Source organism: Micromonospora zhanjiangensis (genome assembly GCF_042650605.1).
GTDB lineage: Bacteria > Actinomycetota > Actinomycetes > Mycobacteriales > Micromonosporaceae > Micromonospora_J > Micromonospora_J zhanjiangensis.
Genome location: NZ_JBHSBN010000020.1, coordinates 56,275 through 113,033 on the forward strand (window position 1 = coordinate 56,275; position 56,759 = coordinate 113,033).

Sequence of the window (56,759 nt, forward strand, 5' to 3'; positions counted from 1 at the left end):
CAGTTCGACCTGGACGGTGACGGCGTACCGGACGTGACCTATCTGGACACCGACCACGACGGGCGACTGGACACCGTGCACCGCAACCCGCACTACCGCCCCCAGGGCTGACTCCGGCCGGCGGGGCAGCGCACACCCCCGGACCCGGCACCACCCCCACCTGCAGCCGACGTGACCCTCGGTGACGGCGGCCACCCGACCACGTCGTGGTGGCGCCTTGCCGAGCCGCTATACGCGTGTATAGCATTCTGTCCGTACGGATAGTTTCCAATACACGTGTACAGGAGGTGCCGATGTCAGCCGTCCCGGCCGGCCAGCCGGCGTTCGAGGACCTGACCACTCGGGCCCGGATCCGGGACGCGGCCATCCGACTGTTCACCGAGCGCGGCATCGACGCGGCGACGGTCCGGGACATCGCGAAGGAGGCCGGTGTCTCGGCCGGCCTGATCCGGCACCACTTCGGCTCCAAGGAGGCGCTGCGCGACGCCTGCGACAGCTACGCCATGGACCAGGTCAACCAGCTGCGCAAGCAGATGTTCACCGACGGACGGCTGGCCGACCCGCTGTTCCTCGTCTCCGCCTATCCGCAGATGGCGCTGTGGCGGGAATACCTGCTGCGCTCGATGATGGACGGTTCACCCGCGGCGGGGGCGATGTTCGACGACATGGTCGCGGTCGGTGAGGACTGGCTGACCGAGCAACCGATCGAGTCCGCCGACCCGCGGGCCTACTCCGCGGTCCTGGTCGCCATGAAGGTGGGCGTGTTCCTGCTCCGGGAACAGCTGTCCCGGGCGTTGGGGGTCGACGTGGACTCCCCCGAGGGGCAGGCGCGGGTCACGCGGGCGTTCGTGGAGATCTTCTCCCAGCCGATGATCAACCCCCAGCAGGCCGCCCAGCTCGGGGCGGCGCTGGACCAACTCCGGAAACAAGGCCCGTCCGCACCGGACATGGCCGCCTGACTTCTTCCCGAAGGAGTACCACGATGACCGAGGCGATCCAGATCGATGGCCTGGTCAAGACGTTCGGACGCACCCGCGCCCTGGACGGCCTGGACCTGACCGTGCGCACCGGCGAGGTGCACGGCTTCCTCGGACCCAACGGTGCCGGCAAGAGCACCGCCATCCGGGTCCTGCTCGGGCTGCTGCGCGCCGACTCCGGCACGGTACGACTGCTCGGCGGCGACCCGTGGAGCGACGCCACCGCCCTGCACCGCAGGCTGGCGTACGTGCCCGGCGACGTCACCCTGTGGCCCAACCTGTCCGGTGGCGAGGTGATCGACCTGCTCGGCCGGCTGCGCGGCGGGATGAACCGGCAACGCCGCGACGAACTGCTGGAACGCTTCGACCTGGACCCGCGCAAGAAGGGCCGTGCCTACTCCAAGGGCAACCGGCAGAAGGTGGCGCTGGTGGCCGCGTTCGCCTCCGACGTGGAGCTGCTGCTGCTCGACGAACCCACCTCCGGGCTCGACCCGCTGATGGAGGAGGTCTTCAGTGAGGTCGTGCGGGAGGCCCAGGACCGGGACGGGCGCACCGTGCTGCTGTCCAGCCACATCCTGTCCGAGGTGGAGGCGCTCTGCGACCGGGTCACCATCATCCGCGACGGCCGGGCCGTGGAGAGCGGCTCCCTGGCCGACCTGCGCCACCTGACCCGCACCTCGATCGAGGCGGAACTGGCCGGGCCGGTCGCCGGGCTGGCCGACCTGCCGGGCGTACACGACCTGCAGGAACACCACGGTCGGGTGCGCTTCGACGTCGACACCACCGCGTTGGACGCGACCCTGCGCCACCTCACCGCCGTCGGCGTACGCAGCCTGGTCAGCCAGCCACCCACGCTGGAGGAGCTCTTCCTGCGGCACTACGACCGGGCCGGCAACCGCACCGGTGCGCGGCACCTGGAGGCGACCCGATGAACATCGTCGTCGGTGCCGGCAGCCTGGTCCGGCTGATCCTGCGCCGGGACCGGGTGCTGATGCCGCTGTGGGTCCTGGCCTTCGGCCTCATCCCGCTCAGCTACGTCACGTCGTTCGCCGACCTGTTCCCCACCGCCGCGCAACGCCAGCAGTACGCCGACCTGAGCGCCACCAACGCGACCTTCGTCGCGCTGTACGGCCCGCTCAGCGGCGCCAGCCTCGGCGAACTGGTCGCCTGGCGGGCCGGCTTCATCCCGGTCATGATCGGGTTGATCAGCCTGCTGACCGTCATCCGGCACACCCGTACCGATGAGGAGGCCGGCCGGCGGGAACTCGTCGGTTCGACGGTGGTCGGCCGGCACGCCACCCTGGTGGCCGCGCTGCTGGCCACCGCGCTGGCGAACCTCGCGACAGGCCTGATCCTGGTGCTGGGCCTGATCGGCCAGGGCCAGCCGGCCGCCGGGTCGTTGGCGATGGGTACGCAGTTCACCGCCGTCGGCTGGATCTTCGCCGCGGTCGGCGGGGTGGCCGCCCAGCTCACCGCCGGCGCCGGCCGGGCCCGCGGCATCGCGATCGTCGTCCTCGGTGTCGCCTTCCTGGTGCGCGTCGTCGGCGACATCTCGGGCCTGTCCGACGGCGTCCTGTCCTGGCTGTCCTGGATCTCACCGCTCGGCCTGGCACAGCGCATCCAACCGTACGGCGGGGAGCGCTGGTGGGTGCTCGGCCCGGCGGTCGTGCTCGCCGCGCTGGTGGCCGCGGCGGCGGTCGCCCTGTCCGGCCGACGCGACGTCGGCGCCGGCCTGCTGCCCGACCGGCTCGGGCCGGCCACGGCCGCGCCCGGCCTGCGCTCCCCACTGGCCCTGGCCTGGCGGCTGCACCGCGGCCTGCTGGCCAGCTGGACGCTCGGGTTCGCGGTGCTCGGCATCGTCTTCGGCGGGGTCGCCAAGGGCGTCGGCGACATGATGGACGGCAACCAGGCCCTGCAGGAGATCATGCTCCGGCTGGGCGGCAAGGCCGGCATCATCGACGCCTACCTGGCGGCCATCCTGAACCTGCTCGGCCTCATCGCCGCCGGGTACGCCGTCCAGGCCGCCCTGAAACTGCGCGCCGAGGAGTCCGCCGGGCACGCCGAGCCACTGCTGGCCGGCGCGGTCGGCCGGTTCCGCTGGGCCGCCAGTCACCTGCTCTTCTCGGCCCTCGGCCCGGTGCTGGCGCTGGTTACCGCCGGCGTCGCCACCGGGCTGGTCTACGGCGCCAGCGTCGGCGAGGTGGGGCGGCAGGTGCCCCGCGCGCTGGCCGGCGCGGTGCTGCAGATACCCGCCGTCTGGGTGCTCGCGGCGGTGGCGGTGCTGCTGATCGGGCTGCTGCCCCGGCTCGCCGGAATCGCCTGGGGCGCGCTGGCGGTCTGCGTACTGCTCGGGCTGGTCGGCGCGTCCCTGCAGCTGAACCAGCGACTGCTGGACGTCTCACCGTTCGTGCACATCCCCAAGGTGCCCGGCGGGACGTTCTCCGCCACGCCACTGGTCTGGCTCACCGCCGTGGCGGTGCTGCTCGGCGGGGCGGGTCTGGCGGGCCTGCGCCGGCGGGACGTCCCCACCGCCTGACCGACCGGGGCGGGTCGCCGGACCGTTCGTGGTCCGGCGACCCGCCCGTACGTGACCGGCGTCAGCCGCGTTCGATCAGGTGGCCGACCACCTCCGGGCCGAGCAGCACCGGCGAGCCCGAGCCGTCCCGGCGGCCGAGTTCGGCGGGCAGCTCGACCGGCTCACCGGTGGCCGTGGCCCCGGCCGGCCGGGGACCCACCCAGGCGACCACCAGCTCGCTCTCGCCCTTGAGGAAGCGATGCGCCCGGACCCCGCCGGTGGCCCGCCCCTTCGCCGGGTACTCGGCGAACGGGGTGACCTTCACGCCGCGACCCGTCGAGGTGACCACCATCGGCGCACCGTGCTCCGGATCGTCGGTGCGGACCGCGCCGAAGAACACCACCTCGGCCCCGGCCGACCGGTTGATGCCGGCCATCCCGCCGCCCTTCAGACCCTGCGGGCGGACCAGCTTGGCGGCGAACCGCAGCAGCGACGCGTCCGACGTGACGAACGTGAGGTTCTCGGTGCCGTCGACCAGCCAGCTCGCGCCGATCACCTCGTCGCCGTCCTTGAGGCCGATCACCTCGAACTCGTCCGACCGGACCGGCCACTCCGGCGCGCAGACCTTCACCACGCCGTGCCGGGTGCCCAACGCCAGGCCCGGCGAGCCGGCACCCCGGTCACCCAGCGGCGCGAGGCCCACCACGTGCTCGCCGGCCTGCAACGGCACCAGCTCGGAGGCGGACATCCCGCCCCGCAGCGACACCGTGCCGCCCTGCTCGGGCAGCACCGGCAGCGGCAGCACGTCGGTCTTGAACGCCCGGCCCGTGTTGGTCACCAGCAGCACCTGACCGCGCGCCGTCGCGCCGACGACGGCCCGGACGGTGTCGTGCCGTACCCGACCGTTGCGCCGCCGACCCTCGACCGCCTCCTCGGACTCGGCCGCGGTGCGGGCCACCAGGCCGGTCGCCGAGAGGATCACCTGGCAGGGGTCGTCGGCCACCTCCAGCGGACCGGCCGGCGCGGACGCGGCCAGCACCTCCTTGAGGTCGCCGTCGATCAGCGTGGTCCGCCGCTCGGTGCCGAACTCCTTGACGACCGCCGCCAACTCGGTCGAGACGACCTTCCGCAGCACACTCTCGTTGTCGAGGATCTCCGACAGCTCGGCGATCTCGGCGCGCAGCCGCTCCTGCTCGCTCTCCAGTTCGAGCCGGTCGAACTTGGTCAGCCGGCGCAGCGGGGTGTCGAGGATGTAGTTGGCCTGGATCTCGGACAGCTTGAACTGGCGCATCAGGCCGGCACGGGCGGCCGCCGCGTCCTCGCTGCCACGGATCAGCTTGACCACCTTGTCGATGTCCAGCAGCGCGATCAGCAGGCCGTCGACCAGGTGCAACCGGTCCTGCCGCTTGCGCCGTCGGAACGTCGTCCGCCGGGTCACCACCTCGTACCGGTGGGCCAGGAAGACCTCCAGCAGCTCCTTGAGGCCGAGGGTCTGCGGCTGTCCGTCCAGCAGGACCAGGTTGTTGATCCCGAACGACTGCTCCAGCGGGGTGAGCCGGTACAGGTCGGCCAGCAGCGCCTGCGGGTTCACCCCCACCTTGCACTCGATCACCAGCCGGGTGCCGTTCTCCCGGTCGGTCAGGTCCTTGACGTCGGCGATGCCCTGCAACCGCTTGGTCTTGTTCACCTCGTCGGTGATCTTCTCGATCACCTTCTCGGCGCCCACCCCGTACGGCAGCTCGGTGACGGTGATCGCCTGCCGGCCCCGGCTGCCCTGCACCGGGCCGATCTCCACCTGGCCACGCATCCGGACCACCCCGCGACCGGTCTCGTACGCCTTGCGCACCTCGTCCAGGCCGAGCAGCAGCCCGCCGGTGGGCAGGTCCGGGCCGGGCACGAACTCCATCAGCTTGTCCAGCGAGGCGTTCGGGTGGGTGATCAGCCAGCGGGCCGCCGCGACGACCTCGCCCAGGTTGTGCGGGATCATGTTGGTGGCCATCCCGACCGCGATCCCCGAGGTGCCGTTGACCAGCAGGTTCGGGAAGGCGGCCGGCAGCACCTTGGGCTCCTGCAACGAGCCGTCGTAGTTCGGCTTGAAGTCGACGGTCTCCTCGCCCAGCTCACCGACCAGCAGCATCGCCGCCCGGGACATCCGAGCCTCGGTGTATCGGCTCGCGGCCGGTCCGTCGTCCGGGCTCCCAAAATTTCCATGGCCGTCGATGAGTGGGGTGTTCAGCGAGAAGTCCTGGGCCAGCCGGACCATCGCGTCGTAGATCGCCAGGTCACCGTGCGGATGCAGTCGGCCCATCACGTCGCCGACCACCCGGGCGGACTTCACGTGGGCCCGGTCCGGACGGTGGCCCTGCTCGCTCATCGAGTAGAGGATCCGCCGGTGTACCGGCTTGAGGCCGTCCCGGGCGTCCGGCAGCGCGCGGGAGTGGATGACCGAGTAGGCGTACTCCAGGTAGGAGTCCTCCACCTCGGTCCGCAGCGGATTGTCGACCACCCGCGCGCCCGCCTGGTCGAAGGCGGACAGGTCGACCTTCGGCTGGTTGCCCTTGCGGCGTGCCATGCTCAGCGATCTCCTCGGAAAGGTTCAGGTCGGGTGTCGGGGCGGGTGCCGGATCAGGCGTCGATGGCTTCCTGGTCGACCCGGCTCGCGGAATCGACCAGCCAGTTGCGGCGCGGCTCGACCTTCTCCCCCATCAGCAGTTCGAGCACCTGCTCGGCGGCCTCGACGTCGTCCATCGTGATCCGTCGGACCGACCGGGTCGCCGGGTTCATGGTGGTGTCCCACAACTCGTCGGCGTCCATCTCGCCGAGGCCCTTGAACCGGGGCACCGGGGAGACCACCTGCTTGCCGGCCTTCTCCAGCCGGGCCACCGTCCGCTCCATCTCGGCCTGGGTGAAGGTGAAGATCGTCTCCGGGTTCCGCCCCCTGGTGGTGACCTTGTGCAGCGGGGGCATCGCCGCGTACAGCCGGCCGGCCTCGATCACCGGTCGCATGTACTTGGCGAACAGGGTGATCAGCAGGGTCCGGATGTGCGAGCCGTCGACGTCCGCGTCGGCCATGATCAGGATCCGGCCGTAGCGCATCGAGCCGAGGTCGAACGTGCGTCCCGAGCCGGCACCGAGCACCTGCACGATGGCCGAGCACTCGGCGTTGTCCAGCACCTGCTGCAGGCTGGCCCGCTGCACGTTGAGGATCTTGCCTCGGATCGGCAGCAATGCCTGATATTCGGACGAACGGGCCATTCTGCTCGTCCCGAGTGCGCTGTCGCCCTCCACGATGAACAGCTCACTGCGCTCGACCCCGGTGGACCGGCAGTCGACCAGCTTCGGCGGCATCGACGCGCCCTCCAGCGCGGTCTTGCGCCGGGCGGCGTCCTTCTGCTGCTTCTGGGTCAGCCGCACCCGGGCCGCGTCCACGATCTTCTGCAGCACCGTGCGCGCCTCGGCCTTGGTCCGCCGGCCGTCCAGCCACGTCTTGACGTGCTGCTCGACCACGTTCTGCACCACCTTGGTGATGCCCGCGGTGGAGAGTTCGTCCTTGGTCTGCGAGGTGAACTGCGGCTCCGGGATCCGGACGTGCACGACGGCGGTCATGCCCTCCAGGACGTCGTCCAGGGTGGGCAGGTCCTCCTTGGGGCGCAGCAGGCCCCGGCTGTTGCGGATCGCCTCGGTCAGCGCCCGTACGGCGGCCCGTTCGAAGCCCTTGCGGTGGGTGCCGCCGTGGGTGTTGCGGATCGTGTTGGTGAAGCACTCGACGGTGCGCTCGTAGCCGGTGCCCCAGCGGAACGCCACCTCGACCTCGGCCCGCCGCTCGACGCCGGAGCGCATCACGCCGTTCTCGTCGGCGGCGTTCTCCTTGTAGGTGCCCGTACCGGTGGCCAGCAGGGTGCCGGAGACCGGCTTGTCGCCGGTCGGGGCGAGGAACTCCACCATGTCGGCCAGGCCGTTGGGGAAGGTGAACTCCTCCTCGGTGGCCTCCTCGCCGGTCTCGTCCCGCAGCACGAAGCTGACGCCGGGGACCAGGAAGGCGGTGTTGCGCAGCTTGGTGCGGACGGCGTCGACGTCCAGCGCCGCGCCGGTCTCGAAGTAGCGGGCGTCGTACCAGTACCGGGTGCTGGTGCCGGTCGTCTCGGCGCGCCGCATCTTCCGGGTCACCCGCAGGCCGGACTCGGGGGTGAACCGCGCCGTCGGACCGTCGCCGTCGAAGGCGCCGGGGATGCCGCGCTGGAAGGACATCTGGTGAACCTTGCCGCCGCGCCGGACGGTCACGTCGTACCGCAGCGAGAGGGCGTTCACCGCCGAGGCGCCGACGCCGTGCAGGCCACCGGAGGTCTTGTAGCCGGAGCCGCCGAACTTGCCGCCGGCGTGCAGCCGGGTCAGCACCAGTTCCACGCCGGACAGGCCGGACTTGCCGTGCACGTCGGTGGGGATGCCGCGCCCGTCGTCGTCGACCTGCACCGAGCCGTCGGCGTGCAGGGTGACCTCGACCCGGGTGGCGTGACCGGCGACACCCTCGTCGGTGGAGTTGTCCAGGATCTCGTTGACGAGATGGTTGACGCCCCGACTGTCGGTCGACCCGATGTACATGCCGGGCCGCTTCCGGACGGCGTCCAGGCCCTCGAGGTGCGTGAGGTCGTCGGCCCCGTACAGGGTCTCGGGCTGCGCAGTCAACTCGTCGTACTCCCCGGATCGTGGCGGCGGAACACCCCCGCTGGACGTGTCGTCAGGCGGTGCGGCTAACCCCCAGGTCAGCTCGCTGAGCCTAACCGGCGGGTCGGACAACGAACCGATCACCCGCCGGATGGCGGCCGGCGGCCGAAACCGGGCACCGACCCCGGAGGGTACGTCCCGGGACGCCGGACGCATCCGGCAGGACCGTGATCGGACCAGGCTCCGAGTTTCACAACCGACCCGCCGCCGCGCCGATTCCCGGTGGCCGGGCTGCCACGGCCCGGATTATTGTCCGTCGGGCCCCGCCGAGCGTGGCTGATCATGTCCCTTCGGCCAATCTTCGGGCCATGGGTCCGCCCGTTCCTGGGCGGCCATCACCTCGTCGCCGTGGGCGAACGCCCACGCACCGATCGCCTCGATCAACGGCAGCAGGCTGCGGCCGAGTTCGGTGAGCCGGTAGTCGACCCGTGGCGGTGCGCCGGGGTACGGGACTCGTTCCACCAGCCCGTTGAAGGCCAACCGGCGCAGCGTCTCGGTGAGCACCTTCGGACTGATGCCGCCGATCCGCTCACGCAGGTGAACGGGGCGGGCCGGGCCGTCGCGCAGCGCCCACAGCAGCACGGCGTTCCAGGTGTTGGCCAGTAGGTCGAAGGCGAGCCGGGCCCGACAGTCGGCGAGGAACGGCTGGTCGATACTCACGCACCGAATGGTGCCCGATCCGGTTCGTACTGTCGTCTTGAATCCTTCCCCGGTACGGCACACAGGAGTGGACACGATGCGAATCGGAATCATCGGCACCGGCAACATGGCCGAGGCACTGGGCGGGCAGTGGGCCCGCGCCGGGCACGACGTACTGGTGGGCGGTCGGAACGCCGGCCGGGCGACGGCCCTCGCGGAGCGGATCGGCGCGCGGCCCGGCGACCCGCGGGACGCCGCCGCGCACGGCACGGACGCGGTCCTGCTGGCGGTGCCGTACGCCGGTGCCGGCGACCTGGTGGCCGGCCTGGCCGACGCGTTGGACGGCCGCACGGTGATCGACTGCAGCAACCCGCTCGGCGCCGGGTTCCTCCTCGATACCAGGGGTGGCCCCTCCGCCGCGGACCGCATCGCGGCGGCCGCACCCGGATCCCGGGTGGTCAAGGCGTTCAACCTCTGCCACGAGAGCGTGTGGCGGTTGACCCCACCGGTCTTCGACGGCCGACCGCTCGCCGTCCCGCTCTGCGGCGACGACCCGGCCGCTCTGGAGACCGTCCGGCGGCTGGTCCGCGACCTCGGCTGCGAACCGGTCGACGGCGGCGGCCTCGACCGCGCGGAGCTGCTGGAGGCAACCGCCGCCTTCCTGATCGGGCTGTGGGTGGGCGCGGGAGCCGACGCCCAGGCGATCGCCCCGCCGTTGGCGTACTCCGGGGCCCGGTAGCCCGGTGATCAAGCGGTGAGCTGGCCGCGGCGGCGGGGTCAGCTCACCGCCTGGTAGGCCAGGACGCCGCGGTTGACGGCCGTCATCGCCGCCTTCGCGGTGGCCCGCAGGTCGGCCGGCGCGCCGCCGCAGTCGGCGATCTGGCCGAGCAGGTCGACCACCTGCCGGGCCCATCGGACGAAGTCGCCGGCCGGCATCTCGCCGTCCAGGTTGTGTCCGCTGGCCAGCACCTTGGCCAGCGGCTCCCCCCGGGCCCACCGGTAGATCGGCCAGGCGAACCCCAGGTCGGGCTCCCGGGTGGTGTCCAGGCCCCGGCTGGCCTCGTCCGCCTCGATCCCGCTCCACAACTTCAGGGTCTCGTCGACGGCCTCGGCGACCTCGCCGCGCGGCACCGACGCCCGCTCGTCGGCGTCCCGACGGGCCTCGAAGACCAGCACCGACACCGCCGACGCGAGTTCGGCCGGGCCCAGCCCGTGCCACACCCCGCGACGCAGGCACTCGGCCACCAGCAGGTCCGTCTCACCCCAGATCCGGGCGAGGGTACGACCCGCGTCGGTGACCTCGCCGGCCGGGGAGAGGTAACCACGCGCGGTGAGCAGGTCGCAGATCCGGTCGAAGGTACGGGCCAGCGAACCGGTCCGGCTGGACACCCGCTGCCGCAGTTCCTCGGTGTCCCGTTCCAGCCGCCGACGCCGCTCCGCCCAGCGGGCGTGTTCCTCCCGGTCGGCGCAGGCGTGGCAGGGGTGCCGGCGCAACTCGGCGCGCAACTGGGTGAGCTGGTGGTCCTCGCCGCCGGACCGGGACCGGCCGCCCCGGCGGGAGCCGTGCCGGTTCAGTCCGGTGCCGCTGACCTCGGCCGCCAGGTCCCGACGGGCGGCCGGGGACCGGTGGTTGAAGTGCTTGGGCACCCGGATGCGGGCCAGCACCTCGGCCGGGCTGGTGAAGTCGCCCGGGGTGATCCGGCCGGCCCAGCGGTCCTGGGTCAGCACCAACGGTCGGGGTTCGCCGAACCCGGACCCGGCCGGGTCGAGCACCACGGCCAGCCCGGCCCGCCGGCCCGAGGGCACCCGGATCACGTCGCCGACCCGCAGCCGCTCCAGGGACTTGATCGCCGCGGTCCGGCGCTGCACCTGCCCCTGCCGGGCGAGCGCCCGTTCCCGGTCGGCGATCGACACCCGCAGGGCGAAGTACTCGGCGAAGTCACCGTGGTGGCATTCGGCCTCCGCGTCGTACGCCTCGATCGTCTCGACGTTGCGCTGCACCTGCCGGGCCAGGCCGACCACCGACCGGTCCGCCTGGAACTGCGCGAACGACGACTCCAGCAGCTCCCGGGCGGGCGCCGCGCCGACCGACCCGACCAGGTTGACCGCCATGTTGTACGACGGCCGGAAGCTGGACCGCAGCGGATAGGTCCGGGTGGAGGCCAGCCCGGCCACGTGCCGCGGGTCGACCTCCGGGGACCAGACCACGACGGCGTGCCCCTCGACGTCGATGCCCCGCCGGCCGGCCCGGCCGGTGAGCTGGGTGTACTCCCCCGGCGTCAGGTCGACGTGCGCCTCGCCGTTGAACTTGACCAGGCGTTCCAGCACCACGCACCGGGCCGGCATGTTGATGCCCAGCGCCAGCGTCTCGGTGGCGAAGACCGCCTTCACCAGGCCCTGGACGAACAGCTCCTCCACCACCTCCTTGAACGCGGGCAGCAGCCCGGCGTGGTGTGCGGCCAGGCCGCGCTCCAGACCGTCCAGCCACTCCCAGTAGCCGAGCACGGACAGGTCCTCGCTCGGGATGGCGGTCATCCGGCGTTCGGCGATCCGGCGGATCTCCACCCGCTCGTCGGGGGTGGTCAGCCGCAGCCCGGCGGCCAGGCACTGCTGGACGGCCGCGTCGCAGCCGGCCCGGCTGAAGATGAACATGATCGCCGGGAGCAGGTTCTCCCGGTCCAGCCGCTCCACCACGTCGGGCCGGAACGGCCCCCGCCAGCGCGGCCCGCGTCGGCCCCAGCCGGGCCCGGAGGTACGCCCCTCGCCCAGGTCCAACCGGCGCATGGTGTCCCGGGTGTAGCGCAACAGCTCCGGGTGCACGTCGTGCTTGCGGGCCGCGTCCGCGTCGTGGAACAGGTCGAACATCCGCTTGCCGACCAGCATGTGCTGCCACAGCGGCACCGGCCGGTGCTCGCTGACCACCACCTCGGTCTCGCCGCGCACGGTGACCAGCCAGTCGGCGAACTCCTCGGCGTTGGAGACGGTGGCCGACAGGGACACCAGGGTCACCGACTCCGGCAGGTGGATGATCACCTCTTCCCACACCCCGCCGCGGAACCGGTCGGCCAGGTAGTGCACCTCGTCCATCACCACGTAGGCGAGGCCGCCCAGGGTCGCCGAGCCGGCGTAGAGCATGTTGCGCAGCACCTCGGTGGTCATCACCACCACCGGGGCGTCGCCGTTGATCGCGTTGTCCCCGGTCAGCAGGCCCACCTGTTCGGCGCCGTGCCGCCGGACCAGGTCGTGGTACTTCTGGTTGGACAGCGCCTTGATCGGGGTGGTGTAGAAGCACTTGCGCGGGGTGCCGGCGGTCCGGCCGTGCCGCAGCGCCAGGTGCACCGCGAACTCGCCCACGACCGTCTTGCCGGCGCCGGTGGGTGCGCACACCAGCACCCCACTGCCGCGCTCCAGGGCCTGGCACGCCTCGCGCTGGAAGTCGTCGAGGTCGAACCCGAGATCCTGGGCGAACTCGTGCAGGGCGGGAAAGGTGGAGGCCTGCGCGGCCCGGCGGCGCGCCGCGGCGTACCGCTCGGCGGGGCTCGACATGTCTCAAGATTAGTGCGTGCCGGCCCGTCACACGCGGTGAGGCCGTCGAGCAGCCCCGTCGGGCCCGGTCGGTAGGGTGCACGGCGTGCCGGACCATGCCGAACCGCCCAAGCCTCGTACCGCGAGCGGCCCCGCCAGCGTCGGCGCCGTCCACCAGCCGGCCGGTGCCGCAGGCCGGCCGGCGCCCCGCCGGCCGGTCGACGCCGTGCTCTTCGACTTCCACGGCACCCTCGCCCAGGTGGAGGACCCGGTCGGCTGGGTGCTCGCCGCAGCCACCGAGTGCGGCACGACGCTGGACCGGGCGAAGGCCACCGCGCTGGCCGACCGGCTGGTGATGGCCGGCCGGGCCGGCGGGCCGGCGCCGACCCGGGTGCCGCCGCACCTGGCCGAGGTGTGGGCCGACCGCGACCTCTACGAACACGCCCACCAGGCCGCCTACACCGGGCTGGCGGCGACCGTGCCGACCGACGTGGACGGACTCCCGGACGCCCTCTACGACCGGGTACGCCGACCGGAGGGCTGGCTGCCGTACCAGGACACCGCCGACACGCTGCGCGCCCTGCGGGCGGCGGGCATACCGGTGGCCCTGGTCAGCAACATCGGCTTCGACGTCCGGCCGTTGTTCGACGCCTGGGGCCTGACCGGCCTGATCGACGCGTTCGTACTGTCGTACGAGGTGGGCCGGTGCAAGCCGGACCCGGCGATCTTCCTGCGCGCCTGCGGCCTGCTCGGGGTCGACCCGGAGCGGACCTTGATGGTGGGCGACACCCCCGCCGACGCGGGCGCGGTACGCGCCGGCTGCGCCGTCCTGGTCCTCCCCGCCGCCGAGGCCGGCCTCCCCAACGGCCTCACCGCCGTCCTAGACCTAGCCCACCCCACCCCCACCCCCACCCCCGGCCCGCCGGGTTGATCATGAAGTTGTTGTCGCCCGCTCCGGCGTGTCGCGACAACAACTTCATGATCAACCGCCGGAACCGGGGTCAGAGCAGCAGGTTGGTTGCGTGGGGGACGGCGGTGATCGTCACGGGGAGCGGGGTGGCGCGTTCGCCGTCGGCGTAGGCGGTGATGTCGTGTGCGGCCAGCTCGACGGTGCGGGCCCGGAAGGTGCGCACCAGCGGGTGGTCGACGTGGGTGCCCCGGGCGAGGCGGGGCTTGACCCGCATCAGCTCGCGCCGGTCGAACCGGCCGCCGACCACGACGTCGAGCAGGCCGTCGGTCGGGTCGGCGGCGGGACAGATCCGCAGGCCGCCGCCGTAGCTGGCGCAGTTGCCGACGGCCACCAGCACCGCGTCGAACTCGTGCGGGACACCGTCCAGCACCAGCCGGTAGCGGCGGGGGCGCAACCGGGCCAGTTCGACCAGGATCGCCAGGTCGTACCGGCGGCGGCCGCGCGGCCAGCGCATCCGGTTGGCCCGTTCGTTGACGATCGCGTCGAAGCCGGCGGCGAGCACCGCGCCGAACCACCGTACGCTGCCGTCCGGGCCGGTCATCCGGGCCAGGTCGACCGGGCGGGTGCGCCCGGCGGCGAGCGCCGCGCCGATCGCGTCGGCGGCGGCCAGCGGGTCGGCGGGGAATCCGGTGTCGGCGGCGAAGTCGTTGCCGGTCCCGGTGGGCACCGCGCCGTAGGCCACCGGGGTGCCCGCCACGGCCTGCAACGCCAGGTGGACCGTGCCGTCGCCGCCCACGGTGACCAGGGCCGCGGCGCCGTCGGCGACGGCGTCGTGGCAGGCGGCCAGGGCCTGGTCCGGGGTGTCGGCGGTCAACAGCCGCAGCGTCCGGCCGGCCACCGCGAGCCGGTCCAGCACCGCCGGCAGCAGGTCGGCGTGCCGCCCCCGGCCGGCGGTCGGGTTGGTCAGCACCGCCACCGGGCCGGCCGGGACGGGACCGGCCGGCGCGAGCGCCGGCCGGTGATCGTGTTCGGTCACGGCGAGCACCGTACCTTCCGGCCGTGACCAGCGGTAACCCCCGGCGGTACGGCTGTCGCCGGGGGTTAGGCGCGGCTGGTACGGACGCTTGCTGAGGGTACCGACTGGATCAGGTCAGGTCGTCGTAGCGGCGTTCGATCGGCTTCGGCGCGGCCACCGGGGCGATCGGCTCGACGGGCTCGGCCCGGTCGATCGGGTCGGCCTCGTCCACCGGCCGGTGGTCGAACTCCAGCGGCGACACCTCGTCGTCGGACAGCCCGGCATAGGCGTCCTTGCCCCGACCCCGCCGTTTGTCGTTGATGAGGGCCACCCCGACGGCGATGAAGTAGAGCAGGCACAGCGCGCCAGCCAGCATGATCATGCCGAACGGTCCCGGATCGGGAGTGGCGATGGCGGCGAAGGCGAACGCGATGAAGACGACCGCCCGCCACCAGCTCAGCAACCGGCGGCCGGTGGCGACCCCGGTGAAGTTGAGCATCAGCAGGATCAGCGGGAACTCGAAGGCGACCCCGAACAGCAGGATCATGTTCGTGACGAAGGAGATGTACCGGGTCACCTCGAGTTGGGTCGACGTTCCGGTGACCCCGGCCTCCAGCAGGAAGCGCAGGCCCTTGTCCACCACGAAGTAGGCGAGCACCGCGCCGGCGGCGAACAGCGGCGCGGCGATCGCCACGAAGACGTACGCCCACTTGCGCTCGTGCCGGTGCAGCCCGGGTGCGATGAACGCCCAGAGTTGGTAGAGCCAGACCGGGGCACCCACGATCAGGCCGATCCACAGCGCGAGCTTCATCCGCAGCAGGAAGCCGTCGGTCGGCGCCAGCTGGAGGAACGACTGGCACTTTCCGTTGACGGTCATTCCGGGCAGGCTGCAGTACGGCTCCTTCAGCAGGTCGAAGGCCGGCTGGGACAGCCAGAAGCCGACTATCAGCCCGACGGCGATCGCTAGCGAGGCGCGGAACAGCCGGGTCCGGAGTTCGCGGACGTGCTCGATCAGGGTCATCGAGCCGTCGGCGGCCCGCTCGAAGTTGCTCGGACCGCGTTTGCGGAGTGCGAAGGCCACGGCTACGGGCTCTGCGGGGTCAGTTCTCGCGGACGCGCTGCACCGGGTCGACGACCGGCGACTGCGGCGCGGCGGGCGGCTGGTAGGCCTGCTGCTGGCCGGCCGGCGGCTGCTGGTAGCCCTGCTGCTGGTAGCTCGGCTGCTGGTGCGGCGGGATCGGCTGGTAGCCGGCCTGCGCGTCCGCCTTCTCGGCCAGGTCCTTGTCGTCGTCGGACAGGCTCTTGGTCTCGGCCTTGATGATCCGCATCGACCGGCCCAGCGCACGGGCCGCGTCGGGCAGCCGCTTCGCGCCGAACAGCAGGATCAGCACGACCACGAAAACGGCGATGTGCCACGGCCTGAGGGCACCCATGGGAAGCTCCAGTTGGTCTTCGGCGGACAGAGGAGTGTCCCGACCATCGTACGTTGGCAGACGGTCGGTGCCACCCGCCGGGCTGAGAAGATCTTTCGCCCGGTCGGTGCAGTCTGGAACACCGTCACCGCCGCGGTCAACCCGCCCGACCTTCTGATTCTGCGCGATTCACCGGCATGTCGAGCACAACCCATGCATGAACCGGGCGATCGTCAGTCCCCGCGCTTGGCCTTGATCACCGCGATCCGGCGCTGGGTAATCTCCGCCCGCTGCTGGACCTGTTCCACCCGTTGTTGCAGGTCGACCGCCCGGGCCTGCAACGCCTCCACCTCGCCCTGCCGGCGTTGCAACCGCTCTGCCGCCCGGCTCAGCGGGCCGAGCCCGGCCAGCACCGGCCGGACCGCCAGCGCCAACACCAGCAGCGCGAACACGATCACCCCGAGCACGATCCACGTCACCACGGCGGTCAGCCTAGTGCCTGGCCGGTCCCGCCGCCCGGTTGCCAGGGCCGGTCGGCCCGACGCCAGGTCGGCGACGCCCGACGGCGCCCCTAGCCGGTCCCGCCGCCGCTCGGCGCCGTCACCTCGTTGCCGGCGCCGAGCGGCGCCGCGTAGGCGTCCAGCGCGGCCAGCGCCTGGTCGCGTACCTGCTCGGCCAGCTCGGGTGGGGACACCACGGTGACCTCCGGGCCCATCCCCAGGATGAACCGGCGGGCCCAGGCCAGGTCGGTCACCCGCAGCGACACCAGCCACTCCTCGGCGGCGACCTGGCCCGGGTCCACGCCGCCGGGCGGTCGCAGGCCGGGCTCGACCCGCTCGCACGGGTAGTACTCGGTGATCCACCGGGCGCTCCGACCGATCCGCAGGGTCACCAGCGGCAGGTCCGGCGTGGGCCGGAAGATCCCGGCGCCGACGTCCAGCGAGCGCGCCTGCGGCGGCACCGCGGCCGGCTCGTCCAGCTCCGTCAGGGCGTCGATCCGGTCCGCCCGGAACAGGCGTACCGCCTCGGCCCGGCGGCACCACGCCTCCACGTACGCCCGGCCCTCGACCATCAGCATCCGGATCGGGTCGATGGTGCGTTCGGTGCTCTCGTCCCGAGCTGCCGTGTAGTAGGTGATCCGCAACGCCCGGCGCCGCTGCACCGCGCCCCGTAGCGCCTCCAGCCGTTCCCGGTCGCCGGGCAACCGGACCTCGACCGGCGCGGCGACCAGGTCACCGGCCGCCGATTCGATCTTGGCGAGGGCCCGTTCGATGGCGTCCCGGTTGGCCATCCCGGGCGTCTCGGCGAGCATCCGCAGCGCCACCAGCAGCGCCATCGCCTCGTCCGGGGTCAGCCGCAACGGCCGGTCGATGCCCGCGTCGTAGGTGATGGTGACCCGGTCGCCGTCGAAGGCCATGTCGATCAGGTCACCCGGGCCGTAGCCGGGCAGGCCGCAGACCCACAGCAGTTCCAGGTCCTCGCGCAGCTGCCGCTCGGTCACGCCCAGGTCGTTGGCCGCCTCGGCGATCTCGATGCCGGGCCGGGCCAGCAGGTAGGGCACCAGGTTGAGCAGCCGGGCGAGGCGGTCCGCCGAGGCCCGGGCGCCGGTGGTCCGGGTCGCCGGCCGGGTCATGCCGGTGCCCCGCTGCGGCGCCGCGCCGGCCCGGACCGGGCGGCCGGGCCGGCCCGCCCGCCCGCGTCCCCGTCCGGCCGGGTGTTGCCCGGTCCGGAAGCGGCCGGTCCGGTCTCGCCCGGCCCGGGGTCGTGCGGTCCGGAAGCGGCCGGTCCGGCCGCCCGGTCCGGCACCGGCCCGCCGGTGACCGGCTGGTCGTGTCGCACCGCGACCTCCTTCAACCGCTGGATGACCGCCTCGCGCACCTCCGGCGGCCCGAGCACCCGGACGTCCGGACCGTAACCGACCAGCGTGCCGGCCAGCGACTCCGGATCCGCGTACGGCAGGACCAGCTCGTCGCCGTCGGGTCCGGTACGGCTCTCCCGCGCCCAGCGACGCAGCCCCGCCGCCCGCCCCGGCCGGACCAGGACGGTGGCTCGACCGCTGCGCTCCACCGGCCCGGACCAGCGGGCCACGTGGCTGATCAGGTCCACCCCGGCGGGCGGCTCGTAGTCGCCCGGGCGGCCGACGGTCCGGACCGCGCCGACGATGCGGGACAACCGGAAGCACCGGGTGGCCTCCCGGTCCAGGTCGTGCCCGACCACGTACCACCGGCCGCGCCAGCAGACCACGCCCCACGGCTGCAGCCGGCGGCTGGTGGACGCGTCGTCGTCGGGCACCCGGTAGTCGAAGGCGACCTGGCGGCGGTCCCGGGCCGCCGCGGCCAACGGCGCGAACGCCGGGTCGACGGTCACCACCGGTTCCAACCCCAGGGTCGCCTGCGGGTCGACGTCGATGCCGGCCGCCCGCAGCTTGGCCAGGCCGGACGACGCCGCGGCGGCCAGCCCGGCGTGCTGCCACAGCCGGGCCGCGATGCCCACCGCCGCCGCCTCGTCGGGCTCCAGCGGGATGTCCGGCAGCGCGTACTCGCGGTGGGCGATGCGGTAGCCGGGTTCGGGGTCGAAGGCGCTGGCCGTGCCGGTCTCCAGCGGCACCCCGAGTTCGCGCAGCTCGGCCTTGTCCCGCTCGAACTTGCGCTGGAACGCCTCGTGGTCGCGCGGGTCGGCCGGATCATGCTCGTATCCGGGCACGGTCGCGGCGATCTGCGCCGCGGTGAGGAACCGCCGCGTCGACAGCAGGCAGATCACCAGGTTGACCAGGCGCTCGGTGCGGGTCCGCGACACCTGCTGAACGCTAGCAGTGTCACCCGGTGGTCCGTGCACCCCACGCGGCCTCCCGCCGCCGCACGCCCGGTCGGGCGTCCGGTTCGTCGCCGAGCGGGCCGTCTGCCCTAACCATAGGGTGATCGACGTGGAGCGTGCGGCGGGCAGTTCGGAGAGCGTCGGGACGGTCGTCGTGGCCGGTCTGGCGAACCTCGCCATCGCCGTCGCCAAGGCGGTCGCCGGTCTGCTGTCCGGCTCGGCGGCGATGCTCTCCGAGGCGGCCCACTCGTTCGCCGACACCACCACCGAGGTGCTGCTGTTCACCGCGCTGCGCCGGGGCACCCGGCCGGCCGACCCACGGCACCCGTTCGGGCACGGCAAGGAGAGCTACGTCTGGGCGTTCATCGCGGCCCTGTTCACCTTCGTCGCCGGGGCCGGCTTCTCGGTCACGCAGGGCGTTCAGAGCATCCTCGCGAGCCGGCACAACGGCAGCTACCTGGTCTCGTACCTGGTGCTGGCGGTCTCGTTCGTGCTGGAGTCGATCTCGCTGACCCGGGCGGTCCGGCAGGTCCGCGCGGCCTCCCGACACTGGCGGCTGACGCCCCTGCGGTTCCTGCGGCACACCGCCGACACGACCGTGAAGGCGGTCACCCTGGAGGACAGCGCGGCGTTGGTCGGCCTGGTGCTGGCCGCCCTCGGGGTGGGGCTGACCGAGCTGACCGGCAACCCGGTGTGGGACGGCGTGGCCTCGATCGCGATCGGCGTGTTGCTGCTGGTGGTGGCCGCGATCCTGGCGCGCAGCAACGTCTCCCTGCTGGTCGGGCGCGCGGTGCCGCCCCGGATCCGCGCCGGGATCGAGGAGGAACTGGCCGGGCTGCCGACCGTGGAACGGGTCGACACCCTGCTGACCATGCAGCTCGGCCCGGACGACGTGCTCGTCGCCGCGAAGCTCGACTTCGCCGACGACGCGACCGGCGCGCAGATCGAGGCGACGGCGGACCTCGCCGAGCAGCGCCTCACCGACCGCTACCCGACCATCCGGTACGTCTTCCTCGACCCGACCCGCGGGTTGGGTCGTACCGGACCGACCGGCGGCGGCCGGCACGGGGAACTGTGAACCGACCCGGGCCGGCCGGCCGCGTCGCGTCCGACTAGCGTTCCGGGCATGGTGCGTTGGCGAACCGGTACGGTGACCGCGCTGCGGCGGCAGTGGCACGGCGCGATGGAACTGACCGTCACCGTCGCCGACGGCACGCCGGTACGGGCCCTCGCCTACCCCGACCTGGTCGGCCGGCCGGAGCCCGGCGACCGGGTGCTGCTCAACGTCGGCGCGCTGATGATGGGCCTGGGCACCGGCGGGTACGCGCTGGTCGTCGCGCTGCCGGACCGGCTGCCCGCCGACCCGCCGGAGGCGGTCGACAGCCGGGACGCCGGGCACCTGGTCAAGGCCCGCTACACGCCGCTGCAGCCGATCCTGATGGGCGCCGACGAGGAGGCGTCCCCGCACCGCACGGTGCTGGCCGAGGTCGACGACATCGGCGGGATGCCGGTGGTGACGGCCGACCTGCACTCGGCCCTGCCGGCGATCCTCGCCGGGATCCGGGCCGACACCCCGGACGCCCGGATCGGGTACGTGATGACCGACGGCGGGGCACTGCCGGCGTGGTTCTCCCGGACCCTGGACGGGCTGCGCGACCAGTTGGCCGGGACGGTGACCGTCGGGCAGGCGTTCGGCGGCGACCTGGAGGCCACCAACGTCCACACCGGGCTGCTCGCCGCCCGGCACGTGCTGCGGGCCGACGTCACGATCGTCACCCAGGGGCCGGGCAACCTCGGCACCGGCACCCGGTGGGGCTTCTCCGGGGTCTCGGTCGGCGAGGCGGTCAACGCCGTCGCCGCGCTGGCCGGGCGGCCGGTCGGCTCGCTGCGGGTCTCCGCCGCCGACCCGCGACCCCGGCACCGCGGCCTGTCCCACCACAGCCTCACCGCGTACGGGCGGGTCGCCCTGGCCCCGGCCGACCTGGTCCTGCCCACCGGCCTGCCGGCCGACCTCGCCGCGGCCGTCGAGCAGGCGTTGGCCCCGCTCGCCGGCCGGCACCGGATCGTCCGGGTCGAGCCGGACGGTCTGGACGCGGCGCTGCGGGCGACCCCGGTCGCGCTGTCGACGATGGGCCGGGGGCTGGCCGCCGACCACGCCTACTTCCTGACCGCGGCGGCCGCCGGCCGGCACGCCGCCCGGCTGGCCGGCCGCGGCTGACGGATAGCGGTCCCGCTCAGAACGTCCGCTTCGCCGGGTCGTGCCGTGCGGTCTGCTGGCCCAGATCCGCCAGTGCCCCCGTGGTCGCCGGCCTTCCCGGGCCGGTCAGCTGAGCACGATCAGGGCGACCCAGGCGCCGACGATCACGACCAGGGCGACCGCCAGGACCCAGGTGGGCACGGTGTACTCGCCGCGTCGGTTCCGGGCGATCTCCTCGGCGATCTTGTTACGCCGCCGCTCCAGCCAGGTGCGGCGAACCTGCTCGGACTCGTCGTCGGACTCCGGCTGGCCGGCCGGCGGGGATACGGAAGGTGCCATAAGGCTGGCAGCCTACCCAACCCGCCGGCCGGTACGCAGCGTACGACCGCTCCCTGGGCCGGAACCGCGCCCCGCCGACCGGGTCACATGCTCGCGATGAGTCGTTCCACCCGCTCGTCGTACGCCCGGAACGGGTCCTTGCACAGCACCGTGCGCTGAGCCTGGTCGTTCAGCTTGAGGTGCACCCAGTCAACGGTGAAGTCCCGCCGCTTCTCCTGGGCGTGCCGGATGAACTCGCCGCGCAGCCGGGCCCGGGTGGTCTGCGGCGGGGTCTCCTTCGCCTCGAAGATTTCCGGGTCGGTGGCCACCCGGTCGACCCTGCCGCGCCGCTCCAGCAGGCCGTACAGGCCCCGCCCGCGTCGCACGTCGTGGTACGCCAGGTCCATCTGGGCGACCCGGGGGTGCGACAGCGGAAGGTTGTGCTTGTCCTGGTAACGCTCGATCAGCCGGAGCTTGGTCACCCAGTCGATCTCCCGGCTGACCGGCTCCAGGTCGCCGCTCTCCACCGCGTTCAACACCCGACCCCAGAGCTCGACCACCCGCTTGGCGGTCTGGTCCCCGCCCCGGCGCTCGACGAACTCGGTGGCCCTGGCGAGGTACTCCTGCTGGATTTCCAGCGCGCTGACCTCCTTGTTGGAGGCCAGCCGCACCTTGCGGCGACCGGTGATGTCGTGCGAGACCTCGCGGATGGCCCGGATCGGGTTCTCCAGCGACAGGTCCCGCATCACCACCCCGGCCTCGATCATGCGCAGCACGATGTCGGCGCTGCCGACCTTGAGCAGGGTGGTGACCTCGTTCATGTTGGAGTCGCCGACGATGACGTGCAGCCGCCGGTAGCGCTCGGCGTCGGCGTGCGGCTCGTCCCGGGTGTTGATGATGGGACGGCTGCGGGTGGTGGCCGAGGAGACGCCCTCCCAGATGTGCTCGGCCCGCTGGGACAGGCAGTAGACGGCCCCGCGGGGGGTCTGCAGCACCTTGCCCGCCCCGCAGATGAGCTGCCGGGTGACCAGGAACGGGATCAGGACGTCGGCCAGCCGGCCGAACTCCCCGTGCCGGGAGACGAGGTAGTTCTCGTGGCAGCCGTACGAGTTGCCGGCGGAGTCGGTGTTGTTCTTGAACAGGTAGATCTCGCCCGCGATGCCCTCGTCGTGCAGCCGTTTCTCGGCGTCGACGAGCAGCCCCTCCAGGATCCGCTCGCCGGCCCGGTCGTGCGCGACCAGGTCGACCACCGAGTCGCACTCCGGGGTCGCGTACTCCGGGTGCGAACCCACGTCCAGATAGAGCCGGGCCCCGTTACGCAGGAAGACGTTGCTGGACCGACCCCAGGAAACCACCCGCCGGAAGAGGTACCGGGCGACCTCGTCCGGCGACAACCGCCGCTGTCCTCGATAGGTACACGTGACGCCGTACTCGGTCTCGAGACCGAAGATTCGCCGCTCCATGAACAGACATTAGCCGCCCGGGCACCCGATTGGTCACCGTCCCGACCGGACAGCATGCCCGTCAGTGACGAAAACGGGACGTACGGCCGACCGGCGGCGGGTGATCAGCGGAGCAGGTCGAGCAGATATTCGCCGTAGCCGCTCTTGGTCAGCGGGACGGCGAGGTCGCGCAACTGGTCGTCGTCGATGAGGCCGGCCCGCCACGCCTCCTCCTCCAGGCAGCCGATCTTCATCCCCTGCCGTTCCTCGATCACCCGGACGAACTCGGCCGCCTGCATCATCGACGCGAAGGTGCCGGTGTCCAGCCAGGCGGTGCCCCGGTCCAGCACGGTCACCGTGAGCTGGCCGACCTCCCGGTACGCCTCGTTCACCGCGGTGATCTCCAGTTCGCCCCGGTCGCTGGGCTTCAACCCGCGGGCGATGTCGACCACCCGGTTGTCGTAGAAGTAGAGGCCCGGCACGGCGTACCGGGACTTGGGCACGAGCGGCTTCTCCTCGATCGACAAGACCCGGCCGGCGCTGTCGAAGTCGACCACGCCGTACGCCTCCGGGTTGGCCACCGGGTAGGCGAAGACCCGGCCGCCGACCAGCCCGTTGTGGTCGGCGAGCTGCCGGCCGAGGCCCACGCCGTGGAAGATGTTGTCGCCGAGGATCAGCGCGACCGAGTCGCCACCGATGAAATCGGCACCGAGGACGAACGCCTGCGCGATACCCTCCGGCCGGGGCTGGACGACGTACTCCAGGCGCAGCCCGAACTGGCTGCCGTCGCCGAGCAGCCGGCGGAACTGGTCCTGGTCCTCCGGGGTGGTGATGACCAGGATCTCCCGAATGCCGGACATCACCAGGGTGGACAGCGGATAGTAGATCATCGGCTTGTCGAAGACCGGCATCAGCTGCTTCGACACCGCCCTGGTGATCGGCCACAGCCGTGAACCGGTGCCGCCGGCAAGTAGGATTCCGCGCATTCCGCGAGCCTACCGAGCAGACAGAACAGCTCGACCACGACTCGCTGGCAGCGGCGACGGCGATACCGCCAGCGCGGTCGCGTAGACTTCCGGTCCCGTGAGGATCCTCGTCACCGGCGGAGCCGGATTCATCGGGTCTGAGTACGTCCGCATGCTGCTGACCGGTAGCGCACCGGGGCTGTCCCTCGGTGCGGTCACCGTGCTGGACAAGCTCACCTACTCCGGCAACCTCGCCAACCTGGACCCGGTGCGGGACGACCCACGGCTGCGCTTCGTGCAGGGGGACATCTGCGACCCCGGGACCGTCGACGAGGTGGTCGCCGGACACGACGTGATCGTGCACTTCGCGGCCGAGTCGCACGTCGATCGGTCGATCTCCGGCGCGGCGCCGTTCGTCACCACCAACGTACTCGGCACCCAGACGCTGCTCGACGCGGCGCTGCGGCACGGCACCGGCCGGTTCGTGCACGTGTCCACCGACGAGGTCTACGGTTCGATCGCCGAGGGCTCGTGGACCGAGACCTGGCCACTGTCGCCCAACTCGCCGTACTCGGCGTCCAAGGCCGGCTCCGACCTGCTCGCCCTGGCCTACCACCGGACCCACGGCATGGACGTGGTCCTCACCCGCTGCTCCAACAACTACGGGCCGTACCAGTTCCCGGAGAAGGTCATCCCGCTGTTCGTCACCAACCTGCTGGACGGCGGCACCGTCCCGCTCTACGGCGACGGCGGCAACATCCGCGACTGGCTGCATGTGCACGACCACTGCGTGGGCATCGCCCTGGTGCAGCAGAAGGGCCGTGCCGGGGAGGTCTACCACATCGGCGGCGGCACCGAGCTGACCAACAAGGAACTGACCGAGCGGCTGCTCGAGGCCTGTGGCGCGGGCTGGGACCGGGTCGTCCCGGTCACCGACCGCAAGGGCCACGACCGCCGCTACTCGCTGGACATCACCAAGATCAGCGAGGAGTTGGGGTACGCGCCGAGCATCCCGCTGGACCGTGGGCTGGCCGAGACGGTGACCTGGTACCGGGACAACCGCGCATGGTGGGAACCGCTGAAGACCACCACCCCCACGAGCCCACGCCCGGTCAGTCCCGCATGAGCGGTCGGCCCCGCATGAGCGAACGCACCGAGCGCAGCGAGGGCCGTGAGCCCATGCCCAGTCGGCCCCGCATGAGCGAACGCACCGAGCGCAGCGAGGGCCGTGAGCCCATGCCCAGTCGGCCCCGCATGTGCGGTCAGTGGTTGGTCACCGGTGCGGGCGGCATGCTCGGGCACGACCTGCGGGCCGTACTGGCCGAGCGGGACCGTCCGGTGACCGCCGCGACCCGGGCCGACCTCGATCTCACCGACGCCGTCGCGGTCCGGGCCGCCGTGGCCGGTCACCCGGTGGTGATCAACGCCGCCGCGTGGACCGACGTCGACCGCGCCGAGGCCGACGAGGCGGCGGCGACCGCGGTGAACGGTGACGGCGTGGCCAACCTGGCCCGGGCCTGCGCCGAGACCGGCGCCCGGCTGCTGACCGTCTCCACCGACTACGTCTTCCCCGGCGACGCCACCGGACCGTACCCGGAGGACGCGCCCACCGCCCCGGTCAACGCGTACGGCCGCAGCAAGCTGGCCGGCGAGCAGGCCGTCGCCCGGCTGCTGCCCGACACCGGCTACGTGGTGCGCACCGCCTGGTTGTACGGCCGGCACGGCCGGAATTTCGTGTCCACCATGCTCCGACTCGCCGACACGCACCCCGAACTGGACGTGGTGGACGACCAGGTCGGCCAGCCCACCTGGTCGTACGCCCTGGCGGAACGGCTGGTCGAGTTGGCGGACGCGGCGCTGGTCGGGCGGGCGCCCGCCGGTGTCTACCACGCCACCGCGTCCGGGCAGACCACCTGGTACGGCCTGGCCCGGGCCGCGTTCGCGCTGGGCGGTCTGGACCCGGACCGGATCCGGCCGACGACCAGCGAGAAGTTCCTCCGACCCGCGGCCCGACCCGGTTACAGCGTGCTGGGCCACGAGCGGTGGACGCTGGCCGGCCTGGACCCGCTGCCGGACTGGCACGTCATGCTCACCACTGCGGCACGCAGCGGTATTCTCGCGCCCACCCCCTGACCTTCCGCACCCCCGAGCACGTCAGGAGACGATCCGTCATGTCCGAGTCGAGTGCCAGCCCGGCGACCGAAACTGGTCGGCAACCGCGGGTCAGCGCGGTCGTGCTGGCCTGGAAGGCCGAACCGCTGTTGCGTGCCTCGGTCGAGTCGCTGCTGGCCTCCGCGAAGGTCGACTGCGACGTGGTCCTGGTCGACAACGGCTGCACCACCGACGACGTCGAGGTGCTCGGTCGGCTGCCCGGGGTCACCGTGGTCGGCGAGGGTGAGAACATCGGCTTCTCCGCCGGCTGCAACCTCGGCGTGAGCGCCTCCAGCGGTGACTACGTCGCGCTGATCAACGGGGACGCGATCGTGGAGCCGACCACCCTGGCCCGGCTCGTCGAGGAGCTCGACCATCCGGACATCGGCATCGCGGCCGGGGCGATCCGGCTGACCGACGAGCCGGAACTGCTCAACTCCAGTGGCAACGAGGTGCACGTGCTGGGGGTCAGCTGGATCGGCGGCTTCCGGCAGCGGGAGACCCGTACCGAACCCACCGAGACCGCCGGGGCGATGGGAGCCTGCCTGGTCACCACCCGGGCGCACTGGGACCGGCTCGGCGGCTTCGACCCGCACTACTTCGCCTACCACGAGGACGCCGACCTCTCGATCCGCACCTGGCGGGTCGGCCTGCGGGTGGTCAACGTGCCGGACGCGGTGGCGCTGCACCGCTACGAGTTCAGCCGCAACAGCTTCAAGTACTACCTCGTGGAGCGCAACCGCCTGATGTTCGTCAGCACGCTCTGGGGCCGACGTTCGCTGTTGCTGCTGGCTCCGCCGCTGCTCGCCCTGGAGTTGGTCATGCTGCTGCTGGCCACCAAGGAGGGCTGGCTGCGCGACAAGCTACGCGGATACGGCTGGCTGTGGCGCCACCGCGGACACCTGGCGCGCCGGCGCCGACTGCTGCAGGCCGAGCGGACCGTGCCGGACCGGGTGTGGATGCGGGTCGTCGTCGACCGGTTCGACACCCCGTTGATCAACCCGCCCGGAGTGGGGGTGCTGAACGCGGCGATGTCGGCGTACTGGCGGGTGGTCCGCCGCTGGGTCTGACCGCCCGCTCCGGGTGGTCAGTGGACGTGCCGCAGCCAGCGCCGCTGCCAGACGGTCTCCACAGCACGCCGGCGATAGCCGGCCCGGACCCAGGCCACCGCGGCGTCCGGGTCGAGACCGTCGAGCACCGCCAACGCGGCCAGCGCGGTGCCGGTACGGCCGACACCGCCCCCGCAGGCCACCTCCACCCGGTCGCCCGCGTAGGCCCGGCGGTGCGCCTCACGGAGCGCGTCGAGGGCGTCGGCCCGGTCGACCGGGATCCAGAAGTCCGGCCAGCGGATCCGCCGGTGCGGCCAGTCGGGGACCGGCCCGTCGGCCAGCAGCAGCGCGAAATCCGCCGGGCCGACGCGGTCCCGGTCACGCACCCGCCGTCCGCGTACCCGCGCTCCGGCCGGCAGGGTGAGCAGACCGGCCTCGTCGATCCACGGGACGGCGCTCACCGCTGCCGTTCTCTGGTCACCCGCCGGGCCTGCGGTGCAGGGGCAGCCGGTTCAAGAGCCCGACTTGCCGGCGCTGCCGGTTTCGCCCTTGTCCTGCCGACCCTTGGCGCCCTTGTCGGCCGGCTTGTCGGTGGCCGGCTTGTCGGTGGCCGGCTTGTCGGTGGCCGGCTTGTCGGTGGCCGGCTTGTCGGTGGCCGGCGCGTCCGTGCCGGCCTTCCCGGTGGCGGCCTTGTCGGTCGATTCGAGATCGGCGGAGGCCGCCGAGACCGTGGGCTTGTCCGGGCCGCTGGCCGGGGCCTTGGGATCGGCGGCCGGGTCGGCCGGCTTCCCGGTTTCGGCCTTGGCCGCACCGCTGTCGCCGTTCAGCAGCCCGGTGAGCGCGGCACCGGTGATCCGCCGGAACGTACGACCGGTCCGGCGCCGATCCAGGACCGCGACCTCCAGTTGGTTGGCGGCGATCGACCGGGGCGTCGAGCCACCCTCACCGCCGACGCTGGCCAACGCCTTCAGCGCCAGCTTGACCGCGTCGGCGAGTTCCATGTCGTTGCGGTGGCTGGCCTTCAACGCGTTCGCGATCGCGTCCGCCTGACCGCCCATCGCCATCCGGCCGGGCTCGTCGTTGACCGAGCCGTCGTAGGTGATCCGGTAGAGCTCGTCGTCGTCCGGGGTGGTGCCCACCTCGGCCACGCAGATCTCCACCTCGTACGGCTTGGACTGCTCGGTGAAGATGGCGCCCAGGATCTGCGCGGCCCAGTTGGCCAGGGCCCGGCCGGTGACGTCCCGGCGGTCGTAGCTCAACCCGTTGAGGTCCGCCATCCGCACGCCGGCGCGCCGCAGGTTCTCGAACTCGTTGTACCGACCGACGGCCGCGAAGCCGATCCGGTCGTAGATCTCGCTGACCTTGTGCAGGGCGCTGGAGAGGTTCTCGGCGACGAACAGGATCCCACCGCCGTAGCTGAGCACCACCGCGCTGCGCCCCCGGGCCACACCCTTGCGGGCCAGCTCGGAGCGGTCGCGCATGATCTGCTCGGGCGAGGCGTAGAACTGCATGGCCACGGCGGTGGTTCTCCTTCTGGGCGGTTCGGTCGGCGTACGGGAACGGCGCTGGCGGTGAGCGGATCAGCCGCCCGAGTTCTCCATCCGGGCGGACACCACGGCCTGGGCGATGGCCGCCGTCTCGGCCTCGGGGAGCCGGTTGGTGCCCTCGGCGGTGGCCGTCATGACGACCGGGTAGATGCCCCGGGTGAGGTCGGGCCCGCCGGTGGCGGTGTCGTCGTCGGCCGCGTCGTACAGCGCCTCGACGGCGAACCGGACCGCGTCGTCGAGGCTCATGCCCGGCCGGTACCGCTTCTTCAGGGCGGACTTGGCGAACAGCGAACCGGAGCCGATCGCGCTGTAGTGCGTCTCCTCGTACGGGCCGCCGGTGACGTCGAAGCTGAAGATCCGACCGGCCCGGGCCGGGTCGGACGCGGCCAGGTCGAACCCGGCGAACAGCGGGATGACCGCCAGCCCCTGCATCGCCGCACCGAGGTTGCCGCGGACCATCGACGCCAACCGGTTGGCCTTGCCGTCGAGGGACAACATGGCGCCCTCGATCTTCTCGTAGTGCTCCAGTTCGACCTGGAACAACCGGATCAGCTCGATCCCGATGCCGGCCGTGCCCGCGATCCCGACCAGCGAGTACGCGTCGGCCGGGTGCACCTTCTCGATGTCCCGCTGAGCGATCAGGTTGCCCATGGTGGCCCGCCGGTCGCCGGCCATCACCACCCCGGTCGCGCCGGTGATGGCGACGATCGTGGTGGCGTGCGGGGCGATGTCGGCGGCCAGGCCCGGTGGCAGTGGGCGGCGGCCGGGCAGCAACTCGGGCGCCACCTGGCTCACGAACTGCGTGAAGGAGGACGTCCCCGCGCTGGTGAACGCATCTGCCAGACGCCCGGATGGATCGAAAGCCGCTGCCACGTGGTTCCTCTCAGATACGTGATCGCCCCGGCCAGCCGCGTCTCACTGTCGCGGAACTGACCAAGACCACCGTTGCAGTTGAAGCAGAGTATCCCGCGCACCCAGTTGGTGCGATGATCGTGGTCCAGATGTTGCGGGTCAGCCGCACCGCAGATGGCGCAGACACCACCCTGCTCGCTGAGAAGTTCTTGAAACTCCTTCTCACCGACACCGTAGCGGCGGCGCAGATGGTATTCGCGACTACCGCCGTACAGTCGCTGCCGAGTTTCCTTACCCCGGAGGTTGTGGCAGGGCTTGCAGTAGGTGTGGCGTCCACTCCCCTTCTTGATACGGGGGAACTCATCGATCGCCTTGATCTGGTCGCAGTCTGGACACCACTTCATGCCTTCGGCAACGGGACTAGACGCCCGCTTCTGCGCGGTGATCCCTCGCTTGCGGCGGCTCGCTTCTGAGCGAGTCGCCGCGCAAGCCTTGCAGTAGAAGGCCAGACCGTCAGGCCGCCGACTGTTGCGGTGGAATTCCGTAAATGGCAGCGACCGCCCGCACTGAGGGCATTGCTTGTCCGATGATCTCAAAGAATCGGACATTTGCCTCACTGGCCCCCTTTTTGTACATAGCCCCTCACGAATTCCTCGGCGTTCTCCTCGAGGACCGAGTCGATCTCGTCGAGCAGGTCGTCGACGTCCTCGGTGATCTCGGCGTGCCGCTCGGCGACCTCGGGATCCACCTCGGTCGTGACGTCCTCGATCTCCTCGTCCCGCCGGCCCTTGCCCGACTGCGACTGGCCGCCGGTGTCGCGAGTAGCCATCTGGTGCCTCCTCAACATCGCCTGGGAAAAATCTACCTCGCGGGAGCGACAGAGTCGCCCACCGTACGCGATGTTCGCGTACGGCGGACGAAACACCCGCGGCGCGGCCGCGGCAAACGGCGCCTCAGCGCGTGGAGGGACTCAACGTCGGCACCGGCTCGGTGGTGTCGCCGGGGCGCCCGGTCGCGGCGGCGTCCGCCACCGGTCGGACGGTACCGCCCGCCGCCCCGGCGGACGACGTGCTCACGGCCGCCGGATCGGACGAACCGTCGGCAGGTGGCGAGCCCTCGGCGTCGCGGTCCGAGCGGCGCAGCCGGGGCTGCCAGTCCTTCAGCTTCAGCGCCTGCTTCTCGACCAGGTGCCAGGAGACGAAGGCGAACCCGAGGCTGAGCGCCGCGGAGGCGGCGAAGTAGCCCAGGAAACCGATCGCCTGTACGCCGGCCCAGGCCAGCGCCTGCTGCACCACGAACGAGTAGATGTACACGCCGTACGAGTAGTCGTTGCGCTGACCCACCCGGTGCAGCACCCGGGGCAGCCGGATCGCCAGGTAGAGGATCGCGTACTCGTAGGCCAGCAGGGCCGGGCCGAACAGCTGCCCATGGAAGGCGAACCATCCGATCACGGCCAGCGAGGCCACCCCGAGCACGTCGTTCATCGGGAGCCGCCGGCTGTAGAGCTCGGCCGCGGCGCCGACGAGGAACATGAAGCCGTACCGGAGCAACCAGTTCGTGCTCAGCGTGCCCAGCAGCGGCAGTTCCGGCAGGTAGCCGCTGGTCCGCACCGCCGGCAGGCCGAACCGCAGCTGCGCCCACTGGTTCCAGCAGAGCAGTCCGAAGGTGGCGACCGCGGCCAGCAGCACCAGCCAGCGCGCCCGCTTGAGCACCCCCACGACGGCCAGCAGCGCCACGATGAGGTAGCAGAGGATCTCGTACGCCAGGGTCCAGAGCGAGGCGTCCATCATGCTGGATTTGATCTTGGCGCCGTACGGCGTGTCCCGGAAGACGTCCCGGATACCGCCCTGCCGGTGGCCGCCCCACCAGTTGGCCTGCAGGTAGTCCAGCACCCCGCGGTTGCCTCGCCACAGGGTGTGCAGGCCGCCGTGCTTGAGGTAGTAGAACGTCGGGGCGACGACGAACCCGATGAACAGCAGGCAGACCCACAGTCCCGGCCAGATGCGCAGCGCCCGGTGCCACAGGTAGCGCGGCAGCGAGGTACGTCGGGCGCTCCGGGTGATCAGGAACCCGGAGATGCCGAAGAACCCGGCGACGGCGAGTCCCGGGATGTCGACCAGGTCCGTCAACCCACGGTTGAAGCCGAGTACGGCCGCGTGCGCGAGCACCACCGCGAAGGCGAAGCAGAGCCGTAGGAAGCCGAAGCTGTTGGCGCGTCCGGTGTAGGCGGTCGCCAGCGGCGTCGTCGCCACCGCCTGTCGACCGTGACGACGAAGAAAAGCAAACAACAGTAACCGCCAAAGGGGTGTGCTCAGAGAGGGCTGTTCAGCATCGCACACGGCCTGCGTGCGCGTGGGTAAGCCGATCGGCCGACTCAGCCGCCGGTGAGCGTCTCCAACAGGTCCTTGGCGCTGGCGCACCGGTCGAACAGGGCACCGACGTGTTTGCGGGTGCCCCGCTCGGGCTCCATCATCGGCACCCGGACCAGTGAGTCCCGGCCGACGTCGAAGATGACCGAGTCCCAGCTGGCGGCGACCACCTCGGAGGCGTACTGGGCCAGGCAGCGGCCCCGGAAGTAGGCCCGGGTGTCCTCCGGCGGGTCCACCATCGCCGACCGGGTCTCCTCGTCCGACAGCAGGGTGGCCATCGACCCGCGGGACACCAGCCGGTGGTAGAGGCCCTTCTCCGGCCGTACGTCGGAGTACTGCAGGTCGACCAGTTGCAGCTTGTGCGAGGCCCAGCCGAGGCCCTCCCGGTCGCGGTAGCCCTCCAGCAGCCGCAGCTTCGCCAGCCAGTCCAACTCGCCGGCGCAGAGCATCGGGTCCCGGCCGAGCCGGTCCAGCACGCTCTCCCACCGGTCCAGCACGTCGGCGGTGGCGGCGTCGACGTCCGCGCCGTACCGCTGCTCCACGAACGCCCGGGCCCGCTCCAGGTAGGCCCATTGCAGGTCCAGAGCGGTCAACCGGCGACCGTCGCGCAACCGCATCCGGTGGGTCAGGCCGGGGTCGTGGCTGACCGCCTTGAGTTCCGCGACCGGGTCGGCGATGCCCAGGTCGGGGGTCAGCGCCTTCTCCTCGATCATCGTGAGCACGAGCGCGGTGGTGCCGACCTTGAGGTACGTGGAGATCTCCGACAGGTTCGCGTCGCCGATGATCACATGCAGTCGCCGGTACTTGTCGGCGTCCGCGTGCGGCTCGTCCCGGGTGTTGATGATGGGTCGCTTCAGTGTGGTCTCCAGGCCGACCTCGACCTCGAAGAAGTCGGCCCGTTGGGAGATCTGGAAGCCCGGCTGCGAACCGTCCTGGCCGCGACCCACCCGGCCGGCACCGCAGACGATCTGACGGCTGACGAAGAACGGGGTGAGGTAGGCCACGATGTCGGCGAACGGCGTCTGCCGGCGCATCAGGTAGTTCTCGTGTGCGCCGTAGCTGGCGCCCTTGTTGTCGGTGTTGTTCTTGTACAGGTGGATCGGGTGGGTGCCGGGGATGGTGGCCGCCCGCCGGGCCGCCTCGGCCATCACCCGCTCCCCCGCCTTGTCCCAGCGCACCACGTCCAGCGGGTTGGTCACCTCGGGGGTGGAGTACTCCGGGTGGGCGTGGTCGACGTAGAGGCGGGCGCCGTTGGTCAGTATGACGTTGGCCAGGCCGAGGTCCTCGTCGGCCAGCGCGTCGGCCGGGTCGTACGCGGCGCCGGAGTAGGTGAAGCCGCGGGCGTCCCGCAGCGGCGACTCCTCCTCGTAGTCCCAGCGCGCCCGGCCGCCCCGGGTCAACTCGGGCCGGGCGCCGTACGCGTTGACCACCTGGGAGGAGGTCACCATCGGATTCGCGCCGGCCTGGCCCGGCACCGAGATGCCGTACTCGACCTCGGTACCCATGATCCGTCTGACGCTCATGCCGACACTCCACTCGGTTGTGCGCCGCCCGCCACGCCGGCGGGGTACGCCCCACGACGTTCGCTCACGCCAAGCCCCATTCGTCGCACAGTGGGTCCAGCCTAGACCGCCGCGCGGTGACTACGCCCGCGGCGCCTCGGTGTGCCCGCCGCCGGGACGATCCGCGGCCGCGGTCCCGGACCGATCCGCGGTCTCCGACCGGTCCGCGGTCGGGATTTCCGCCCGGTCCGCGGTCGGGATTTCCGCCCGGTCCGCGGTCGAGACCTCCGGCCGGTCCGCGGTCGCACCCGCGGCTGCCGGTCGGTCGGTCAGCCGCCGGGTCGGCGCCGTCCAGGCCAGCCACCCGATCACCGCCAGTCCCAGCACGCTGGCCACCAGCGGTGTCGCGGAGCCGAGTACCGGGTGCCACGGCCCGAGGAACGGGTCGAGGCTGCCGAACCCGAGCCGGGCCGGCAGCCCGTGCTGCCATCGCACCATCGTGAAGACCAGGCAGAACAGGTGGATCGGCACGAACAGCAGGACCAGCAGCCGGACCGTCGTCCGGGAGCGGTCGGCGTCGATCCCGCGCTGCTCCAACACGTACGCCGCGAAGAGCAGCACCCCGGCGAGCATCGGCAGCATGTAGCGGCCCTGGGAGACGAAGCCGGTCTGCTTCACGGCGGCGATCTGCACCGCCGACGGGATCGCGACGCCGCCGAGGATCAGCACCAGCAGCCGCCAGCGGTCGACCCGGGTGCCGAACACCAACGCCATGACCACCAGCGCCGCGGCGGCGAACTGCCAGAGCAGGTACGCCGGGGCCGGCATCCGGGTGTCCAGCCAGGAGGTCACCCCGACCATCTGGTCGAGGTAGTCCCGCCACCGGTTCGCCTCGACGAAGACGGCCTGTCCGTAGGTGTACCGGTTACTGCCGTAGTTGCCGAGATCGGAGGTCTTCATCAGCACGCCCCACAGCACGGCGGTGACCACCGTCAGGGAGATCGCCGCGGCCCACCAGCGGGCCGCCCGGGTGCGCAGCAGCTGCCACAGGTTGCCCTGCCGCAGCGGGATCGCCAGGGCGACGAATCCGACGGCGATCCAGAGCGGGCCGGTCTGCCGGAGCATGGCCAGCAGGACGCCGCTGATGCCGACCAGCGTGAGCAGCCCCCGGTTGGCCGGTGACCAGCGGTCCAGCAGCAGCGGGATGGCTGCGGTGAAGAACGCGACGCCGGCCGCGATCTCCAACCCGTTGGGGTTGACCGCGCTGGCCATGTGCGCCGTCATCGGGGTGGTGGCGGCGAGCAGCCCACCGAGCATCAACCGGTGCCGGGACCGCTTGAGGATCACGACGAGGGCGCTGGCCAGCAGCGCGGCCGAGAGCGCCGCGCCGATCAGCCGGGCGAGCAGGACCCCGGACCAGCCGGGCCACAGTTGCAGCGGCCAGCCGACCAGGGCGTAGTAGACCGGGTGGTAGCGGCCCGCGCCGGTGCCGGCCCGTACCGGGGTCGGGTCGCTGCCCGGCGGTACCGCGCAGGCGGCCGACCGGTTCGGCTTGAACTGCCAACACTGCTCCCGGACCAGTCCCCGGGGCACGGTCTGGAACGCCCCCGAGCCCTTCTTCGCCGCGGCCGGCTTGGGCGCGACCTGGCCGGCCGCCACCCCGGCGGCGCGCACCACGTGCTCCCGCTCGTCCGGGGTGCCGTCGTACGGGGCGGCCACCGACCACGCGCCGATCATGAGCAGGAACCCGAGGAAGGCAAGCACCCACAGCCCCGGTACGCCGAGCGTGCCGGCGCGGCCAGTGGTTCGTTGGTCGGTCATGGTGACTCCGGTCGGCCCTTTCTGGTACGGCGACGGACCCCGCCGGGCGGTTCCGGTCGCGCCGGGCGGGCGGTCGGCGGTCCGCCCGCCGGCGGGTGACTGGTCAGTCCGGTGTCGACTGGATGTCGAGGGTGAGCGCGGAGATCAGCATGTGGATGCCGGTCAGCAGCGGGCCGACCGCGAGCAGCACGCTGCCCGTGGTGGCGACCGGCGGGCCGAGCGTCTCCACCAGCACCCAGATCCCCCAACCGGCACCCCAGGCGAGCAGCAGCAGGCTGGTGAAGAACAGCAGCGCGACCGGGGAGAACGAGGCGAGCACGTGCTTGAGCAGCATCCGCCGCCAGAATCCCCGGAACAGCAGGCTGGCGATCCGCGGGGCCACCTTGTGGATCCGCATCGTGGAGACCTCTTCGCCGTACACGGCCGGGACCGGTACGTCCTTGGCCCGGGCGTTGGCGATGTTCAACCAGATCAGCAGGTCGTTCTCGAACTCGTAGCCGCGCGCCACGCCGGCCATGTTCAGCCGCAGCAGGGCCGACCGGGCCACCGCCGTGTAGCCGTTCTGCGGGTCGAACAGGTTCCAGTAGCCGCTGGCCAGCTTGGTGGCGAAGGAGAGCGCGACGCTGCCCAGCATCCGCACCATCGGCATCTTGGCGAAGGAGGTACGGGAGAAGAACCGGTTCGCCTTGGTGAACTCGTACCCGTGCTCACAGATCGGGTCGAGCAGGGCGGGCAGGTAGGCGGGGTCCATCTGGGCGTCCCCGGCCATCACCACGTTGACGTCGGCGCCCAGTTCGAGCGCCCGCTCGTGACCGTCCATGATCGAGCCACCGACGCCGGTGTTCTTCTCGTGGTCGATCACGACCACCCGGGGATCACCGACCTGCCGCGCCCGCGCCGAGGTGTCGTCGGTCGAGCAGTCGTTGACCACGACGATGAGGTCGACGAACTCCGGCATGGTGGTGATCGTCTGACCGATCAGCTTGCTCTCGTTGTAGGCGGGCACCACCGCCGCGATCTTTTTGCCCTTGTACATCTCAACCCGCCAGCGCCGAGTCGCGGATACCGAGACAGACCTCCAGCGCGGCGAGGCCGTCCGCGCCGCTGACCGCCGGCTGCCGGCGGTTGACCACGCAGTCGGCGAAGTGCCGCAACTCGTGCATCAGCGGCTCGCCGTGCTGGCTCAGGAAGGGAATCTCCACCAGGCCGCTCTGCCGGTAGCGCACCCCGCCCTCCGAGAGGTACTCGGAGTGTTCGATCCGGTGCACCTCCACCTGCTGGCGCAGCAGGTCGGCCACCACGCAGTTGGCGCGCTGGGTGAGGGTGATCCGGCGGACCTTGTTCTGGCTGATCCGGCTCGCGGTGACGTTGGCGACCACGCCGTTGTCGAACATCAGCAGCGCGCAGGCCAGGTCCTGCTCGTCCGAGCGGACCACCCGGGTCATCGACCGGTGTTCCACGATCTCCGCGCCGGTGACGGCGCGGGCCAGGTCCACGTCGTGGATCATCAGGTCCAGGACCACGTCGGCGAGGGCCCGGTTGGGATAGGGGCCGACCCGGGCGATCTCCAGGGAGATCGGGTCGTCGACGAGCTGCAGCAGCTCGGTCACCACCGGGTTGAACCGCTCGACGTGCCCCACCATCAGGATCCGGTCCTGCTGCTCGGCGACGTCGATCAGCCGGCGCGCGTCCGCCACCGAGGTGGCGATCGGCTTCTCGATCAGCAGGTCACGGCCGCTGCGCAGGATCCGCTCGCCCAGCTCGCCGTGGGTCTCGCTGGGGGTGGCGAGCACCACCGCGTCGGCGGCGGCGATCGCGTCGTCCACGGACGAGGTGTAGCCGGCGCCGATGGACTTCGCCAGGGCGGCCGCGCGATCGATGTCCGGATCGCAGACGGTGGTGACGGTGAGGTCCGGTACGGTCCGGGCGACCCGGCCGTGGTTGGCGCCCATGATGCCGGCGCCGATGATTGCCAGGTCAGGCATCGAAGGCCCCCCGCACGGCCGCGACGATCCGGTCTACCTCGCCCTCGGACAGGTGCTGGTGCACCGGGAGGGAGAGCACCTGCGTCGCGGCCGACTCGGCCCGCGGCGTGGCGTCCGCGGCGATCCGCGGGTGCCCGACGTAGCAGTCGTAGTGGTGCATCAGCCGCGGGTAGTACAGGCCGTAGCCGATCTCCGCCTGCTCCAGCCGCTTACCGAGGTCGTCACGGGTCAGCGGGGCGTCCGCGCCGATCCGGACGGTGTACTGGTGCCAGACGTGACCGCGTCCCTCCGGCACCGTCGGGGTGGCCAGGCCGGGCAGACCGGCCAGGCCGGCGGTGAGCCGCTCGGCGTTGGCCGCCCGCCGCGCGGTCGTCGCCGCCAGCCGGCCGACCTGCGGTACGGCGATGGCGGCCTGCAGGTCGGTGAGCCGCCAGTTGTGGCCCGGCACCTCGTACTGGTACCGCACCCGCATGCCCTGGTTGCGCAGCAGGCGCAGCCGGTCGGCGACGGCGTCGTCGGCGGTGGTGATCAGGCCACCCTCGCCGCACTGCAGGTTCTTCGTGGCGTAGAGCGAGAAGCAGCCCACCCCGAACGAGCCGACGGCCCGGTCGCCGATCCGGGCACCGTGTGCCTGGGCGGCGTCCTCCACGATCCGTACCCCGGCCGCCTCGGCGATCGCCGTCAGCGCCGGCATGTCGGCCGGCAGACCGTACAGGTGGACCGGCATGATGGCCTTGGTCCGCTCGTTGACCAGCGCCCGCACCGACTCGGGGTCGATGGTGAAGTCGTCCCGGATGTCGGCGAACCGGACCGTCGCGCCGGACTCCAGGATGGCGTTGAGGGTGGCCGCGAAGCTGAACGGCGTGGTGATCACCTCGTCGCCGGGGCCGAGGCCCAGCGCCTCCAGGGCGGCCACCAGGGCGACCGTGCCGTTGCTCACCGCGACCGCGTGCGGCACACCGCAGAGTTCGGCGAAGGACCGCTCCAGCTCGGCGACGACGGGTCCCTGGGCCAGTTTTCCGGACCGCAACACCTCAAGTACGGCGGCCTCCTCCTCCGGACCGATGACCACCGAGGTGATGGGAATGAACGACATGAACTCCGTCTCCTGTGTGTTCAGCGCGCTTCGAGTAGGTCCAGGGCCGGCCGTTCCTCGGTCCGGGCCACCACTTCGCCCTTGCGGTTGACCCAGCCGAAGTGGCGCGCCGGGCTTCCCGCCACCAGTTGGTACGGCTGCACGTCCCGGCTGACCAGTGCACCGGCCGCGACCATCGCGTACTCGCCGATCTGCTTGCCGCAGACGATGGTGGCGTTCGCGCCGATGGAGGCGCCGCGCCGGACGAGGGTGGGGGTGACCACCCAGTCGGGGTTCTGCGCCCGCGGATAGCGGTCGTTGGTGAAGACCGCACTCGGCCCGACGAAGACCTCGTCCTCCAGCGTCACGCCGACGTACACCGACACGTTGTTCTGCACCTTGACCCGGTCACCGATCACGACGCCGGCGTCGACGTAGACGTTGCGCCCGATCGTGCAGCCCGCACCGATGCGCGCGGTGGACCGGATGTGGGTGAGATGCCAGACCTTGGTGTCCGGGCCGATGTCGGCACCGTTCTCGACCTCGGCCGTCGGGTGGACGAAGACACTCGGATCACGAGCGGCGGTGTCGGTCACATCCACACCTCGAGGAAGTCGGTGGCGGTCGCGGGACGGACAGACGATAGCCTGCTAACCCGTGACCCACTGTGGCGGGTCCTACCGGGGAGGCAGCTTCGTGAGTTCAGCCGTGGCGTCCATCGCCAGCCTCACCCGTCGCAGCAGCGTACGGTTCCTCATCGTCGGTGGGCTGAGCGTGGCCACGGACACCGGCGCGCTGTTCGTGTTCCACGGCGTACTGGGGCTCTGGCTGCCGGTGGCGACGGTCCTCGCGTTCGCGACGGCGTTCGTGGTCAACTTCGGGCTCAACCGGGTGTGGGCGTTCGGCGCCACCGGCGCGGTCGGCGGTCAGGTCTGGCGTTACCTGGCCCTGGTGCTGGTCAACCTGGTCGCCACCGTGCTGCTGGTGCAGGGCCTGACCTGGGCCGGGCTGCCGTACCTGGTCGCGAAGGTGGTCACCGCCGGCGCGCTGGCGGCGATGAACTACGTGGTGTCCAAGAAATGGATCTTCATCTGACCCGGTGGGGTCCGGTTCCGACGGTTGAGGGCGGTACGCCGACCGGCGTACCGCCCTCAACCGTGCTGTCCCGGTGTTACAGATACTGGCCGGTGTTGCTGGCGGTCTCGATCGACCGGCCGGCCTCGGTGCCCTTGCCGCCGGAGACGAGCGTACGGATGTAGACGATCCGTTCGCCCTTCTTGCCGGAGATCCGGGCCCAGTCGTCCGGGTTGGTGGTGTTCGGCAGGTCCTCGTTCTCCCGGAACTCGTCGACGCAGGCGTCCAGCAGGTGCTGCAGCCGCAGGCCCTTGCGTCCGGAGGAGAGGAACTCCTTGATGGCCATCTTCTTGCCCCGGTCGACGATGTTCTGGATCATCGCCCCGGAGTTGAAGTCCTTGAAGTACAGGACCTCCTTGTCACCGTTGGCGTAGGTGACCTCCAGGAACCGGTTCTCCTCGGTCTCCGAGTACATCCGCAGGACCACGGCCTCGATCATGGCCGCCACCGTCGCCTGGGCGTCCTGGCCGTGCTCGGCCAGGTCGTCCGGGTGCAACGGCAGGCCGGAGAGGATGTACTTGGAGAAGATGTCCTTCGCCGCCTCGGCGTCCGGACGCTCGATCTTGATCTTGACGTCCAGTCGGCCCGGCCGCAGGATCGCCGGGTCGATCATGTCCTCCCGGTTGGAGGCGCCGATCACGATGACGTTCTCCAGCCCCTCCACGCCGTCGATCTCGCTGAGCAGCTGGGGAACGATCGTGTTCTCCACGTCGGAGGAGACACCGGAGCCACGGGTCCGGAACACCGAGTCCATCTCGTCGAAGAACACGATGACCGGGGTGCCCTCGCCGGCCTTCTCCCGGGCCCGCTGGAAGACCAACCGGATGTGCCGCTCGGTCTCACCGACGTACTTGTTGAGCAGCTCGGGGCCCTTGATGTTGAGGAAGTAGCTGGTGTGCTTCTCCTCGCCCCGCCGCTCGGCGATCTTCTTGGCCAACGAGTTGGCCACCGCCTTGGCGATCAGGGTCTTGCCGCAGCCCGGCGGGCCGTAGAGCAATATGCCCTTCGGCGGACGCAGCTGGTGTTCGCGGAACAGGTCGGCGTGCAGGAACGGCAACTCGACCGCGTCCCGGATCTGCTCGATCTGCGAGTGCAGGCCACCGATGTCGCCGTAGTCGACGTCGGGAACCTCCTCCAGGACGAGCTCCTCGACCTCGCTCTTCGGGATGCGCTCGTACGCGTACGCCGAGCGCGGCTCGATCATCAACGAGTCGCCGGTCCGCAACGGCGCGCCGATCAGCGTCTCGGCCAGATGGACGATCCGCTCCTCGTCGGCGTGCGAGATGACCAGCGCACGGTCGCCCGCCCCACCGGTCGGGCTGTCCAGCACCTCCTTGAGCATGACCACCTCGCCGACCCGTTCGTAGCCGAACGCGTCGACGATGTTGAGGGCGTCGTTGAGCAGCACCTCCTGGCCGCGCCGCAGCTCGGCCACGTCGATCGAGGGGGACACCGCCACCCGCAGCTTGCGGCCGCCGGTGAAGACGTCGACCGTCCCGTCCTCGTGTCGCGCCAGGAAGACACCGTACCCGCTGGGCGGTTGCGCCAGCCGGTCGATCTCCTCCTTGAGCGTGACGATCTGGGCCCGTGCTTCCTTGAGCGTGCTCACGAGCCGGTCGTTGTTCTCGGTCAGCCGAGCCAGCTGCGCCTGGGTGGCCGCCAGTCGTTCCTCGAGCTGCCGCACGTGTCGAGGGCTCTCCGTCAGTTTGCGCCGAACCAGAGCGAGTTCCTCTTGAAGGAACGCGACCTGGGTGGAGAGATCGTGGGCCTCCTTCTCCCACCGTGCGGCGCGCGAGTCCGCGTCGTCGCTGCGTGCCACGTCCCACCTCCCCGGGGGCTTGAACGTTCTGCCATAACACTAACCGGTATGAGGCCGATTCGGTCCCGCGCAACACCCTCGTCACTGAACCTTGATCGTCAAGGCCACTTCCGCAGGCGGACCGGACCGCTCTCCGGTAGCGTTTTGGGGCCACTCCGGCACCGTCGGCGCGGCCCGCCCGGACCGGCCGGTTGCCGCCCGGACCGGCCCGGTTTCACAGTGCCGGTCGGCCGACCACCGAGGAGACCAACCGGGCGAACTCCTCCAACCGGGCGATCTGCCCGTCCCCGCCGTCGTCGCGGGTCTTGCCGAACCGCAGCGCGTCGTGCCGCGGCGGCGCCGGGGCCTCCTCGGCGGGTGCGGTCTCGTCCAGCGAGCTGAGCAGCAGGTAGACGTCCACGCTGTCGACCCTGATCCCGCCGTCGGGGGTACGGGTCAGCCGCCGGCGGCAGCCCACCTCGGTGACCGTCGAGACCGGCACCACCCGCAGTGAGGAGGTCATCGAGCCGGCCGGGCCGTCGTCCGGCGGCACGTCCTCGCCGTGCCACAGGATCAACCGGCTGCCGTCGCAGATCACCACCTCCTGCCACACCCCGTTGACCTCGTTGACGAAACGCTCCAGGGTGAAGCCGAGCACGGCGGCGCCGCCGAGCGCGCCGTGCAGCGCCTCCAGGGCCAGGTCGGGGTCGCGCAGGTAGGCCCGGGCCGCCGATTCCAGATCCCGGTACGGCGACCAGTCCGGGAAGACGGCCGGCAGGTCACCCCCGTTGTACGCCGGCCTGCTCATGCCGGCCCTCCGCTGCGCTCCGGCCCGTCATGAGGCGCATCCGCGCCGAGCTTGATGATTCGCTCGCTCCGCTCCCTCATGCCGGCTCTCCAGCGCGCTCCGACCCGCCAGGACACGTCACCGGGCGGCCTCCTCCTGGCCGGGTCCGCCGTCCACGGCCGCGCCGTCGGCGGTCGCGGTCGCCGCGCCGGCGGCCGGGCCCGCCTGCCGCAGCCCCTGCTTGCGCAGCGCGTACGCCTCGGCGCCCTTGCTCGGCTTGCGCCGCCGGGCCGGTGCGGTGACGCCCGGCGCCAACCGCCGGGAGGAGACCAGGAAGGCGGTGTGGGCGATCATGCGATGGTCCGGTCGGACGGCGAGCCCGTCGGCGTGCCAGTCGCGGACCAGCGACTCCCAGGCCCGGGGCTCGGTGAACCCGCCGCGCTCGCGGAGCGCCTCCACCAATTCCGACAGCTGGGGAGTGGTCGCCACGTAACCGATGAACACCCCACCGGGGATCAGCGCCCGCTCCACCAGGTCGAGCGCCTCCCAGGGGGTCAGCATGTCCAGGATGATCCGGTCGAATCCGACCTCCGGGCAGTCGGCCACGTCGCCGACGTGCAGTCGCCACGCCGGATGCGGTCCGCCGAAGAACTCCTCGACGTTACGCCGGGCAATCTCCGCGAAGTCGGGCCGCAACTCGTACGAGTGCACCTCGCCCCCGGTGCCGACGGCCCGCAGCAGGGAGCAGGTCAGGGCGCCCGAGCCGGCGCCCGCCTCGAGTACCTTGGCGCCGGGGAAGACGTCCCCCATGGCGACGATCTGCGCGGCGTCCTTGGGGTAGATGACCTGGGCGCCGCGCGGCATCGAGAGCACGTAGTCGGCCAGCAGCGGCCGCAGCGCGAGGTAGGCGGTGCCCCCGGCGGAGCTGACCACGCTGCCGTCCGGCAGGCCGATCAACGCGTCGTGCTCCAGCGCGCCCCGGTGGGTGTGGAAAGATCTGCCCGGTTCGAGGGTGATCGTGTGCATTCGCCCCTTGGGGTCGGTCAGCTGCACCCGGTCACCCGGGCGGAACTCGCCCCGGCGTACCGCGGGCGGCGCCGGAACGTCGACGGGCCGCGCGGTCATCCGGACAGCCCGTCGCGCTCGACGTCGCGGGGGTGGGGCCGACCGCGTCGGCCGCTGTGCTGGATCACGTGTTCTTCATCTCTCGTTTCGGTTCGAGGAGCTGCGCCAGGTCGGCGACGTGCAGGACGCCGACCACATCTTCGCCTGACGTCACGACGTACTGTGCGCCCGGGTGGCTCTGCACGGCCTGGATCACCTGCTCGCCGGAGAGCCCGACCGGCAGGCTCGGCACGCCGTCGAGCGCCCGGGCCACCGTGTCCACCGACACCCAGGGTCGGCGCGCGGCCGGCACCGCGTCGGCGGCGGTGTGGTCGACCAGGGCCACCAACCGGCCGGACGAGTCGGTCACCCCGAGCGCGACGCCCGGCCCCACCTCGGCACCGCGCCGCTGGGCCTCGCCCAGCGGGGTACCCGTCGGCACCCGGAACACCGGCCGGGCCAGCCGGGCCAGATCGATCAACGGGAAACGGCGGCTGATCCGGGCGACCCGGATCGACTGGCCGGCGCCCTGCCAGAGGGTGAACGCCACCAGCAGCATCAGCGCCAGACCGAGCGGGGCGAGCACGCCGATCCAGGTCAGCAACGCGACCCCGACCGCGGTGGCGCCGGCGACCGCCCGACCGACCCAGCCGGCCACCTCGGTGCCGCGGTGCCGGTCCCGAGTGACCGCCCAGACCACCGCCCGCAGCGCCCGTCCGCCGTCCAGCGGCAGCCCGGGCAGGCTGTTGAAGACCGCGACCAGCAGGTTGCTGACCGCCAACTGGAAGGTCAACTGGTCGGGCAGCGTCCGGTCCGGCAGCGCCACGGTGGCCAGCACCGCCACCAGCCCGAGCACCAGCGACACCGCCGGCCCGGCGAGCGAGACCAGCAGGTCCACCCGGGGGCTGGGCGCGTCCCGGTCCATCTCCGTGTAACCGCCCAGCAGTTCCAGCGTGATGCCGCGTACCCCGATGCCGAACCGGCGGGCGGTCACCGCGTGTCCCAACTCGTGCAGCAGCACCGAACCGAGCAGGCAGACGACGAACCCGAAGCCGACCAGGTAGCCGGCGGCCTGGGACAGCTCCAACCGGTGCCGGACGTACTCGCCGTAGCTGACCGTGACCAGCACCGCCAGCAGCACCATGGAGACGTTGAGAAAGACCGGAACGCCGAACACCCGACCGACGCGCAGGCCGGTTCGCCGCTCGGCCGGACGTCGGGGTGAGGTGTCCTCCATCGGCTAGATGGTACGGAAACCGGCGGCCGGGTGGACGCGCCCACCCGCCGGACCTGTCGTACCGGTGGCCTAACCTTCCGGTCATGACGGCGGAAACGGTGACAGCGCACCCGGCACCCACCCAACCGGCACCCGCCGGGGCCGACCCGGGGCCGGCCGGCCCGACGGCCCGGATCAGCGCCTCGCTGTCGCCCTCCCGGGCGGCGGACTTCAAGACCTGTCCGCTGCTCTACCGGTTCCGCAGCATCGACCGGCTGCCCGAGCGGACCACCGCGGAGCAGGCCCGGGGCACCCTGGTGCACGCCGTGCTGGAGCGGCTGTTCGACCTGCCGGCCGCCGACCGTACCCCGGCGGCCGCCGGTGACCTGGTCGACCCGCAGTGGCAACGCCTGGTCGCCGAGCAGCCCGAGCTGGCCGACCTGTTCGACCCGGACGACACCGCCGGCCCGGTGGCGTTCCTGGCCTCGGCGCGGGACCTGCTCGGTGGCTACTTCAGCGTGGAGGACCCGTCCCGGCTCGAACCGGCCGAACGGGAGACGTTGATCTCCACCGTCGTGGACGACCGGTTGTTGATCCGCGGCTACGTCGACCGGCTGGACGTGGCGCCCGACGGCGCGCTGCGGGTGGTCGACTACAAGACCGGTGGCGCGCCGCGCGAGGCGTTCGAGGCGCGGGCGTTGTTCCAGCTCAAGTTCTACGCCCTGGTGCTGTGGCGGACCCGTGGCGTGGTGCCGCGGGTGCTCCGCCTGCTCTACCTCAAGGACGAGGAGATCTGCGACTACGCCCCGGACGCGGAGGAGCTGGCCCGGTTCGAGCGGACCCTGCTGGCCCTGTGGCGGGCCATCGAGCAGGCCACCGAGGCGCGCGACTTCCGGCCCAAGCCGAGCAAGCTGTGCGGCTGGTGCAGCTACCAGGCGCACTGCCCGGAGTTCGGCGGCACTCCCCCGCCCTTTCCCGAGCCGCCGACGGCCGGGCCCACACCGGCCGGACCCGTACCGGTGGGTCTGGTCCCGGCGGCCCGGCCCGCGTCGGCGGTCCCGGCCGACGCTCCCCCGCCCGGCGCGGATGAGTGAACCTTTTCCAACCTGAACCCCGCGGCGCGCACGCGCCGCCGTCGACCCCGGCCGACGACGGCCGGCAAGGAAAGGTGGAAAAAGGATCAGTGCGGGTCATCCCCGAGGAGGAGGCCCGGCTCGACATCGGCGATGAGTCGCCCGCCGCAACGGCGACTAGCGTCATTGTCATGGACAACAGCGTCGCCGACCGGCTGCGGCAGCGACCGTTGCAGGCCGACATCCTGTTCGCGGTGGCGGTGGCGCTGTTCTCGTTCGCCGTCGGGTTGGTGCCGGCCCCGGAGACCGCCGGCACCCCGCTGCCCGTCGCGTTGGGCCTGGTGGTCCTCTGCGCGGCGCCCGTCGCCGTGCGCCGGCTGCGGCCGTGGGTGGCCGTCGGGGCGACCGTGGCCACGTTCGTCGTCACCTCGATCGCCCACTACCCCACCGTCAGCCATGTCGTGGCCCTGCTGGTGCTGACGTACACGATGGCCGCCAACTGCCCGGCGAAGCCGGCGGTCGTCGCCACGGTCGCGTTGTGGACGCCCGAGATCCTGATCCCGCTGATTCTGCGGGCCGCGGGCGGCCTGGCCGACCAGCAGCCCGGTCCGGTCAGCGCGATCGGTGGCCTGTTGCCCGGGTGTGTCTTCTTCTTCGTCGGGCGGACCGTGCACGCCCGACGCACCTCCACGGCGGCGTTGCGGGAGCGGGCCCGGGTCGCGGAGGAGAACCAGCGTTCGCTGGCCGATCAGGCGGTCGCCGACGAACGCCGGCGGATCGCCCGCGAGCTGCACGACGTGGTCGCCCACCACGTCAGCGTGATGGGGGTGCTGGCCACCGGGGCGCGCCGGGTGCTGCGCCGCGACCCCGACGCGGCCGACGAGGCGTTGGGCACCATCGAGGACACCAGCCGCAGCACGCTGCGCGAGATGCGCCGGCTGCTGGACGTGCTGCGCACCGAGACCGAGCCGGCCGCGGACCTCAGCCCGCAACCCGGGCTGGCCGGGATCGAGTCGCTGGTCGAACAGGTCCGCGAGGCCGGCCTGCCGGTGACGCTGCGGGTGGACGGGGTGCCTGGTCCGCTGGATCCCGGGGTGGCGCTGACCATCTACCGGATCGTGCAGGAGGCGCTGACCAACGTGTTCAAGCACGCCGGGGCCGCGGCGACCGCGCAGGTCCGGCTCAGCTTCGGCGCGCTCTGGCTGATCGTGGAGATATTCGACACCGGGCACGGCCCGTCGCCCGGGCCCGGCCGGCTGGGGCACGGCCTGGTGGGCATGCGGGAACGGGTCGCCCTCTACAACGGCACGCTGCGCACCGGTCCCCGCCCGGGCGGCGGGTTCCGGGTGTACGCGAAGATTCCCGTGGAGCAACTTGGTGCACCCGTCGGCGGAGGTACGACATGAGCGAGCGCAGCGGAGGGCCGACATGAGCGGCGAGCGGCCGGTGCGGATCCTGCTCGTCGACGACCAGCCGCTGCTGCGGACCGGGTTCCGGATGGTGCTCGGCGCCGAGGACGACCTCGACATCGTCGGTGAGGCCGGTGACGGTGCGGAGGCGGTCGACCTGGCCCGGCGGCTGCTGCCGGACGTGGTGCTGATGGACATCCGGATGCCCCGGATGGACGGGGTGGCCGCCACCCGGACGATCGTCGACGCCCGGCTGCCGGTACGGGTGCTGATCCTGACCACCTTCGATCTCGACGAGTACGTGGTGGGCGCGCTGCGGGCCGGGGCCAGCGGCTTCCTGTCCAAGGACGTACCCGCCGAGGACCTGGTCACCGCGATCCGTACGGTGGCCGCCGGCGAGGCGGTGGTGGCGCCCCGGATCTTGAAACGGCTGCTGGACAAGTTCGCCGACTCGCTGCCCGATCCGGGGGCCACCGCGCCAAAGGCGTTGGCCGCGCTGACCGAGCGGGAGCGCGAGGTCCTGGTGCAGGTGGCCCGCGGCCTGTCCAACGCGGAGATCGCCCGGGCGTTGTCGGTGAGCGAGACGACGATCAAGACCCACGTCGGGCACGTGCTGACCAAGCTGGGCCTGCGCGACCGGGTGCAGGCCGTGGTGCTGGCGTACGAGACGGGTCTGGTGCGGCCCGGCTCCTGAGCGGCCGGGTACCACCGACGACGGGGTGGGGTCGTCCCGTCGGCCGATCCCGGACCCCGCCCTCGGTCGTACCCGGAAATCGGCCGCGGGCAGGAGGGCGTGGGCACGGGCGGCGCCTACCGTTGGTGACGTCGCCGCTGGCCACGGCGGTGCGGTAGAGGGCTCCGGCCGCCGATCGGCCCGACCGCGGCACCAACCACTGTTACGTTCGGTGATCAGACGTGTCGTCGGGGTGGCGGCGGTCCGGCGTGTCCGGCGCCGGACACGGGCCGCGCGTTCAGGGGGAACCCTGAGCCGGCATCCGGGCCGACCCGCAGCGAAAAATCCGCGTCCGGCTCCGCCCAGGGTCGGACGCTGCGGACGGTGACGGGGCCGAGGATGGAACCTGCCGGCCGGACCACGGTCCGGCCGGACCAGAGACTTCACCAGAAGGAGAAAACATTGACCGCGACGGTGGCCAGCGACACGCAGGCTGCGGCCCGCGCCCGTGACGTGTGGAAGGTGTACGGCACCGGCGAGGCGCAGGTGGTCGCGCTGCGGGGGGTCAGTGCCGAGTTCGAACGCGGTCGGTTCACCGCGATCATGGGCCCGTCCGGCTCCGGCAAGTCGACCTTGATGCACTGCCTGGCCGGGCTGGACGCGGTGACCCGGGGCACCATCGAGATCGGCGACACCACGGTGACCGGGCTCGGCGACGCCGGCCTGACCAAGCTGCGGCGGGACAAGGTCGGCTTCATCTTCCAGCAGTTCAACCTGCTGCCGACGCTGAGCGCCAAGGAGAACATCCTGCTGCCGCTGTCGATCGCCGGGCGGAAGCCGGACCAGGCCTGGTTCGACACGGTGATCGCGACGGTGGGACTGGGTGACCGGCTCGGCCACCGACCGAGCCAGCTCTCCGGCGGCCAGCAGCAGCGGGTGGCCTGCGCCCGGGCGTTGGTGTCCCGCCCCGAGGTGGTCTTCGCCGACGAGCCGACCGGCAACCTGGACTCCCGTTCCGGCGCCGAGGTGCTCGGCTTCCTGCGCCGGTCGGTGGCCGAGTACGGGCAGACCATCGTCATGGTCACCCACGACCCGGTGGCCGCCTCGTACGCCGACCGGGTGGTCTTCCTCGCCGACGGTCAGATCGTCTCGGAGCTGGTCGAGCCGACCCCGGAGACCGTGCTGGACACCATGAAGAAGCTCGACGGCGCCGCCGAGGCGGGCCACTGATGCTGCGCGCGACGTTCAAGAGCCTGCTGGCCCGCAAGGTCCGGCTGATCCTGTCCGGCCTGGCCGTGGTGTTGGGCGTGATGTTCGTGTCCGGCGCCTTCGTCCTCACCGACACGCTGGGCCGGTCCTTCGACGCGGTGTTCGCCGACGCGTACGCCGACACCGACGTCGCGGTGAGCGCCAAGCCGAAGGTCGCGGTGAGCGAATCCGAGGGTGAGCAGGTCGCCGCCACGTTCCCGGTCGCCACCCTGGCGAAGGTCCGCGCGGTCCCCGGGGTGGAGCGCGCCACCGGCGAGGCCCAGGCCGACGGCGCGCGGGTGATCGGCAGCAACGGCAAGGCGCTCACCTCGGTCGGACCGCCGCAGCTCGGCGGCAACTGGACCGGCGATGACGGCCTGGTGAAGCTGCGCGAGGGGCACGGCCCCACCGCCAACGACGAGATCGCGGTCAACGCCGCCGTCGCCCAGGCCGCGAAGATCAAGGTCGGTGACCGGGTCGGGGTGCTGACCCTCGGTCCCCGACGCGAGTTCACCCTGGTCGGGATCTTCGGCTACAGCGGCGGCCGGGACAGCATCGGCGGGATGCAGCAGGTGGCCTTCACCGAACCGGTCGCCCAGCGGCTCATGCTTGGCGAGCCCGGGGTCTACAGCAGCATCACCGTGCACGCCGCCGCCGGTGTCGGTGACGCCGTCCTGCGCGACCGGATCGCCGCCGAACTGGGCGACGGGTACGTCGTCAAGACCGGCAAGCAGCTGTCCGACGAGGCGTCGGCGAGCCTGAAGGAGGCGTTGTCCTTCTTCAACAAGATCCTGCTTGGTTTCGCCGGGGTGGCGCTGTTCGTCGGCATCTTCCTGATCCTGAACACCTTCTCGATCATCGTGGCCCAGCGCACCCGCGAGTTGGCGCTGCTGCGGGCCGTCGGCGCGAACCGTCGCCAGGTCGTCGGATCGGTGCTGGTCGAGGCCGTGGTGATCGGGCTGTTCGCCTCGGTGCTCGGCCTGGGCGCCGGGGTCGGCGTCGGTGCGCTGCTCGCGTATCTCTTCGGCAAGTTCGGCGGCGGCCTGGAACTGGCCGGCATCGGCGTGCCCGCCGCGGCGGTGGTCAGCGCCTTCGCCGTCGGCCTGGTGGTGACCGTCGTCGCCGCGGTGCTGCCGGCGCTGCGGGCCTCCCGGATCCCACCGATCGCGGCGATGCAGGACGTCGCCAACCCGGACCGGCCGTTGACGAAGCTCAGCGTGGCCGGCGCCGCGGTGTCGGCGGTCGGCGGCACGCTGCTGGCCGTCGGGCTGACCGGCAAGGCCGGCGACGGCAACGGCACGCTCTGGACGATCCTCGGTGGGGTGCTGCTCGCCTTCATCGGGGTGGCGCTGCTGACCCCGCTGATCAGTCGGCCGGTGGTCGGCCTGCTGGGCCGGTTGTTCTCCTGGTCGGTGCCGGGCAAGCTGGGCCGGCTCAACTCCGGCCGCAACCCGCGCCGCACGGCGATCACCGCCGCCGCGCTGATGGTCGGCATCGCGCTGGTCACCGGCGTGACGGTGATCCTCGGCTCGGCGAAGGACAGCCTGACGGCGCTGGCCGAGGACACCATCCAGGCGCAGTTGGTCATCGCCGGTCAGCAGAACGGGCCCCGCCCGCCGACGTTCGACCCCGCGGTGCTCGACCGGGTGGCCGCCATCCCCGGCGTACGGTCGGTGGCCGGCGAGTACGGCGACCGGGCGATGGTCAACGGCAAGCAGACGTACGTCTCCGCGACCAGCAACGTCGCGGCGCTGAAGGACATCTACCAGGCCCGGGCCACCGCGGGCAGCATCGACTCGCTCGGGCCGGACCAGATGCTGGTCGACTCCGGCACCGCGGCCAAGCGGGGGCTCACCGTCGGCGCGAGGGTGCCGGTGCAGCTGTCCCGGGGCGAGCCGAAGACCTACACGCTCAGCGGCATCTACGCCGAGTCCGACCTGTTCGGCGGCTTCCTGCTGCCGGTACAGGCGACGAAGGACTTCGCCGTACCGCAGCCGAGCCGGGCCTACCTGCAGCTCGCCCCCGGTACGCCGGTGGACCGGGTGCAGCCGCAGGTGGACGCCCTGCTGCGGGACAGCCCCGAGGTGACGGTCACCGACCGGGCCGAGTTCATCAAGCAGCAGACCAGCCAGTTCGACACCATCCTGACGATGATCCAGGTGCTGCTCGCGCTGGCGATCCTGATCGCGGTGCTGGGCATCGTCAACACGCTGGCCCTGTCGGTGCTGGAGCGGACCCGCGAGCTGGGTCTGCTGCGGGCGATCGGACTGCGCCGGGGTCAGACGATGCGGATGATCACGGTCGAGGCGGTGGTGATCTCGATCTTCGGCGCGCTGCTCGGCGTGGTGGTCGGGTCCGGCATCGGTGCCGCGGTGGTCCGGGCGCTGCACGACGAGGGCATCAAGAAGTTGGTGTTCCCGTGGTCCCAGATGGGGTTGTTCCTCGGGTTGGCCGCGGTGATCGGCGTGGTGGCCGCGGTGCTGCCGGCGATCCGGGCGGCCCGGATCAACGTGCTCGGCGCGATCGCACACGAATAACGGGGGGTGCCGAGCAACGGGGGGGAACCGCGGGCGGGGCGACGTCAATGAGGGGGACGCCGCCCCGCCCGTCGGGCTCAGACCCGGATCCGTGTACGCGTACTCGTTGTCAGACCGCCGGCGGCGGTGCGGCGCCGGACACCGGCGGCAGCAGCGCGGCGAGCAGGGCGAGGTCCGCCGCGGTCAGGCTCGCCACCAGATGTACGCCGTCGGCGGCCGGGATCGGCACGTCGTGCGGTACGGCCAGCACCGCCGCACCGGCGGCGAGGGCGCTGGCCACCCCGGTCGGGGAGTCCTCCACCGCCACGCACCGCCGCACCGGCACGCCCAGCAGCCGGGCCGCCGTCAGGTACGGGGTGGGGTGCGGCTTCGGGTCGTCGACCTCGTCGCCGCAGACCACCACGTCGAAGCTGTCCCGGCCCAGCGTGTCGAGGGCCACCTCGACCAGCGACCGGGCGGTCGAGGTGACCAGCGCGGTCGGGATCCCGGCGGTACGGACCGCCCGCAGCAGGGCGAGGGCGCCGGGTCGCCAGGTCAGGCCCGCGGCGAACAACTCGGTGACCCGCTCCTCCAACCAGGCCGCACCGAGCGCGGCGTCCCGCCACGGCTGGTCCAGGTCTGCGTGCAGGATGGCCATCGAGTCGGCCATGCTGGAGCCGACCATCGCCCGCCGCCCCGCGTCGGAGAGGGTGCCGCCGTAGCGGGCGGCCAGTTCGTGCAGGGCGACGTCCCACAGCTTCTCGCTGTCGACGAGGGTCCCGTCCATGTCGAAGAGCACGGCGGCGGGATGCTGGCCGGTCAGGGTGTCCCCCACGTCAGTTGAGATCGCAGCCGGCCAGCGAGCGCTGGTAGCCGGCGAAGAAGAAGTTCGATCGTTGCTCGGCGTCGCCGTGCGCGCCCTCGGCGAACCACGGCTGCCCCGGGTCGTCGCCCACCTCGATCAGGCCCCGACGCAGCTCGTCGATGTCGCCGTCCTGCAGCGTGAGGACCTTCTCCCGGACCGAGTCGCCGATGTACGCGCCGGCCATGCAGTCGGCCTGCAACTCCTGCTGGATGGTGAAGTTGTACCGAATGCCCAGCCGGACCTGGATGCCGTGCGCGTACTCGTGTCCGAGGAGGTAGAACAGGAACGCGTCACCGATCTGCCGGAACTCGGCGGCCGCCCAGTTCACGTCGTACGCGATGAAGTCACCGGCCGGGCAGTAGACGGCGTTGTTCCGGGGGACCCGCTGGTTGCCACAGCTGATCTGGCCTTCGCGGGTGTAGGTGGTGACCCGGCGGATCGGCTGGAAGGACCGGCCCCGGCTGCGCAACTGCTCGTCCCAGTACCGTTCGGCGAGCCGGATCGCCCCCTGGGCGTCCTTCTGGAACTCCTCGGCCGTCATGGTGCCGTCCTCGTCCTCGCCGGGCGGGGTGGCCGTCCCGGACCGGGTGGACGTGCCCGCGCCGTACGGCTGGTTGCCGCCCCCGGCGCCCCGTCCCCCGACCCCGCAGGCCAGCACCACGACCAGCGCGGCCGCCAGGCCCAGCACGGTCGATCCGCCAGCTGACCGACGACCCGGCAGTCGCGTCATGACGTTCCTCCTCGCGTTCGACGAACCACGTCCACTTACCCGTACGCCCGGACGGCGACTCCCGTTCGATACGCCGTCGACGTGTTCGACACCATCGTCTCCGTCGCGCGCCACCGGCCACACACCGGCCCACCCTGGGCATACGGCGATCGTCCGACCACACAGCGACCCGTCCGGCCACGAACCGGCCCGTGCGGGGCAGCGGAGACCGATGCCGGACAGCCGACCCGCCCGCCGGGCTACCCCGGTCGGGCCGGGCCGGCGTGCGAGGGTGGCGACGGGAGGGACGACCACCCGGCCACGATCGTCGTTGGAGGCGGAATGTCCACCCGAAGAAGTCCGCGCACCGCACTCGCCCACACCGGCAGCTACCGGAATGCGGGCCAGTGCTCCGGCCTTCAGGCCGGGGGTGAAGGCCCGCGCTGGGAGGGCCGCCAAGGCCCGAGCAGGCCGTTGACCGTGGTACGGTCGGAACGGATCCGGGCGATAACCAAGCCCGGGTCCAAGCACGAAACGTCGCCGCAGGGCTTGCGGAGACGGAAAACGCCTGTGGAGCGCGGGTAAGACCGAGACCCGTCCCGGCACCGCGCGGTGAAGCAGGAACCCGCCCGGACCCTGCGCGTTCCACGCGCAGCGTGGAGGGAATCCCCGCCATTCATGGCGGTGGAGGAAGTCAATGAGCCGGCGGTCGACCGGGCACGGGCCGCGGCCCCCGGCGACGGGGTGGCGTCGCCCTCAGGCCGGTGCCGGCAGGGTGGCGGCAGCCGACCGGTCCACCTGACCGGTGACCTCGACGTCGTCGTACCGGCCGCCCGGCGCGGCGGTGTCGGGTTCGATCGGCGCACATCCGGTTCCGCCGCCCCCGGGGGTGGCTTCCGGTCCGGTGGCGGCCGGCTCCGCGAACACGCCCGGAAACGCCGTCCCGGTGCCGGCCGGCTCGCCGCCGTCCGGCACCGGCGTGCCGGACAGGGCCGCGACCATCCGGTCCACGTCGTCGGCGACCAGCCGGAACGATGCCCGGCAGACCGGCCCGAGCCACAGTGACAGCACGACGATGCCCTGATCCTCGTGATGGCTGATCCGCATCGTCCGGTCGCCACCACGGACGTCCTCGAATTCGTCGCCCCGGGCGACCCGTGTCTCCCCCACGTCCCCCAGAATGACCGAAGGCGCGGGCCGGGAAAAGATGGGCGAGACTCAACTATGACGAAGGTTCTGGTCACCGGCATGTCGGGCACCGGCAAGTCGTCCGTGCTGCGCGTTCTCGCGACCCGTGGACACCGCACCGTCGACACCGACACGGACCGGTGGAGCCGCTGGGTGACGCTGCCGGACGGTTCCGCGGACTGGATCTGGCGCGAGCGGGCGATCGGGGACCTGCTCGCCGGCCATCGCACCGGGAACCTGTTCGTGGCCGGCTGCAAGAGCAACCAGGGTGGATTCTATCCGCTGTTCGATCAGGTGGTGCTGCTCAGCGCACCGGCCGAGGTCCTGCTGCGGCGGGTCGCCGCCCGGACGGACAACCCGTACGGCAAGCGGCCCGAGGAGCGCGCCGCGATTCTGCGGTACGTGGCCACCGTCGAGCCCCTGTTACGGGCCACCGCCACCGTCGAGATCGACACCTCGGCGCCGCTCGGGGAGGTGGTCGCCCGGTTGGAGACGCTCGCCGGAGGCTGACCCGTACCGGGTGGTTCGGGGCGCCGCGCCGCCGTCAGCCCGCCGAGCGGTCGGCCCAGTCGAGGACCCGCAGGGCGCGCAAAGTGTTCCACCGGCTGGGCCGGTCAGGTGGCCGGGGAAGTAGGCTCCGCCGGCCCACTGGCCGTCCTCGCCCCGCAGGGCCAGCAGCCGGGCGCCCCGCCCGTCGGTCGCCACCCGGGTCCGTTCCGCCGCCACCGTCTCGACCGGCGCGCCGGTCAGGTCTCGCAACGCCTGCCACCGGATCGACGGGTCTGAGTCGAGGAGCCAGTCCAGAACGGCCATGGTCGGACAGCCTAGTGCGGTGGGCCGGGGTGGAAATCATCCCACGTCCTGAAACCTACTTGTCCGATAGGGTAACGAGAGTTCATGCTGATGGCATGTCGATGCAAAGCGCCCCGCTTGACGCCACCGCCGTCGCGGTGTCGCGGGGCTGCTGCCGCGGCTGGACCGCCGCGCGCGGCCGCTGCCGCTGACCGGAGGCCCTTCCTTCCACCCGTCGGGCGTCACCCCCTGCGGCCGGCCGCCGGCTGACCCTGACGCGATCTTTCCCACCGCCGCGACTCCTTCGGCGTACCCGGTGCGGGGTGCGCCGGGCAGCGAACCTCCGCTGCCGGCGTCGGCGCCGGTGTCCGCGCATCCGCCATCCCCGCCAGGAGGCACGCCGCCATGTCCGTCACCATCGAACCGGCGACCACCCCCATCGAACCGGCGACCACCAGCTTCGACCCCACGACCACAGTGGATCCCGACCGGTTTCGTGGTCTGCTCCGGCACCAGGCCGCGGCGGTCGCCGTGGTCACCGCCGCCGGTGACCCACCGGTCGGTTTCACCGCCACCTCGTTCACCTCCGTCTCGCTGCACCCACCGCTGGTCTCGTTCTGCGTCGCGCAGACCGCGTCGAGCTGGCCGGGCATCGCCCGGGCCGAACACATCGCGGTGCACCTGCTGGACCGCGACCAGGACGAGGTGGCCCGGATCTTCGCCACCAGCGGCATCGACCGGTTCGCCAGCGGCGCCGGCTGGAGCGCCGGCCCGCACGGCGTACCCGTCCTGCACGACGTGCTGGCCTGGCTGGTGTGCCGGGTCGCCGACCGGATCACCGCCGGTGACCACGACATCGTCCTGGCCGAACCGGTGGCCGCCGGTCACAGCACGGGCGGGCAACCGCTGCTCTACCACCAGGGACGCTACGCGGTGCTGCGCGACGACGCCGCGCCCCGGCACCCGGGCCAGCCGTGACCGCCCGACCGCACCCCACCCTCGTACGCCCGACCAGGAGGCACCCGTTGAGCACGACCGCACCGACCGTCGTGGACCCGTTCGTCGCGGACTGGCGCGGCTGGCACCGGCGACACGAGCAGGCCCGGGCCGCCCCGGACGGCTTCCTCGCCGTCACCGGGTTGTACTGGCTCACCGAGCGACCCCAACGAATTCCCGACGTCCCGGGACGGTGGCACACCGGGCCGGACGGCGTCGTCGTCGACCTCGCCGACGGCGAGGAACTGACGACCGACGGCCGCCCGGTCACCGGCCGGTACGTGGTGGGCCGGATCGCCGAACGGGCCAGCGTCCTGGTCAACGACTCCGCTGGGGTGGTGGAGATCGGCCGCCGGGGCGGACGGGACATCGTCCGACCCCGGCGTGCCGACCACCCGCTCCGGACCGGCTATCGCGGCACCCCGGCCTACCCGCCGTCACCGGCCTGGGTCGTCGAGGGACGGTACGTGCCGTTCGACGAGCCCCGACCGACCACCGTCGGCGCGGCGGTGGACGGGCTCCGGCACGTCTACCACGCCGCCGGCCGGATTGAGTTCGAGATCGACGGGCTGCCGTTGAGCCTCACCGGGTTCGACGGGCCGTCCCCGGGCAGCCTGACGGTGCTGTTCACCGACGCCACCTCCGGCGTGACCACCTACGCCGCCAACCGGTCGGTCGCCGTACCGGCGCCGGACGAGCGGGGCCGGGTCAGGCTCGACTTCAACCGGGCCACCAACCTGCCCTGCGCGTACACCGACTTCGCTACCTGCCCGCTGCCGCCGGCCGAGAACCGGCTCCCGATCGCCGTCGAGGCCGGCGAGCAGACGCCGCACGAGCGGCGGACGACACCGGAGGTGGGCCGCCGATGATCCGCATCGCCGCGCGCCGCCGTACCATCGTGCCGGTCGGCGCCCTCGTCGCCGGCCTGCTCGTCGCCGTGGCCGGCTGCTCCACCGGGGGCGGTCCGGCCGCCGGCGCGGCCGGGCGGCCGCGCTCCGGCGGCACCGTCACCTGGGCCGTGGAGACCGAGCCCATCACCCTCAACCCGCACCAGTACGCCCAGGCCAAGACCCGCCTGCTGGTCTGGAACACGTTCGAGTCGCTGCTCAGCTACGACAAGGACGGCAGGCTGGTGCCGTGGCTGGCCACCGGCTGGCAGACCGCGCCGGACGGGCGGACCTACACGGTGGCCCTGCGCGACGGGGTCACCTTCTCCGACGGCACCCCGTTCGACGCGACGGCCGTCAAGGCCAACGTCGACAAACTCCGCGAGCCCGGGTACGCCCCGGCCGTCGCCGCCGTCCAACTGCGCAATCTGAAGTCCGTCGAGGTGGTCGACCCGCACACGGTACGGCTCACCCTCACCGCCCCGGACGTGCTCGTCCTGGACTTCCTCGCGTCCCCGCAGGGCGCCCAGGTCTCCCCGAAGTCGCTGCGCGAGGCGAAGAA

General features: G+C 72.0%; 51 protein-coding genes and 2 pseudogenes (2 of these 53 only partly in view). 21 read left to right on the forward strand and 32 right to left on the reverse strand.

Annotated elements, in window-relative coordinates; all coding sequences use genetic code 11:
- From ACFOX0_RS24170 to ACFOX0_RS24185, 4 genes are all read left to right on the forward strand, one after another.
- Positions 1–111: the 3' portion of a hypothetical protein gene (locus ACFOX0_RS24170; protein WP_377549942.1), read on the forward strand. 345 nt of this gene lie to the left of the window's left edge; 111 of the gene's 456 nt are visible here — the last part of the coding sequence; the start codon falls outside the window, past its left edge; the stop codon is at positions 109–111.
- 182 nt (positions 112–293) lie between these two features.
- A complete protein-coding gene (locus ACFOX0_RS24175) occupies positions 294–959 on the forward strand; it encodes a TetR/AcrR family transcriptional regulator (protein WP_377549944.1) in 666 nt (221 codons plus the stop codon).
- A gap of 23 nt (positions 960–982) precedes the next feature.
- Positions 983–1,909 carry an ABC transporter ATP-binding protein gene (locus ACFOX0_RS24180; protein ID WP_377549946.1) on the forward strand — a complete coding sequence of 309 codons (927 nt, stop codon included), beginning with the start codon at positions 983–985 and terminating at the stop codon, positions 1,907–1,909.
- On the forward strand, positions 1,906–3,513 hold the full coding sequence (locus tag ACFOX0_RS24185; protein ID WP_377549948.1) for an ABC transporter permease: 1,608 nt from the start codon (positions 1,906–1,908) through the stop codon (positions 3,511–3,513). The genes ACFOX0_RS24180 and ACFOX0_RS24185 overlap by 4 nt, the downstream gene beginning before the upstream one ends.
- 61 nt (positions 3,514–3,574) lie before the next feature.
- Here ACFOX0_RS24185 and ACFOX0_RS24190 read toward each other — a convergent pair whose 3' ends face one another.
- The 3 genes from ACFOX0_RS24190 to ACFOX0_RS24200 all read right to left on the reverse strand — a co-directional run bounded on the left by ACFOX0_RS24190 (position 3,575) and on the right by ACFOX0_RS24200 (position 8,874).
- Positions 3,575–6,064 (reverse strand): DNA gyrase/topoisomerase IV subunit A, encoded by a 2,490-nt coding sequence (locus tag ACFOX0_RS24190; protein ID WP_377549950.1) that lies wholly within the window; start codon positions 6,062–6,064, stop codon positions 3,575–3,577.
- Between the two features lie 53 nt (positions 6,065–6,117).
- Positions 6,118–8,175 (reverse strand): DNA gyrase/topoisomerase IV subunit B, encoded by a 2,058-nt coding sequence (locus ACFOX0_RS24195; RefSeq protein WP_377549952.1) that lies wholly within the window; start codon positions 8,173–8,175, stop codon positions 6,118–6,120.
- Positions 8,176–8,460: 285 nt separating this feature from the next.
- Positions 8,461–8,874 (reverse strand): winged helix-turn-helix transcriptional regulator, encoded by a 414-nt coding sequence (locus ACFOX0_RS24200; RefSeq protein ID WP_377549954.1) that lies wholly within the window; start codon positions 8,872–8,874, stop codon positions 8,461–8,463.
- A 76-nt stretch (positions 8,875–8,950) separates the two neighbouring features.
- Here ACFOX0_RS24200 and ACFOX0_RS24205 point away from each other — a divergent pair, with 76 nt between their 5' ends.
- A complete protein-coding gene (locus tag ACFOX0_RS24205) occupies positions 8,951–9,592 on the forward strand; it encodes an NADPH-dependent F420 reductase (RefSeq protein WP_377549956.1) in 642 nt (213 codons plus the stop codon).
- 38 nt (positions 9,593–9,630) lie between these two features.
- On the opposite strand, the gene ACFOX0_RS24210 is transcribed toward ACFOX0_RS24205, so the two are convergent.
- Positions 9,631–12,399, reverse strand: a complete 2,769-nt coding sequence (locus tag ACFOX0_RS24210) for a DEAD/DEAH box helicase (protein WP_377549958.1) — start codon at positions 12,397–12,399, stop codon at positions 9,631–9,633.
- A gap of 85 nt (positions 12,400–12,484) precedes the next feature.
- Here ACFOX0_RS24210 and ACFOX0_RS24215 point away from each other — a divergent pair, with 85 nt between their 5' ends.
- Entirely contained in the window at positions 12,485–13,309 is an 825-nt protein-coding gene (locus ACFOX0_RS24215) for an HAD family hydrolase (RefSeq protein WP_377549960.1), read from the forward strand.
- 70 nt (positions 13,310–13,379) lie between these two features.
- Here ACFOX0_RS24215 and ACFOX0_RS24220 read toward each other — a convergent pair whose 3' ends face one another.
- The 6 genes and pseudogenes from ACFOX0_RS24220 to ACFOX0_RS24245 form a co-directional block, all read right to left on the reverse strand.
- Positions 13,380–14,324: a diacylglycerol kinase family protein gene (locus tag ACFOX0_RS24220; RefSeq protein ID WP_377549962.1), complete on the reverse strand. Its 945-nt coding sequence runs from the start codon at positions 14,322–14,324 to the stop codon at positions 13,380–13,382.
- A 109-nt stretch (positions 14,325–14,433) separates the two neighbouring features.
- Positions 14,434–15,384, reverse strand: a complete 951-nt coding sequence (gene tatC / locus ACFOX0_RS24225; RefSeq protein ID WP_377549964.1) for a twin-arginine translocase subunit TatC — start codon at positions 15,382–15,384, stop codon at positions 14,434–14,436.
- Between the two features lie 19 nt (positions 15,385–15,403).
- Entirely contained in the window at positions 15,404–15,736 is a 333-nt protein-coding gene (gene tatA / locus ACFOX0_RS24230; protein ID WP_377549966.1) for a Sec-independent protein translocase subunit TatA, read from the reverse strand.
- A gap of 212 nt (positions 15,737–15,948) precedes the next feature.
- Positions 15,949–16,197, reverse strand: a complete 249-nt coding sequence (locus tag ACFOX0_RS24235) for a hypothetical protein (protein WP_377549968.1) — start codon at positions 16,195–16,197, stop codon at positions 15,949–15,951.
- 89 nt (positions 16,198–16,286) lie between these two features.
- Positions 16,287–17,348, reverse strand: a complete 1,062-nt coding sequence (locus tag ACFOX0_RS24240; RefSeq protein WP_377549970.1) for a helix-turn-helix transcriptional regulator — start codon at positions 17,346–17,348, stop codon at positions 16,287–16,289.
- Positions 17,349–17,524: 176 nt separating this feature from the next.
- Positions 17,525–18,511 (reverse strand): annotated as a pseudogene (locus tag ACFOX0_RS24245) (helix-turn-helix transcriptional regulator); the annotation flags it as partial.
- Positions 18,512–18,638: 127 nt separating this feature from the next.
- Between ACFOX0_RS24245 and ACFOX0_RS24250 the strand changes: the two are divergent.
- Together ACFOX0_RS24250 and ACFOX0_RS24255 are read left to right on the forward strand one after the other, a co-directional pair.
- A complete protein-coding gene (locus ACFOX0_RS24250; protein WP_377549972.1) occupies positions 18,639–19,607 on the forward strand; it encodes a cation diffusion facilitator family transporter in 969 nt (322 codons plus the stop codon).
- Between the two features lie 48 nt (positions 19,608–19,655).
- Positions 19,656–20,747 carry a DUF3866 family protein gene (locus ACFOX0_RS24255; protein ID WP_377549974.1) on the forward strand — a complete coding sequence of 364 codons (1,092 nt, stop codon included), beginning with the start codon at positions 19,656–19,658 and terminating at the stop codon, positions 20,745–20,747.
- Positions 20,748–20,852: 105 nt separating this feature from the next.
- On the opposite strand, the gene ACFOX0_RS24260 is transcribed toward ACFOX0_RS24255, so the two are convergent.
- The 3 genes from ACFOX0_RS24260 to rfbA form a co-directional block, all read right to left on the reverse strand.
- Complete coding sequence (locus tag ACFOX0_RS24260; RefSeq protein ID WP_377549976.1) at positions 20,853–21,065, reverse strand: hypothetical protein; 213 nt, start codon at positions 21,063–21,065, stop codon at positions 20,853–20,855.
- A gap of 83 nt (positions 21,066–21,148) precedes the next feature.
- Positions 21,149–22,507, reverse strand: coding sequence for a Pup--protein ligase (gene pafA, locus ACFOX0_RS24265; RefSeq protein ID WP_377549978.1), 1,359 nt, complete (start codon positions 22,505–22,507; stop codon positions 21,149–21,151).
- A gap of 104 nt (positions 22,508–22,611) precedes the next feature.
- Positions 22,612–23,472, reverse strand: coding sequence for a glucose-1-phosphate thymidylyltransferase RfbA (gene rfbA, locus ACFOX0_RS24270; RefSeq protein ID WP_377549980.1), 861 nt, complete (start codon positions 23,470–23,472; stop codon positions 22,612–22,614).
- 97 nt (positions 23,473–23,569) lie between these two features.
- Here rfbA and rfbB point away from each other — a divergent pair, with 97 nt between their 5' ends.
- The 3 genes from rfbB to ACFOX0_RS24285 all read left to right on the forward strand — a co-directional run bounded on the left by rfbB (position 23,570) and on the right by ACFOX0_RS24285 (position 26,672).
- Positions 23,570–24,577: a dTDP-glucose 4,6-dehydratase gene (gene rfbB / locus ACFOX0_RS24275; protein WP_377549982.1), complete on the forward strand. Its 1,008-nt coding sequence runs from the start codon at positions 23,570–23,572 to the stop codon at positions 24,575–24,577.
- 110 nt (positions 24,578–24,687) lie between these two features.
- Positions 24,688–25,584 (forward strand): dTDP-4-dehydrorhamnose reductase, encoded by an 897-nt coding sequence (gene rfbD, locus ACFOX0_RS24280; protein ID WP_377550078.1) that lies wholly within the window; start codon positions 24,688–24,690, stop codon positions 25,582–25,584.
- A gap of 38 nt (positions 25,585–25,622) precedes the next feature.
- The gene (locus ACFOX0_RS24285) at positions 25,623–26,672 is read left to right on the forward strand and encodes a glycosyltransferase family 2 protein (RefSeq protein ID WP_377549984.1); all 1,050 of its coding nucleotides are present in this window, start codon (positions 25,623–25,625) and stop codon (positions 26,670–26,672) included.
- Between the two features lie 17 nt (positions 26,673–26,689).
- Here the strand turns inward: ACFOX0_RS24285 and ACFOX0_RS24290 are convergent, their stop codons facing one another.
- The 12 genes and pseudogenes from ACFOX0_RS24290 to ACFOX0_RS24345 all read right to left on the reverse strand — a co-directional run bounded on the left by ACFOX0_RS24290 (position 26,690) and on the right by ACFOX0_RS24345 (position 38,398).
- Positions 26,690–27,112: a protein-tyrosine phosphatase family protein gene (locus ACFOX0_RS24290; protein ID WP_377549986.1), complete on the reverse strand. Its 423-nt coding sequence runs from the start codon at positions 27,110–27,112 to the stop codon at positions 26,690–26,692.
- Between the two features lie 276 nt (positions 27,113–27,388).
- Positions 27,389–28,168: pseudogene (gene prcA, locus ACFOX0_RS24295) on the reverse strand (proteasome subunit alpha); the annotation flags it as partial.
- 63 nt (positions 28,169–28,231) lie between these two features.
- Positions 28,232–29,071, reverse strand: coding sequence for a proteasome subunit beta (gene prcB / locus ACFOX0_RS24300; RefSeq protein ID WP_377549988.1), 840 nt, complete (start codon positions 29,069–29,071; stop codon positions 28,232–28,234).
- The gene (locus tag ACFOX0_RS24305) at positions 28,990–29,658 is read right to left on the reverse strand and encodes an endonuclease VII domain-containing protein (protein ID WP_377549990.1); all 669 of its coding nucleotides are present in this window, start codon (positions 29,656–29,658) and stop codon (positions 28,990–28,992) included. Before ACFOX0_RS24305 ends, prcB begins: the two co-directional genes overlap by 82 nt.
- Positions 29,659–29,663: 5 nt before the next feature.
- The gene (locus tag ACFOX0_RS24310; protein WP_377549992.1) at positions 29,664–29,879 is read right to left on the reverse strand and encodes a ubiquitin-like protein Pup; all 216 of its coding nucleotides are present in this window, start codon (positions 29,877–29,879) and stop codon (positions 29,664–29,666) included.
- Between the two features lie 124 nt (positions 29,880–30,003).
- Positions 30,004–31,302: an acyltransferase family protein gene (locus ACFOX0_RS24315; RefSeq protein WP_377549994.1), complete on the reverse strand. Its 1,299-nt coding sequence runs from the start codon at positions 31,300–31,302 to the stop codon at positions 30,004–30,006.
- Positions 31,303–31,424: 122 nt separating this feature from the next.
- Positions 31,425–32,942 carry a depupylase/deamidase Dop gene (dop, locus tag ACFOX0_RS24320; RefSeq protein ID WP_377549996.1) on the reverse strand — a complete coding sequence of 506 codons (1,518 nt, stop codon included), beginning with the start codon at positions 32,940–32,942 and terminating at the stop codon, positions 31,425–31,427.
- Positions 32,943–33,062: 120 nt separating this feature from the next.
- Positions 33,063–34,742 carry a DUF2142 domain-containing protein gene (locus ACFOX0_RS24325; RefSeq protein ID WP_377549998.1) on the reverse strand — a complete coding sequence of 560 codons (1,680 nt, stop codon included), beginning with the start codon at positions 34,740–34,742 and terminating at the stop codon, positions 33,063–33,065.
- A gap of 103 nt (positions 34,743–34,845) precedes the next feature.
- Complete coding sequence (locus ACFOX0_RS24330) at positions 34,846–35,778, reverse strand: glycosyltransferase family 2 protein (protein WP_377550000.1); 933 nt, start codon at positions 35,776–35,778, stop codon at positions 34,846–34,848.
- Position 35,779: 1 nt separating this feature from the next.
- Positions 35,780–36,727 (reverse strand): Gfo/Idh/MocA family oxidoreductase, encoded by a 948-nt coding sequence (locus ACFOX0_RS24335; RefSeq protein WP_377550002.1) that lies wholly within the window; start codon positions 36,725–36,727, stop codon positions 35,780–35,782.
- Entirely contained in the window at positions 36,720–37,823 is a 1,104-nt protein-coding gene (locus ACFOX0_RS24340; protein WP_377550003.1) for a DegT/DnrJ/EryC1/StrS family aminotransferase, read from the reverse strand. Before ACFOX0_RS24340 ends, ACFOX0_RS24335 begins: the two co-directional genes overlap by 8 nt.
- Positions 37,824–37,843: 20 nt before the next feature.
- On the reverse strand, positions 37,844–38,398 hold the full coding sequence (locus ACFOX0_RS24345; RefSeq protein WP_377550005.1) for an acyltransferase: 555 nt from the start codon (positions 38,396–38,398) through the stop codon (positions 37,844–37,846).
- A gap of 100 nt (positions 38,399–38,498) precedes the next feature.
- Between ACFOX0_RS24345 and ACFOX0_RS24350 the strand changes: the two genes are divergently transcribed.
- On the forward strand, positions 38,499–38,897 hold the full coding sequence (locus ACFOX0_RS24350) for a GtrA family protein (protein WP_377550007.1): 399 nt from the start codon (positions 38,499–38,501) through the stop codon (positions 38,895–38,897).
- Positions 38,898–38,973: 76 nt separating this feature from the next.
- Here the strand turns inward: ACFOX0_RS24350 and arc are convergent, their stop codons facing one another.
- From arc to ACFOX0_RS24370, 4 genes are all read right to left on the reverse strand, one after another.
- On the reverse strand, positions 38,974–40,755 hold the full coding sequence (gene arc / locus ACFOX0_RS24355) for a proteasome ATPase (protein ID WP_377550009.1): 1,782 nt from the start codon (positions 40,753–40,755) through the stop codon (positions 38,974–38,976).
- A 214-nt stretch (positions 40,756–40,969) separates the two neighbouring features.
- Positions 40,970–41,542, reverse strand: coding sequence for a hypothetical protein (locus ACFOX0_RS24360; protein WP_377550011.1), 573 nt, complete (start codon positions 41,540–41,542; stop codon positions 40,970–40,972).
- Between the two features lie 117 nt (positions 41,543–41,659).
- A complete protein-coding gene (locus ACFOX0_RS24365) occupies positions 41,660–42,646 on the reverse strand; it encodes a tRNA (adenine-N1)-methyltransferase (protein WP_377550013.1) in 987 nt (328 codons plus the stop codon).
- Positions 42,647–42,710: 64 nt separating this feature from the next.
- On the reverse strand, positions 42,711–43,862 hold the full coding sequence (locus ACFOX0_RS24370; RefSeq protein ID WP_377550015.1) for a site-2 protease family protein: 1,152 nt from the start codon (positions 43,860–43,862) through the stop codon (positions 42,711–42,713).
- A gap of 98 nt (positions 43,863–43,960) precedes the next feature.
- Here ACFOX0_RS24370 and ACFOX0_RS24375 point away from each other — a divergent pair, with 98 nt between their 5' ends.
- From ACFOX0_RS24375 to ACFOX0_RS24395, 5 genes are all read left to right on the forward strand, one after another.
- Positions 43,961–44,935: a RecB family exonuclease gene (locus tag ACFOX0_RS24375; protein WP_377550079.1), complete on the forward strand. Its 975-nt coding sequence runs from the start codon at positions 43,961–43,963 to the stop codon at positions 44,933–44,935.
- Positions 44,936–45,105: 170 nt separating this feature from the next.
- On the forward strand, positions 45,106–46,320 hold the full coding sequence (locus ACFOX0_RS24380) for a sensor histidine kinase (protein WP_377550017.1): 1,215 nt from the start codon (positions 45,106–45,108) through the stop codon (positions 46,318–46,320).
- Positions 46,321–46,342: 22 nt separating this feature from the next.
- Positions 46,343–47,017 (forward strand): response regulator, encoded by a 675-nt coding sequence (locus ACFOX0_RS24385; protein ID WP_377550019.1) that lies wholly within the window; start codon positions 46,343–46,345, stop codon positions 47,015–47,017.
- A 441-nt stretch (positions 47,018–47,458) separates the two neighbouring features.
- Positions 47,459–48,226 (forward strand): ABC transporter ATP-binding protein, encoded by a 768-nt coding sequence (locus ACFOX0_RS24390; protein WP_377550021.1) that lies wholly within the window; start codon positions 47,459–47,461, stop codon positions 48,224–48,226.
- Complete coding sequence (locus ACFOX0_RS24395) at positions 48,226–50,781, forward strand: ABC transporter permease (RefSeq protein WP_377550023.1); 2,556 nt, start codon at positions 48,226–48,228, stop codon at positions 50,779–50,781. Before ACFOX0_RS24390 ends, ACFOX0_RS24395 begins: the two co-directional genes overlap by 1 nt.
- Before the next feature lie 109 nt (positions 50,782–50,890).
- Here the strand turns inward: ACFOX0_RS24395 and ACFOX0_RS24400 are convergent, their stop codons facing one another.
- From ACFOX0_RS24400 to ACFOX0_RS24410, 3 genes are all read right to left on the reverse strand, one after another.
- On the reverse strand, positions 50,891–51,559 hold the full coding sequence (locus tag ACFOX0_RS24400; protein WP_377550081.1) for an HAD family hydrolase: 669 nt from the start codon (positions 51,557–51,559) through the stop codon (positions 50,891–50,893).
- Between the two features lie 37 nt (positions 51,560–51,596).
- Complete coding sequence (locus ACFOX0_RS24405) at positions 51,597–52,355, reverse strand: neutral zinc metallopeptidase (RefSeq protein ID WP_377550025.1); 759 nt, start codon at positions 52,353–52,355, stop codon at positions 51,597–51,599.
- A gap of 735 nt (positions 52,356–53,090) precedes the next feature.
- On the reverse strand, positions 53,091–53,504 hold the full coding sequence (locus tag ACFOX0_RS24410; protein ID WP_377550027.1) for a hypothetical protein: 414 nt from the start codon (positions 53,502–53,504) through the stop codon (positions 53,091–53,093).
- Between the two features lie 54 nt (positions 53,505–53,558).
- Between ACFOX0_RS24410 and ACFOX0_RS24415 the strand changes: the two genes are divergently transcribed.
- The 4 genes from ACFOX0_RS24415 to ACFOX0_RS24430 form a co-directional block, all read left to right on the forward strand.
- Positions 53,559–54,032, forward strand: coding sequence for an AAA family ATPase (locus ACFOX0_RS24415; protein WP_377550029.1), 474 nt, complete (start codon positions 53,559–53,561; stop codon positions 54,030–54,032).
- Positions 54,033–54,719: 687 nt separating this feature from the next.
- Positions 54,720–55,292: a flavin reductase family protein gene (locus ACFOX0_RS24420; RefSeq protein WP_377550031.1), complete on the forward strand. Its 573-nt coding sequence runs from the start codon at positions 54,720–54,722 to the stop codon at positions 55,290–55,292.
- 47 nt (positions 55,293–55,339) lie between these two features.
- Positions 55,340–56,179: a DUF1684 domain-containing protein gene (locus ACFOX0_RS24425; protein ID WP_377550033.1), complete on the forward strand. Its 840-nt coding sequence runs from the start codon at positions 55,340–55,342 to the stop codon at positions 56,177–56,179.
- Positions 56,176–56,759, forward strand: partial view of an ABC transporter substrate-binding protein gene (locus ACFOX0_RS24430; protein ID WP_377550035.1) — the 5' portion only. 1,072 nt of this gene lie beyond the right edge of the window; only the first 584 of its 1,656 coding nucleotides appear in the window; its start codon is at positions 56,176–56,178; its stop codon lies off the right edge, out of view. Before ACFOX0_RS24425 ends, ACFOX0_RS24430 begins: the two co-directional genes overlap by 4 nt.

Bases quoted from the DNA above. Each gene is read 5' to 3' on its own strand.
- ACFOX0_RS24175 (WP_377549944.1), top strand. From the start codon at position 294: ATGTCAGCCGTCCCGGCCGGCCAGCCGGCGTTCGAGGACCTGACCACT.
- ACFOX0_RS24180 (WP_377549946.1), top strand. From the start codon at position 983: ATGACCGAGGCGATCCAGATCGATGGCCTGGTCAAGACGTTCGGACGC.
- ACFOX0_RS24185 (WP_377549948.1), top strand. From the start codon at position 1,906: ATGAACATCGTCGTCGGTGCCGGCAGCCTGGTCCGGCTGATCCTGCGC.
- ACFOX0_RS24190 (WP_377549950.1), bottom strand. From the start codon at position 6,064: ATGGCACGCCGCAAGGGCAACCAGCCGAAGGTCGACCTGTCCGCCTTC.
- ACFOX0_RS24205 (WP_377549956.1), top strand. From the start codon at position 8,951: ATGCGAATCGGAATCATCGGCACCGGCAACATGGCCGAGGCACTGGGC.
- ACFOX0_RS24210 (WP_377549958.1), bottom strand. From the start codon at position 12,399: ATGTCGAGCCCCGCCGAGCGGTACGCCGCGGCGCGCCGCCGGGCCGCG.
- tatA (WP_377549966.1), bottom strand. From the start codon at position 15,736: ATGGGTGCCCTCAGGCCGTGGCACATCGCCGTTTTCGTGGTCGTGCTG.
- ACFOX0_RS24240 (WP_377549970.1), bottom strand. From the start codon at position 17,348: ATGACCCGGCCGGCGACCCGGACCACCGGCGCCCGGGCCTCGGCGGAC.
- ACFOX0_RS24255 (WP_377549974.1), top strand. From the start codon at position 19,656: ATGGTGCGTTGGCGAACCGGTACGGTGACCGCGCTGCGGCGGCAGTGG.
- ACFOX0_RS24260 (WP_377549976.1), bottom strand. From the start codon at position 21,065: ATGGCACCTTCCGTATCCCCGCCGGCCGGCCAGCCGGAGTCCGACGAC.
- pafA (WP_377549978.1), bottom strand. From the start codon at position 22,507: ATGGAGCGGCGAATCTTCGGTCTCGAGACCGAGTACGGCGTCACGTGT.
- rfbA (WP_377549980.1), bottom strand. From the start codon at position 23,472: ATGCGCGGAATCCTACTTGCCGGCGGCACCGGTTCACGGCTGTGGCCG.
- rfbD (WP_377550078.1), top strand. From the start codon at position 24,688: ATGCCCAGTCGGCCCCGCATGTGCGGTCAGTGGTTGGTCACCGGTGCG.
- ACFOX0_RS24285 (WP_377549984.1), top strand. From the start codon at position 25,623: ATGTCCGAGTCGAGTGCCAGCCCGGCGACCGAAACTGGTCGGCAACCG.
- ACFOX0_RS24305 (WP_377549990.1), bottom strand. From the start codon at position 29,658: ATGTCCGATTCTTTGAGATCATCGGACAAGCAATGCCCTCAGTGCGGG.
- ACFOX0_RS24310 (WP_377549992.1), bottom strand. From the start codon at position 29,879: ATGGCTACTCGCGACACCGGCGGCCAGTCGCAGTCGGGCAAGGGCCGG.
- dop (WP_377549996.1), bottom strand. From the start codon at position 32,942: ATGAGCGTCAGACGGATCATGGGTACCGAGGTCGAGTACGGCATCTCG.
- ACFOX0_RS24325 (WP_377549998.1), bottom strand. From the start codon at position 34,742: ATGACCGACCAACGAACCACTGGCCGCGCCGGCACGCTCGGCGTACCG.
- ACFOX0_RS24330 (WP_377550000.1), bottom strand. From the start codon at position 35,778: ATGTACAAGGGCAAAAAGATCGCGGCGGTGGTGCCCGCCTACAACGAG.
- ACFOX0_RS24335 (WP_377550002.1), bottom strand. From the start codon at position 36,727: ATGCCTGACCTGGCAATCATCGGCGCCGGCATCATGGGCGCCAACCAC.
- ACFOX0_RS24340 (WP_377550003.1), bottom strand. From the start codon at position 37,823: ATGTCGTTCATTCCCATCACCTCGGTGGTCATCGGTCCGGAGGAGGAG.
- ACFOX0_RS24360 (WP_377550011.1), bottom strand. From the start codon at position 41,542: ATGAGCAGGCCGGCGTACAACGGGGGTGACCTGCCGGCCGTCTTCCCG.
- ACFOX0_RS24365 (WP_377550013.1), bottom strand. From the start codon at position 42,646: ATGACCGCGCGGCCCGTCGACGTTCCGGCGCCGCCCGCGGTACGCCGG.
- ACFOX0_RS24370 (WP_377550015.1), bottom strand. From the start codon at position 43,862: ATGGAGGACACCTCACCCCGACGTCCGGCCGAGCGGCGAACCGGCCTG.
- ACFOX0_RS24380 (WP_377550017.1), top strand. From the start codon at position 45,106: ATGGACAACAGCGTCGCCGACCGGCTGCGGCAGCGACCGTTGCAGGCC.
- ACFOX0_RS24385 (WP_377550019.1), top strand. From the start codon at position 46,343: ATGAGCGGCGAGCGGCCGGTGCGGATCCTGCTCGTCGACGACCAGCCG.
- ACFOX0_RS24395 (WP_377550023.1), top strand. From the start codon at position 48,226: ATGCTGCGCGCGACGTTCAAGAGCCTGCTGGCCCGCAAGGTCCGGCTG.
- ACFOX0_RS24405 (WP_377550025.1), bottom strand. From the start codon at position 52,355: ATGACGCGACTGCCGGGTCGTCGGTCAGCTGGCGGATCGACCGTGCTG.
- ACFOX0_RS24415 (WP_377550029.1), top strand. From the start codon at position 53,559: ATGACGAAGGTTCTGGTCACCGGCATGTCGGGCACCGGCAAGTCGTCC.
- ACFOX0_RS24420 (WP_377550031.1), top strand. From the start codon at position 54,720: ATGTCCGTCACCATCGAACCGGCGACCACCCCCATCGAACCGGCGACC.